Source organism: Martelella sp. FOR1707 (assembly GCF_053484265.1).
The window spans coordinates 56,776-112,229 of sequence record NZ_JBAKFP010000004.1 but is presented as its reverse complement, the minus strand read 5'-3'; the positions used below and the strand labels follow the sequence as shown (position 1 = coordinate 112,229).

The following is a 55,454-nucleotide window of genomic DNA, read 5'->3' as shown; positions in this document are numbered from 1 at the left end:
TTTCAGACAATATGCCACGGCTGCGGAATTGCAACTCGAGCCATCCGGCCATCCGGCAACACAAGGTTGTCTTTTCATCACCGCCGCAAAAGCATTTGTTTACTCTTGTCTGGTCTACTCGCGTCCGGAGTATCAACGCAGATCCGGTTCAGTATGACGTTTCCCTTGCGACGCGCGGTTTCATTGGCAGCCATTGCGGCAACGCTCACCGGTTGTTCCATCGGCGGTTTGATGACGTCGTTTTCGGTGGATACCAGCGACAAGGGTCCCCAGATCGTCACCCGCAGCGAGGAAGCCGCGCAAAAGCCGCAGCCCCAGCAGACCGCCGCCGCCGAACCCGCACCCGCCGCCGCGCCATCGCCGCCGCCTTCCATCGAGCAACTGATCGCCAGCACTGAAACCGAAGCGGGCGTGCCGATCGACAGCTATCTCGGCGTTTCGACGAACGAGGAGGCAGCTGTTGTGGCGACCAATGCCGCGGCGCCCTTGACGCCCGCCATCCCGAAGGCCGAGAGCCCGGCATCCGATGTCGCGACGCCGGATCCCGGTATCGACCCGATCCAGACTGCATCGCTTCTGCCGCTGAGCGAGCCCGGCGGCGTCGCTTCGCCGCAAAAGGGCCGCTTGCCCGGACTTATGCCGCTGGCCGAGCGGCAGTGTCGCAGTTCGCTCAGGGAAATGGGCGTCAGCTTTTCCGAGGTCGAGGCGATCGCGAACGGCAGCCAGTGCGGCATCGCCTATCCGGTCGAGCTGGAATCGCTGTCGGGCAATGTCGCGGTTTCGCCCAGCGTCACGGTCAACTGCCAGACAGCGCTTGCCTTCGCCGAATGGGTCCAGAACGATGTCGCGCCGGCCGCGCGCGTGCGCTATCTCACCGGGCTGAAATCGGTGAACACGATGGGCGGCTATTCCTGCCGGCGCGTGAACAACGGCACCAACTCTCGCACATGGTCCGAACATTCGAAGGGCAATGCCATCGATGTCGGCGGCTTCACGCTCAATACCGGGAAGACCATCGACGTCTCGCCCAAGGGCTTCTTCGCCTTCCGGGAGAAAGGGCTGCTGAAATCGGTTCGCGCCAGCGGTTGCGACTATTTCAACACCGTCCTGGGGCCGGGTTACCCCAAACATAACGACCACCTGCATTTCGACCTGAAGCAGCGCAATTCCGGCCGGAGCTACTGCAAGTAGGGCTCCCGCCGCACCGGCGTGGCCGCGATTTCCGCTTCGCGCTATCCTCACCTTATATTTATCGGCTTCACCCCGCATCGGTCTCGTTTGGGGAACTGCCTGCGGGCCGCACGCGCGCGTCCTCTGCGGGCAAATGCGGCGATCCTGCCACCATGAGATGCTTAAAAGCCGGTATTTTGTTAATGACAAGTCCGGAACATCGGCATTAAGATCGGATCAGTCGAAGGGAGCTTGAAACGGACTCGGTAGATACAGATATGAACACCAACAAAAGACTTGGTGAACACGCCTGAGAGACTTACGGAGTTAGTGAGAATGATCGCGATGTCGATCCGGATGCAGAACGATCCCTCGAAAAACGGGGACAATCCGAGCCGCGGAACGGCGGTCATCGCGCGTACCAAGCCGAAAACAAAGAAACCCAGCCTGTACCGGGTTCTCCTGTTGAATGATGACTACACACCAATGGAATTTGTCATCCATATTCTGGAGCGTTTCTTCCAGAAGGATCGCGAAGCGGCGACCCGCATCATGCTCAATGTTCACAACAACGGCGTGGGCGAATGCGGGGTCTTTACCTTTGAAGTGGCCGAAACCAAGGTCACGCAGGTGATGGATTTCGCGCGCCAGCACCAACATCCATTGCAATGTGTCATGGAAAAGAAGTGAGGAACTGATCGTGCCAACTTTCTCCCCCAGTCTTGAAAAGGCGCTGCATCAAGCTCTGACCTATGCCAACGACCGTCACCACGAATATGCGACGCTGGAACACCTCCTGCTGGCGTTGATCGACGATGGTGATGCCGCCGCCGTCATGGGCGCCTGTAATGTCGATCTCGACGCATTGCGCAAGATTGTAACCGAATATGTCGATACCGAACTTGCCAACCTGATCACCGGCTATGACGAGGACTCCAAGCCCACCTCGGGCTTCCAGCGCGTCATCCAGCGCGCGGTGATCCATGTCCAGTCCTCCGGTCGCGAGGAAGTGACTGGCGCCAACGTGCTCGTCGCCATCTTCGCCGAGCGCGAGAGCCATGCCGCCTATTTCCTGCAGCAGCAGGAGATGACGCGCTATGACGCCGTGAACTATATCTCCCACGGCATTGGCAAGCGTCCTGGCTCGTCTGAAACCCGCACGCCCCGCGGCGTCAACGAGCCGGAGGAAAGCGATGCCAGCGGCCAGCGCGAGAGCGAGGACAGCGCTCGCAAGCAGCCGGATGCGCTGAAGGCCTATTGCGTCAACCTCAACGAGAAGGCGATGAGCGGCAAGATCGACCCGCTGATCGGCCGCGATGCCGAGGTCAACCGCACCATCCAGGTGCTGTGCCGCCGGTCCAAGAACAACCCGCTTTATGTGGGCGATCCGGGCGTCGGCAAGACGGCCATTGCCGAAGGCCTCGCCAAGCGGATCGTCGAAGGCAAGGTGCCCGAAGCGCTGATCGACGCCACCATCTTCTCGCTCGACATGGGCACGCTGCTTGCCGGAACCCGCTATCGCGGTGATTTCGAGGAGCGGCTGAAGCAGGTCGTCAAGGAACTCGAGGAGTATGAAGGCGCGGTGCTCTTCATCGACGAGATCCATACCGTGATCGGCGCCGGCGCCACCTCGGGCGGGGCGATGGATGCCTCCAACCTGTTGAAGCCGGCGCTTTCCTCCGGAGCTATCCGCTGCATCGGGTCGACGACCTACAAGGAGTACCGCCAGTTCTTCGAAAAGGACCGCGCATTGGTGCGCCGGTTCCAGAAGATCGATGTCAACGAGCCCTCCGTGGACGATGCCATCGCCATCATGAAGGGCCTGAAGCCCTATTTCGAGGAATACCACAACCTGCGCTACACCAACGACGCCATCAAGGCGGCGGTGGAGCTTTCCGCGCGCTACATCACGGATCGCAAGCTGCCCGACAAGGCCATCGACGTGATCGATGAAAGCGGTGCGGCGCAGATGCTGCTGCCGGTCTCGCGCCGTCGCAAGATGATCACCGAAAGGGAGATCGAGGCGACGATTGCGACCATGGCCCGGATCCCGCCGAAAACCGTCTCCAAGGACGACGAGCAGGTGCTTGCCAATCTGGAGCAGGAACTGCGCTCCGTGGTCTATGGCCAGGACAAGGCGATCGATGCGCTTGCGACCTCGATCAAGCTGGCCCGCGCCGGCCTGCGCGAGCCCAACAAGCCGATCGGCTCCTACATCTTCTCAGGCCCCACGGGCGTCGGCAAGACCGAGGTGTCGAAGCAGCTTGCCTCCTCGCTCGGCGTCGAGCTGCTGCGCTTCGACATGTCGGAATACATGGAGCGCCACACGGTCTCGCGTCTGCTCGGCGCGCCTCCCGGCTACGTCGGCTTCGACCAGGGCGGTCTCCTGACCGATGGCGTCGACCAGCATCCGCATTGCGTCGTGCTGCTCGATGAGATCGAGAAGGCGCATCCTGACATCTACAACATCCTGTTGCAGGTCATGGACCACGGCTCGCTGACCGACCACAACGGCAAGAAGATCGACTTCCGCAATGTCATCCTGATCATGACGACCAATGCGGGCGCTGCCGAAATGTCGAAGTCGGCGATCGGCTTCGGCTCGTCGCGTCGCACCGGCGAGGACGAAGAGGCGCTCAACCGCATCTTCACGCCGGAGTTCCGCAACCGTCTCGATGCGATCATCCCGTTCGCGCCGCTGCCGACCGAGGTCATCCATCAGGTCGTCCAGAAGTTCGTCATGCAGCTCGAAAGCCAGCTTTCGGAACGCAATGTCACCTTCGAACTGGAGGACAAGGCGGTCGAATGGCTCGCAGAACGCGGCTACGACGAGAAGATGGGCGCGCGGCCGCTGTCGCGGATCATCCAGGAACACATCAAGAAGCCGCTCGCCAACGAGATTCTGTTCGGCAAGCTCAAGAAGGGCGGCGTTGTCCGCGTCGATGTGGCCGAGAAGGATGGCAAGCCGGAACTGACGCTGGAGGCGATCCCCGAGGCAACGCCGATCAAGCCCAGCGAGCTGAAGTCGGACGGGCCCAAGGGCAAGTCCGGCAAGGCAGCTTCGGCCGCCGATACCTGATCTTTGAGTGCTAAGGTCGGGTGCTCGATCCGACCGGTCCGCTTGAGAGACGCATGAAACGCCGGGGTTCTGCCCCGGCGTTTTTGTATTTGCAGGGCAGGGCGTCGCCTCGCGTTTGCGCTGATGCAAAGGGTTGGCGTTCGGCCCGACGAGCCAAGAGCAAGGCCGGGCGAGGCAGTCTCAGCAGTGCACTGCGCGTGGCGGTGGCCCGCGTTACATGCGGCCGCGCCTGTCAAGCGCGGGCATCGAAGCGTAGTATTCCCGTTTTTGACGGTACATTTCCTTGTCCGCGCGCCGGACGGCCGATTCGACGGTTTCGCCCTTCTCGCAGATCGCCACTCCGACCGAGATGCTGATCGGCGCGTCGGCGTAGAACTGGTTGTTGATATTCAGTAGCTTGCCGATCTGTTCCACCATCACCTTAACGTCGTCCTCGCCGGCGCCCGGCATGAGCACGGCAAACTCGTCGCCGCCGATACGGGCGGCGCAATTGGGCGTGCTGACGGCTTCGCTCAGCACCTCGCCAAGCCGGCGCAGCAGGCCGTCGCCTGCGTCATGGCCCAGTGCGTCATTGGCTTCCTTCAGGCCGTTGAGGTCGATGATCAGCACGCCGATCGGCCGGAAGTCCTTGCGCTCGAGCCGGTTGATCTCCTCGGTATAGTAGGAGCGGTTGTAGAGCTTGGTCAGCACATCGTGACGGCCGAGATATTCGAGATAGGCCTCCGCCTTCTTGCGCGCCGTGATGTCGGTCAGCGAGACCAGCACCAGCGACCAGTCGTGCTCGTGGCCCGGCAGCACCGAGAAATGCAGCAGCACGTAGCGCTCGGAGCCGTCGAGGGCATAGTTCATCACCTCGTGGCTGTGAAACAGCCGGCCTTCCCAGAGGTCGATGAGCTGTTCGCGGAAATGCTCCTCGACATCGTCGCGGAAGATGGCGTGCTGGTTCTGCAACAGCGTCTGCCGGTCGGCGGCGCGGAACATGTCGAGCGTGGCCTGGTTGACGTCGATCACCTTGATCTCGTTCAGGCATTGACGCACGAAATCGGGGTGCACGTCCATGAACACCCTGAGATCGACGATGTGGCGCGAACGCAGGTCCTCCAGAAGGTTGCGGATGCGCGAGAAGTCCTCGACCCACAGCGAGACCGGAGAATGCTCGAACAGGCCCTGCGCATAAAGCGCCTGCGCGCGTTCGCGCCGATGGGCCGCCTCGCGCAGGGAGACATCCTCGGTGGTGAGCAGGATCCGGTCCAGCGTTTCCTCATGGCCGGGCAGAACCTGGCCGCGAAGCTGGATGTCGAGCCGCTTGCCGGAGAGCGTGTAGTTGACGGTGTTGCTGGAAAACGAATGCTGGCCCTCGAACAGCTGGACCAGTTCGTTGATATGGCTTTCCAGCATGTCGTCGCGAAACACCTGATCGATGCTGGAGACCAGCTGCTCCATGTCGCTGGCTTCAAACAGGTCAAGCGTCTTGCGGTTGACCTGCAGCACCCGGATCGCCCGCGAACAGGCGGCAACGCGGGACCGGTCGGCCCTGAGAAACGCCTCGATATCCGTCACGCCGGCGGAGCGCCATCGGTCGAAAAGGCATTTGACGCCGCTGAAATCCTCGACCCACATGGCGATGGGCGCGAGTTCAAACATCTGTTCAAAAGAGCTGTTTTCCAACTTAATGCTCATCATTCGTGCGTCCCGTCAGCGGAAAGTCAGACGACCGATACGGAACCGGAAGTGCAATGTCATGTCAGCGCAACCATCGGTTCACTCTTTTGCCCGTATCGCTGATCGCGACTCAGTATTCTCTTTTGCCGACTTGGAACTATAAGGCCATCTGCCGCAATTTGCCGCCCGCAATTTTTGGGTTCCGCCTCGTTCCCGGCGCGATGATGATCGGTCCGGTTCCGCACGCGGCTTGCCTCCCTGACACGCAGGGCGGGCGACAAATGCCATTCTCATGTCAGATGTATTTGACTTGCATAAAAACCACAACCCTTCGCACCCTGTTGCCTTGAGGCGTTTTACCGCGCTGGCGCGCGAGGCGGCGTTATTTCAGGCATTGTGGACATATTCGCATGCTGTCGCCGGTTTTTCGGCTTGATTTTTATTGCTCATGGGCAAAAATTGCGTAACAAGGGCACGGGCTGGCGCAGCGCCGCCGGCCGGACAATCAAAGCGGAGCAAAAGCGATGTCGGCGAAGATTTACCGCCCCGCCAGATCGGCGATGCAGCAGGGCAATGCCAAGACCCATGAATGGGTGCTCGAATTCGACCAGCAGGCGCCGCGCACAATCGATCCCTTGTTCGGTTATACCTCGTCCTCCGACACGCTGCAGCAGGTCAAGCTTCGCTTCGAGACGCAGCAGGATGCCGAGGATTATGCCCGCCGCAAGGGCATCGCCTACCGGGTCATCCCGCCGAAGGAAAAGACGGTGAAGGTGGTCTCCTATTCAGAGAACTTCAGCCCCAACCGCACCCAGCCCTGGACCCACTGATCGCGATCCGCCGCCGGCAACGCGGCGCAAGGGCCGCCTCAGACTTGCCCTTTATGTCCTCATCAGCCATTGATGCGGCCGATACCCGGCCCCTTAGCTCAGCTGGATAGAGCACCGGCCTTCTAAGCCGACGGTCGCAGGTTCGAATCCTGCAGGGGTCGCCATTCTTCAAAATCACTTCAGTAAGATACTGATTTTTATGTACCTTTTTTAAGGTCCGGGGATTTCGGGTTAAGGTGCGGGGATAGGGTGTTCCCGTTTAGTTTTTCCGAGGCCTTTTTTGACCGGTTTAGACATCGGTTTACAATTTCCGTGCCTGTTGTGTTCTTTCCATTTGCCTGTAGCGGTTGAAGATTTTGTAACCGGTTTTGCGGGAGATCCCGAAATCACGGCATACATCGCTCATGCCTTCTCCTTCCAGAAGGCGGGCAACAAATCGTAGACGTTCTTCCATAACCGATCTCTCTCCACGGCATAGACACATTCCGCAAAGCGAAAAGTGTGACCCATGTCTCCGGTACAAAACGTCACCTAAGTCTCGGGTCGCTCATCAGACGCTTCAGTTTCGTTCGATATGGGTCATGAGGGTCTCGACGAACCGGTCGGCGCTCTCCTTGTGAGGTGCGCCTGGTTGGATGACGAAGTAGGGGTTTGGGGCGGGGACCTCGATATCCAGCAATCGCACCAGCGCGCCGCTGCGAAGATCGTCGGCGCACAGGATCGAGGTGCCGACCGCGATCCCGCATCCTCGTCTTGCTGCCTGAAGCGAAACCGCGGCATTGGGGAAAAAGATCTGCTGGGCGAACTGCAGCGGTTGCGATGACGACGCCATGCTGAGCAGACGCATCCAGTCGGCGCCCTTGTCGGCATGCAGGGCGATGCAGCGGGCAAGGTCCGCCGGCGTCTTGATATCCCATTCATATCTCAGTTCCGGGCGACCGACCGGGAAATAGATTTCGTCGCCCAGGATTGCCTCGCGCGTGCCGGGGACCGGACGTTCGCCGTAGGAAATGATGACGTCCATGCTGTCGTCGGCCATGTCGATCGTGAAGACGCGCACCGTCATCAGCGGATATTGCTCGCAGAACAGCTTGATGATCGACGGAAGACGCGAGCCGGCGAAGGCGGGCGCGCATGCTATCCTCAGCTCGCCGTCCATGCCGGAATCCGAAGACAATGACTGGCATGCCCGTTCCATGTCCCGGAAGACATTGCTCAGCCGGCTGTAGAGCGATGCGCCCGCGGATGTCAGCGCCAGGGTGCGCTTGCTGCGGACGATCAGGGTCTCGCCCAACTCCTCTTCCAGTCGCCGGATCTGGTACCGCACAGCGCCATCGGTCACATTGAGCTGGGCGGCTGCAGCGGAAACGCCGCCGCTGCGGGCAACTTCATGGAAAGCCTTCAGCGCTGTCAGATTGAGCATTGTCCCCACCCTTTTGGAAATTGATTTAACACATCTCAGCAATATTATTCGCTTGCGTCAATTTATCTCGCGAATAATCTTTCTATAAGAAAAAAACGACCGATGGTCCGGGAAGCCGGGCCTTCGGTACGAAGGGGATCATAAAGCGGAGCTTCAGCGTCGTGAGCGATCGACGGTCTCAAAGGTGTGCATGAGTGCGACGTCTCGAACGCAGGGAAGGCGTTCGACGGAGCCATGCCGACGACGGACATCGGTCAGGAGACGCGCCTCTTTCTGACGACTTCCTTCAATCTGATTTCGGGCGCGGCGAATGCGCGGAGCCCGGCATTTTCGGCTGGTGCGTGCGCACCATAAGGCCCCGCCCACATCGCAGCGCCGATGTCCGGGGCCGGACGGAGCCACCGGGCCGAGAAATAGTATTGACGTCCGATAGCGAAAGGAATGAGGCTATGAAACGCTTTGCCGGAGTACTCTTCATCAGTTTCCTCGGCGCCGCGGCCGCACCCGCCACGGCAACCGAGATAACCGCCAGTATCTGGTTCCCGGACACCTATCCGCTGGCCAGGGATGGCTACATGGCCCTGTCCGAGACGCTTGAGGAAAAATCCGACGGCGAACTGACCATGAAGGTCTTCACCGGCGACTCGGTTCTGCCGCCGGGCGCGCATCTGTCCGGTCTGCGTGACGGGATTGTCGACATGACCTATCATGCCGGAACCTACACCCCGTCGGATCTTCCGCCTGACAATGTGCTGGCAGCGCTCGGGATTTCCTACAATGACAGCATGGTGCTGACGGCGGCGGTCGCCGATTTCTATCTCAACGACGCCGAGATGCAAGCGATGTTCGACAGGCACGGCATCGTCTTTCTCGGCAGCTACGCCTCGCCATCCTATGTGCTGATGTGCAACACGCCCGTCGTCACGCTCGACGATATCGCGGGCAAGAAGATCAGGATGCCGAGCCCGGTGCATGCCGCCTGGGCGGCCTCGGTGGACGCCGTGGCGGTGAACGTACCGTCCTCCGAGATGTTTACCGGGCTTGAAAAGGGGCAACTCGACTGTGCCGCCAACTCGCCGAATGACCTGAAGACCCGCTCCCTTTGGGACGTGGCGAAGGAAGTGACGCTTCTGGATCTCGGCCAGTATTTCGCCGGCTGGCAGTACGCCATGAACAAGCCGGCCTGGTCCGGGCTTTCGCTGGAAGAGCGGCAATTGCTGGTCGACAGCATATCCGACAATCTCGTTGATATGACCCATGCTTTCGAGGTCTCGGTCGACGAGGCTCTCACTGAGGCCAAGGATCATGGCGTCACGTTCCACGAACCGGGCGAGGGGCTGACAAGCGAGCTCCACACGTTCATCGAAACGGATGTCGAGCCGATGGCGATCGACGTCGGCGAACGCCTTGGCGTCCAGGACCCCCAGTCCCTGATCGACCGGTTCGAGACGACGCATGAGAAGTGGCGGCAACTGCTTGCCGATGTGGACCGGGACGATACCGATGCTCTCAAGACAATCTTCCGCGAGCAGATATTCGCAAACATCGATGTCTCGACCTACGGCACGAATTGAGGCGTAATATTAGGGACAGAAGACCAAGACCGAGGATCAGCGCATGATATTGCGATCGATTAAACGCCTTGCCATGCTGCTGGCCGTTCTTGCGCTCGCAAGCCTGTTCTTCATGATGCTTCAGACCGTGATCGATGTGCTGGCCAGCAATCTTGCCGGCCGGCCCATAGCCGGAAACCTCGAGATCATCTCGGTCTACCATATGGTGCTCGTGGTCTTCCTCCCGCTCGCCTTCGTCGAACGGAACAACGAGCATATCACCGTCGATCTGCTCTATAATGCTCTGCCCGCGTGGCCGCGGCGCTGGGTCCTGGTCGCAGGCTATGGCGTCACGGCCTTCTTCTTCGGCCTTCTCGCCTGGCAGACCGGAGCGGATGCGCTGCGGTCTTTCCAACTCAACGAAATGATCATGGGCGCGGTCTATGTGACGATCTGGCCGGCGAAGCTGGCCCTGCCGATCGGCTTCGCCGCTGCATGCCTCATGGTTCTCGCGAATGCCTATCAGGCGGCGACTGATCCCGACTACGACCCGTCGCCCGCCGCTCCCGAAGAAACCGGTACGTAAACAGGGACAATAATGGACAATCTGACGATCGGTTTTCTAGGCTTGGGCGCCGGGTTTATCCTGTTGCTGTTGCGGGTGCAGATTGGCGTCGCGCTCGGACTGGTCTCCTTCATCGGCATCGCCGTCTTGCTCAACATGCGCGCGGCGCTGGGCATGCTCACGGCTGTTCCGTTCAACTTCGTCGGCGACTGGAATCTGACAGCCATTCCGATGTTTCTCCTCATGGGATTTGTCGCCTCGGAGACGGGGATTTCGGCCAGTCTTTTCCGCGCCATGCGGATACTGCTCGCCTGGTTGCCGGGCGGTCTTGCGGTGGCAAGCGTCGGGGCGTGCGCGATGCTCTCGGCAGCGTCCGGTTCCAGCGTCGCCACATCGTCCGCCTTCGCGCGCATCGCGACGCCGGAAATGCTGCGCTACCGTTATGACGCGGGGCTGGCGACCGGCGTGATCGCCGCCGCCGGCACGCTCGGCTCTCTGATCCCCCCGAGCATTCTGATGGTGCTGTACGGATATCTTGCCGAGGTTTCGATCGCGAAGCTGTTCATGGCCGGATTTCTGCCGGGGCTTCTTTCGGCCGCGATGTTCATTGCCATGATTGTCATCCGCTGCTGGCTCAATCCGCGCCTGGCACCCGCCGTCTCCGAGACCTTCAGCCGTCGCGACCTTATCGATGCCATAAAGGACATTTGGGCGCTGCCGACCATCATCGTCGGCGTTCTCGCCGGCATCTTCATCGGTCTGTTCAGTCCGACGGAGGCCGGCGCGGTCGGCGCAATGCTAGCGATAGGCCTGGGCGCGATGCGGGGTTCGCTGACATGGCAGTCGCTCTATCGCAGCGGGCTTGCGACGCTGTCCAGCACGGCGGGCATTTTCATGGTGGTGATCGGCACGACCCTGCTCGGCAAATTCATGACGCTCAGCGGTGTCCCGAACTATATCGCGTCCTCCTTGCTGGCGTTCGGCTCCTCCGATCTGCTCGTGATCGCGATGGTTGCCGTGCTTTACCTGATCCTTGGCTGCTTTCTCGACTCCATCGGCATCATGCTTCTGACCATGCCGATCATTCTGCCGGTTGTACGCGACTCCGGAATCGAGCCGATCTATTTCGGCATCATACTGGTGAAGCTTCTGGAAATCGGGCTGGTCACGCCGCCGGTGGGTCTCAACGTCTACATCGTCAAGGCGGCGTTGGGCGACAGGGTGGGGCTCGTCTCTATTTTCCGGGGCGTGAGCTGGTTTGTCGCCGTCGACCTGATCACGCTGATCCTGCTGATCGGCTTCCCGATCATCACGCTCTATCTTCCGTCGCTGATGTCATAGAGCCCTTCAGGCTTAAATGGAAGCGTTCTGCGGCAAGGAATTTGCGCCAGGACCAAGGGCTTTGGCGCAGGGCATAGCCGTCGCTATGTCCAAGCCGAAGACCGCCGGTAATGGCGCAAATTCATGCCGCCCTTCGGGTTTGCCGAAACCGGCCCTCCACTTTGTCGAAGCCCTTCGCCATAGCTAAGGCTATGCCGCGCGGGCTTCTTCGCGTGGAATGACCGGTTTGGGCAAACAGAACTGCTTCCATTTAAGCCTGAAGGGCTCTAGTGACCACGACGGACGTCGTCAGGAATCGAAGCCCACGCCGAAGGCATCGAGCATTTTGTTGAATGCCGAGCGCCGTCCGGTTTCGTCTTCGCGCGCCAAACCGCGCTGGGCCATGCGGATGCCGAGCCAACGGAACGGTTCGGGCGGGAAGGGGAAGGGAGGCCGGCGAAGCATTGCCAGCTTGGTCCGCTCCGTCTCCCGTCCCTGCAGAAGATCGAGCATCGTGAGAGCCGCAAATCGCGTTGCCGAAACGCCCTGGCCTGTGAACCCCATCGCATAGGCGACGCGGCCGGCATGGGCCGTTCCCGCAAAGAAGGTGGTGCGCGCGGAGGTATCGATCACGCCGCCCCAGGCATGCGTCACGGATACATGCGAAAGCGAGGGCAGGGCGCGGGCGAAATTGTTCGCAAGCCGGTCGAAGCTTTCGCTTTCCGTCAGAAAGGCTTCGTCCCGGCGCGACCCGTAGTGATAAACCGCATCATAGCCGCCCCAGAGGATGCGGTCGTCCGCGGTCTTGCGGACATAGTGGAACTGGTTGCCGCAGTCGGCGATGCAGTGCCGCCCGGTCCAGCCGATCGATGCGAGTTCGTCCGCGTCAAGCGGCCGTGTCATGATCGCGTAGTCGAAGATCGGGATGGCTGCGAAGCGCAGGCGTTTCAGCAGCGGCGGCGCGGCATTGGTGGCAAGGACGACCTGTGCTGCGCGAATGACGCCGCCCGGCGTTGCCAGCTCGACGCCGCCTGCATCGTCGCGCGCCGCGGTGACCGGCGTGTTTTCGTGGATTGCAACGCCCCTCGCGAGCGCGACGCGGCGCAGCTCTGCCACCATCTTGCCGGGGTTGAGGACGGCGTAGTTCGGCTCGTACAGACCGGCGGAATAGACCGGCGAGTTGAAACGCTTGCGCAGCGCGTCTCCGGTCAGCAGTTCGCTCTCGACGCCGAAGCGGCTGTAGAGCTCGGCCTGTGCCTGCAGTCCCTCGATCTGCCAGGGCTTTTCCGCGACCGTCACTTTCCCCTTGCGTTCGAATTCGACCGACATTCCGAATTCGGCAAGGTCGGCCTCGAACTCATCCAGATTGGCGCGCCCGAATGCAACGAGCGTGTCGGCCTCGGCCGGCCAGCGCTTCACGGCATTGCCCACGCCATGCGAGATCGAGGGCGCGCAAAAGCCGCCATTGCGTCCGGACGCGGCGTTGCCGCAGGCGCCGGCCTCGACCAGCACGATTCGGGCATCCGGCAGGCGGCGGCGTGCCTCAAGTGCTGCCCAAAGGCCGGTGAAGCCGCCGCCGACAATGGCAAGATCACAGGTCGTGTCGGCATCAAGAGCCGGGCATTGTGGCTGTTCGCCAACCGTGTCGCGCCAATAGGGCCTTCGCGCGGCGGTTTTCAAGGTGTCGCGAATGCCGGAAGCGGCCGTGCCTGCGTCTTTCATTCCGAGGCTCCAAGATACCAGCCCCAATGTTCACGGTGGTCGAAGCGCGTGACCTGCTTGGTTTCAAAATATGCATCGAAGCCCGCGCGGCCGAGTTCGCGGCCGATGCCGGACATCTTGTAGCCGCCCCAGGGCGCCTGGACGAAGGTCGGCTGTGAACAGTTCACCCAGACAATGCCCGCCCGCAGTTTCGCGGCGACGCGCTCGCAGCGCTCCAGGTCGTCCGACATCACGGCCGCGGCAAGACCGTATCGGCTGTCGTTTGCGAGACCGAGCGCTTCTTCCTCCGTGTCGAAGGCGTTGACGCACACGACTGGACCGAAGATTTCCTCCCGCCAGATATCGGAATCCGTGGGCACATCCGCGAAGATCGTGGGTGTCAGATAATAGCCGCGTTCAAGGCCATCCGGACGGTCGCCGCCAGTGACCAGACGTGCGCCGGTGCGCTTGCCTGCCGCGATGGCGGCGCGCACCTTGTCATATTGGCCCTTCGAGACCAGCGGGCCGAGCTTGACGCCGGGCGTTTCCCCCGCACCGATCGTGATCGCCTCTGCGGCGTCGCGCAAGCAGTCCAGCAGCCGCGTGTATATCGGCCGCTGCACCAATATGCGCGAGGTTGCCGAGCACACCTCGCCCTTGTTCCAGAAGATGCCGAACAGGATCCATTCGACGGCCTTTTCGATGTCGCAGTCCTCGAAAATGACAAAGGGCGACTTGCCGCCGAGTTCCAGGGAGACGGTTCGAATGCCGGCACTGGCCGCCTGCATGACCTTTCGTCCGGTCGCGACCGAGCCGGTGAACGCAACCTTGTCGACGAGGGCATGGTCGGCAAGCGGCTGGCCGGCCTCCGGCCCCGTGCCGGTGACGAGGTTGAAAACGCCGGCGGGAAGCCCGGCCGCATCGATGATCCGGGCGAGTTCATAACAGGAAAGCGAGCAGAGTTCAGACGGTTTCAGCACGATGGTGCATCCGGCGGCGAGCGCCGGCGCAACCTTCCAGACCGCCATCAGAAGCGGAAAATTCCAGGGCGTTATGGCGGCGACCACGCCGAGCGGTTCGCGCACGATTTTCGAATGGAAACGGGCATCGCCGACATCGACCTCTTCCGGCGGACGCGCCGCGTCTTTCTCGGCAAGGTCGGCATAGTAGTCGAAACAGAAGGCTGCATCGGCGACGTCCCATTCCGCTTCGGGCAGCGGCTTGCCATTGTCGCGGACTTCCAGAAGCGCGATCTCCTTCAGCCGCGCGCGGATGCCCTCGGCGATGCGCCGCAGCGCGGCGGCGCGTTGCCTGCCGTCAAGGCTGGACCATTCTCCGGCGTCGAATGCCCGCCGCGCCGCGCGTACGGCCCTGTCGATATCGGCCGCCTGTCCGGCTGCAACTCCCGCGAATTGTTCCTCGGTGGCGGGATCAATCGCCGGAAAGGAACCCGCGTCGGCGGGGGCGGTGAACATGCCATCAATGTAAAGTCTGGTCCTGTGCATCGAAACTTCCTTATCACTTGCCTGCGGCGGGAATGCCGGCGCGCGTCGCTCGGCGCCGCCGCCCTCCTTCAAGCCCTCAAGCAGATCGAGAGGAGCCCTCCGTTGTCGGGGGGCTGCCATAGGCCACGGGAGGAGTGCGGCTATCTTCAGGCGGTCGGGTGGTTGTCCTGCAAACTGCCCGGCCTCTGCTCAATACCCGTCACGAGGGTACAGCCAGGAATTCAACTGACGCAAATCAATAAACTTGCCGATCAACGTTAAAGGATTTGACGCAACCTTGGGAGCTTCACCGCCATTCCCGACTTGGTCCGCCGCTTTCGTGAGGATTGACGGATATTGCAAGGCATCCGCTTCCCGAACATCGCTCCCCATCATCTCCGGTCCGGCCGCGACCGCGCGGTTGCGCGGCCCGCACCTGAAACCGCTTTCATCTCAGAGAAGGCGTCCTCGTCCTTTTATGTTAATTTTTCTAACGTTATTGGGAAATAATATTCGCTTGCGTCAAATGTTTTCACGAATAATCTTTTCACAGGCGGACATGAGGGAAGCCGGGTTTCCGGTCCGCAGGAGGGGCCTTCATCCCAACGCGTGGGTGACCGACGGCGAGCGCAGGCGCTCGACCAAGGCATCTCGGGCGGCATTCGCGTTCGGCGGACAGAGCTGCCGATCAGACAATATATTGAAAAACGTATCGCCCTTGAGGCGCACAGGACGGATACTATGGTGAAAATGGCAATCGAGGTCGGTGGCACCTTCACGGATCTCATCTGGATCGAAGACAGCGTGGTGCACAGCCATAAGGTTCCTTCCACGCCGCACGATGCATCGATTGGCGTTCTGGATGGCCTCAACTCCGCGCTCGAAGGCGACCTGTCGGGGCTAGAGCAGTTGTTCCACGGATCAACCGTGGCGACCAACGCCGTCATCGAGCGGAAGGGGTGCCGAACCGCATTGCTGACCACGGCCGGCTTTAAGGACCTGCTGCGTCTGCAGAGACAGTTGCGGCCCAACGTCTACGCCATTGCCTGCCGCAAGCCCGAGCCCCTCGTTCCGCTCAATCTGACCATCGAAGCTGAGGAGCGCGTCGACGCCGACGGTCAGGTTGTCACGCCGCTTGATGAAGAGGCGCTTGTCGCTACGGTTGAGGGCCTGCTTGACACGGAAAAGCCGGAAGCGCTTGCCGTCTGCCTGATGCATGCCTATCGCAATCCCGAGAACGAGCAGCGTATCCGTGAAATCATCGGCAGGCTGAAGCCGGATCTGCCCGTTGTGCTGTCCTCGGACGTCCTGCCGACGTTCCGCGAATATGAACGGGCCTCGACGACGGCGATGGCCGCCTATCTCGTCCCGCTGGTCGGTCGCTATCTCGAAAGGCTCGAGCAGCATCTTCATGCCGGATCGCCCGGAAGCAATCTCTTTGTCATGCAGTCTTCCGGCGGCGTCCTCCCAAGCACCGGCTCGCATGCGCGCGGCGTGGAAATGCTCAATTCCGGCCCCGCGGCCGGCGTCATCGGCGCGGTCAGCATGGCCGGCGCGATCGGCGACAAGGATGTCATCACGCTCGATGTCGGCGGGACCAGCGCCGACATCTGCCTGATCGCGGGCGGTGCGCCGGGCATCACTTCCGAGACGGAAGTGGATGGCCTGCCCGTCGGCCTTCCCAGCATCGATATCGCCAATATCGGGGCGGGCGGCGGCAGTCTTGGCCATATCGATGCCGGCGGCATGCTGCAGGTCGGCCCGCGTTCGGCGGGCGCTCGCCCGGGGCCGGCATGCTATGGCCACGGCGGCGAGGTGCCGGCGCTGACCGACGCCCTGGTGGAACTGGGCTGGATCCGTCCGGAACGGTTTCTCGGCGGGCGCATGCCGCTCTATCCGGAGCGCGCCACCGCAGCATTGCAGACGCTTGCGGTGGGCGAGGGCGAAACGGCCGCTTCGATGGCGCAGGCGATGGTCGATATTGGCGTCGCCCATGTCAGCCAGGGCATCCGGCTCGTCTCGGTGCAGCGCGGTCACGATCCGAAAGGCTATGCGATCTACGCCTATGGCGGCATGGGGCCGATGATCGGGGCGCTTGCCGCCACCGAACTCAAGGTGAACCGCGTGGTGGTGCCGCCCTATCCCGGCCTGTTCTCCGCGCTCGGCCTTCTGGTTGCCGACCTCAAGCGCATTTATCGCGAAACCAATCTGATAAGGGTGACCGACGATGTCGCCGGTGATGTGCGCGCCACGTTCGAACGCATCCGGAAGCAGGCGGAGGAGGAGTTTGCGGCCTTCGGCTGCAAGCCCGAGGAGATTGCTTTCGAATACGAGCTGGAAATGCGCTTCGTCGGCCAGGGCTATGAATTGCTCTCGGATGTCGATCTCGACCGGGTCGAGCGCGAGGGCAAGGCCTATATTCTCGAACTCTTCAAATCCACGCATGAAAAGCGATATGGCGCCGTGGCATCCATGGGGGACGTGGAAATCGTGACCTTCAGGCTGACGGCGGCGGTTGCAGCGGCCACAGAAGTCATGTCGTCGCTCACCCGTCCGGTCGTCTCGACCGAGGCGCCTCAGCCGACCACCACAGGCGAAATCACATTCGGCGGTTCGCCGGTTGCCTGCCAGTATTTCTGGCGCGGCGATCTCCTCCCCGGAACGGTGATCAAAGGCGCGGCGGTGATCGAGGAGCCGACCGCCACGACCCTGGTTCCACCGGACTGGACCGCGACGGTCGATCCTACCGGCGCCCTTATCCTGACAAGCGAGGCCTAAACAATGTCCGACAAACTCACGCCAGCGACATTCAACATCATCAGCAACGGCCTTCACGGTATCGCGCAGGAAATGGGCGAAAAACTCGTTCGCTCCGCCTATTCCACGATCATCCGCGAGGCCCGTGACTGCTCGACGTCATTTCTCGACCGGAATGGCAGGATCATCGCCCAGGCGCAGTTCTGCCCGATCCACATGAATTCCTTCGGCAAGGTCTTCGAGGCGTTTGCAAACAAGTTCGATCTGTCGACCATCCAGCCGGATGAGGGGCTGATCACCAACGACCCTTATAGCGGCGCGCAGCATCTCAACGACATCATCCTGTTCACGCCGGTGTTCTATCGCGAAAAGCTGGTGGCGTTCAGCGCCTCGCTCGGCCACCATATCGACACCGGAGGCGGGGCGGCCGGCCCGAATGCAGGGGCGAACGACGTCTATTCCGAAGGGCTTCGGATTCCGCTCTCCCGCTTCAACGTCCACCGGGACCTCGGCGACGGCCTGCTTGAGCAGTTTATCCGCATCAATGTTCGCCCGCCGAATGAGGTCATGGGCGATATCTACGCCCAGTTTGCCGCAAACCGCACCGGCGAGGCGCGTTTCATCGAAATGCTCGAGCGGTTCGGCGAAGACACGGTGCTGGCCGGCGCGGCCGAATTGCAGGATTACTCGGAACGCCTGGCCCGTGAAGCGATCCGGGCGATACCCGACGGCGTCTACCAGGCCGAGGATTTCGTCGATGACAACGGGTTCACGCCCGACCCCCTGCGCGTGGCGGTCAAGATCAAGGTGGATGGCGATTCCCTCGAACTGGATTTCTCCGGAAGCGCTGCCCAGACCAAGGGCATCATCAACTCGCCGCTGGCCGCGACAATCTCCGCGGCCTATGGCGCCATCGGCATTCTTCTGGGCGGCGGCCGCATCCCCGTCAATGACGGCCTATACCGGCCGATCCGCGCCGTCCATGTGCCCTATGGCAGCTTCCTCAATCCGAGCGAGCCGCGGGCCGTGCGGGCGCGCAACAATGCCTGCCACCGCGTCTACAACGTCATCATGCTGGCGATGTCCGAAGTGGTTCCGAACCAGGTGCTGGCCTCCGGCCACGATACCACCAACGCGATCGGCATGGGCCACATCGCGCCGGACCGCTATCGGGTCTATATGGAGGTCGTCGGCGGCGGATGGGGCGCCTCGGCAGGGGCCGACGGGGCCGATGTCGTCGACGGCTATGTCGGCAATTGCTCGAATGTCCCGGTGGAATCGCTGGAAACCGACTATCCGTTCATGCGGGTCGAGGAATATTCGCTGCGGCGCGGTTCTGCCGGCGCGGGCGAGCGGCGCGGCGGACTGGGCGCCCGCCGGGTCTATCGAATTCTCGCCGACGGCGTCACCTTCAATTCCTACTCCGACCGTTTCAAGGTCGCGCCCTGGGGGCTGTTCGGCGGCAAGGAGGGCCAGCACTCACGCTTCGCGGTCGAGCGCAACGGCGAACGCATCGAGCTCCCCTCCAAGGGCAACACCGAACTCCTCAAGGGCGACCGCCTGATCATCGAAACAGCCGGCGGCGGCGGCTATGGGGATCCAAAGAAGCGCGACCGCGCGGCGATAGAGCGCGAGATCGCCGAAGGTCTGCTGACCGCAAGCGAGGGCGCGGAGATTTACGGCTACAGGTAACGGCTCGGGGTAAAGAACGCCCGCGCCAAACCCGAAGGCGTCAGACTCGTCAACGCCTGCTGTGGTGCGGTGCGGGCGGGTGCCATACGAGTGGGTGTTGCACCAACGTGCAGCCCTGCCGCGATCTTCTGACTAATGGGCAGAATGGTCGCGGATGTAGCGATCTGTTTTGGCTTCTCATCGTAGAGGCACCGCATGCTTGATTGGCCGGTTATTGCTCGGTCCAGGAAAACACGCCGGCAGTGCCGGCGTCGAAGCGCGTGCCATAGGTCATCAGAATATAGCCGAGCACGGCATAAAAGCCGACGGTGGCGAAGAGGACGAAGACTGCGGGCCGTCGGCACGGTCAAGCGTGAGATCGAAGAGCATGTCGCAAACATCTGCCGGGCACTCCCTGCCTGCATCGACAGCCCGTTTGTCCAAATCTTTCAGGAGGCCACGGAAGCCTCAAACCTGTCGCCGGCGCTTTCCGGCTTCGGTGCGCACAGCGACATCGGCCTGCCAGCCTCGCTCGGCAAATCGCCGACGGTGAATTTCGGCCCCGGCGATCCAGCCCATCAGCCCAACGAACAGGTTTCCCCTCGCGACCCTATCGATTGCACCAACGCCATCGCCAAGTGGTAGGCGCGATATCGGAAATATTCCCGATATTTCAGTGGCTTGACACGCAAGGGCATGGCGGAGGAGGTGGGATTCGAACCCACGGTACGCTTTCACGCACGCCGGTTTTCAAGACCGGTGCCTTAAACCGCTCGGCCACTCCTCCAAGTGATTGATAAGTTTATGTTTTAGGGCTTCCCCTGAAAACTGGAAAGTGGCTTTTGCTACCGCTTTGCTACCCAATCATTCACCGGAGCGCTTTGTAGCAGCTTTGATTGCCGCGTCAACTTGTTCTGCCGCGTTCGCTTGCATGCCGGGCATCACGTGCGAATACAGGTCGAGCGTAATTCCGATTGTAGAGTGTCCGAGACGTTCGCTCGCGATCTTCGGATGAACGCCGGCGGCCAGAAGCTGGGTAGCATGGCTGTGGCGCAGATCATGGAAACGGATACGGGGCAGGGTGGTTTTCTTTGCCGAGAGCCGCACCCATTCATGTGTCAGCGACGTGGGCTTGAGCGGGCTCCCGTCGATCTGAGCAACCACGAAAGAACTGTTCTCCGGGCGAAGGCCAAGCTTCAGTTGCTCTTCAGCCTGGGCGGCTCGATGGCGCTTCAGTTCGGCCAGCACCGTCGATGACACAGCAACGGTTCTCGCCCTGCCTGATTTCGGTTCTTTGTACCGGACTACCTGACCGACCTGTTCAGCGCTTTCCACAATCGCGATGACGCCGGTTTCCAGATCGACATTGCGCCAGCGCAACGCAAGCACTTCGCCGCGCCTGAGGCCACAGAGCGCCGCGAGCAGGGCAGGGATGAACATTCTGGTATCTTTGAGCGCTTCAAGTAGCTCGGCCGTCTGAGAGGCGCTGTATGCCTCCACAGTCGGCCGTTCGATTTTCGGCGGTCGAGTGAGGGCTACGGGGTTGCGTCTCAACAAATCCCACTTCACCGCCTGCTCCATCGCTGTGAGCATTACGCGACGGCAATGATGAACCGTGCGCGGTGCCAGACCGCCTTTCCCGTCCCTTCGTCCGCTCTCAAGTAGATGGCTCCAAGTCGCATCGATGCGGGCCGGTGTCAGCTTGTTCAGTGTGATCGATCCCAGCGACGGCGCGATATTCTTCAGCAGCAGGTCTTCATAGCGCTGGTGTGTCTTCGGCGAGACGTTGGCCTTTTCATGCTGAAGCCAGCGGATGAAATATTCCCTGACCGTCGTCTTAGCGGGCTCGATGTAGCTGCCGCCGTTCAGTTCCGCGACGAGCCGGGCGCACTCCGTCTCTGCCTGCCTTTTTGTACCGTGGAAGGTGTGCCATTTCCGACGCCGCTTTCCGGTTTCCGGATCCGGAACGTCGAGGACGATTGCCCATTTTCCGGGTGAGCGTTCGCGGATATGGCCCTTCATTTGTCATCCTCGTAGTCGTCTTGCATGTGTTCTCCGAAGTGTTTCTGTCGTATTTTTTGATCTTCTGCCCGGATTTTCTTGCGCAAACGATTATGGTGCCGGCGCTGTTTTTCCCGGTATTTTGCAACTTGCTGGTCCAGAAATTGGATTCGTTCATCCCGGTCTTCCGTCGCATCCAACTCCGCTCGCTCAGCTTCTGTCATCATTCTGAGGACAGCGGTTCGGGCATGATGCGCCGCCATTACATCCCATTCACGATGCTGGTGATCTATGAAGGCGTCGAGTTCCTTTAGCCGTTCACTTGCTTGCCGCTCCGCAACTGAAAACGCTTGCGGATCAGCATACATTTTTACGGCGTCGTTGAGGCCACTGATAATTCGGTTGATGTATCTGGAGTTTTGTTCCTGCCAGTAAGCGCGGTCGGAAAGATCGTGAAGAAGGTCCTTTGCTTCCTGGTGACTTAGGCCCCGCTTCTGCCCCTCAACCGCGTCTTGCAGAAGGCCGCGGAAAATCCCGCCTATATGCTCGTGGTCATCGAGCGCACTCACGCTGGCATCCTCGGCCATCTGGTTCAAGCTGTCGAGCCCGTTAAGCGCGACGATAGCCGTAGCACACAGACGCCTCACAGCCTCTGATCGGGACGGCACGCGGTTTGCAAAACGCCAGTCGTCGATAGCCTCTATCTCTGCGGACGTGATCTTCAGCTGCATGCGCTCAGTATCGGTATCACCAAGTTTCGGGCGGGCCATAAGCTGCTTCCTTCTCTTTTAGTGTGTACATAACTCACAAAAAGGTTGCAAGAAGGTTAAATGCTGATATCGTGCCAATCGTACACACGAAACAGGCTAGATAGGAACCCGTTATGACGATCGAAGAAGCACTATCCAAACCCACCATCTCCGTGCCTGACGCTGGGGCCTTGTTTTTCGGTTTGGCGCGCAATGCCGCCTACGAGGCAGCCAAGCGCGGCGACATTGAAACGATCAGGGTAGGGGGGCGCATTGTGGTGCCGGTGGCACCGCTGGCGGCACGGCTCGGCCTGACAACCAAGTTCGGAACGGGAGCTGCGGCATGAGTCCCCTGAACTCAAAAGGCCCGATCAGTGCGGTAACACTGCCGGGCCAAAGCTCATCAAACCAGTTTGAGGACGGCATGAAGAACCACCGTTCAAATAGCACCGAACAAAAGAAAATTCCAGTATCCGTCCTGCCTGAAGGGACAGATTCAGAGCCGTTGTTTCCTCGCGGCGACCTTGGGGAGCTCAGCATGGCCGACTTGGACAGCTTGCAAAGAGCTCTCCACACTGTCGGCGATGTAGTGGCCGCCATTTCCTGCCAGCCGAGGTTCTTCAACTCAGAGGAACGAGAATACACGCCCGCTGGCGTCCAGGTGGTCCGTCTCCTTGAAGCACTTGGGGTCTGGGAGACCCGCATTTTCAATACAGCCGCAACAGCTTCCCCTAACACGTGCAGCGAAGTGGAAGCGAAAGCATGGTGCATGATCAGCTACAATGCTGGCTATCCGGATGACCTGACCGATTTTTCGATGATGACGCGGCAAGCTGAACTTGATCACCTTTCAGCCAAACGCCGGGAGGCTTCGCGATGAGCAAGGTCACACTCGACACCATTCAATGCGAGATCTCGCAGGTGGAGGCTCTTCTGGAGGTCATTTGCGACACGGTAAGCGGCATGGATTTCGGGCATGGCGAAACCCGTAACCATGAGCTTGATCGCGTCAATGCCCTTGCCGAAATCGCCTTCCGTCTCACCAGAATGACGAACGAGAAGATCGACAAGAGCTTCAGCCAAGTCGGGAGGCTGTCATGAGCAACGCTCCGATCATCAGATGCAACCTCGTCGAAGAGGCGGCCATGTGGTTCGCTGAGCAGGAGCCGCCCCCAGCGCGGGCGGTTCCCGTACTCCGTGATCGCTTTTCAATGACCGCGCGTGAAGCCTGCGAGGCTCTCGCCCTGTCTCGACAATATCGGACCAACAGAAAGGCCTGTGGATGACCGACCTGCATAACCTGACACGCCAAGGCCTGGAAGACGAAGCATTGGGGCTGCGCGACGAAAACGCCGAACTCCGCGTCGAGATCGCGGAGAGGCGCGGTGAAATCGAACGTCTCGAGAATATGAGGAAAGAGTTGTCATCGACTCCGCAGGGCGCGGTGATCGCCAAGTTGCAAAGAAGGGTGGATGCGGCGAGATCGTCGCGCAATGAGGCGATGAGGGAGGTCAAGCTCGTGGAAGCTCTGCTGAACACGGTTCTGAAAGAGCAGAAGAGCCGATCAGCATGAGCAATATCCGCAAGCGTAAGGGCAAGTCGAAATTCATGGTGATCGAGCGCTATTTTTGGCGCTCGGTTGCTTGGGACAGTCTCACGCCCATTGAGCAGATGGGATATCTCCGGATCAAGTGGCGCTATGATGGGCTGAACAATGGACGAATCGGTTGCTCATGCCGCGAACTGGCCGAAGAATTGAAGTGCAGCAAAGACACAGCCAACCGCGTCTTCAAAATGCTGGAGGAGAGGGGGTTCATCGAAGTTGCCAAGCCAAGTGGGTTCAGCAGGAAAAATCGCGTTTCGACGGAGTGGCGTCTGGCCGAATACCCGTGTGACGTGACGGGCGAACTGGCTACCAAAAAATTCGCCAGATGGACCCCTGAAGAAAAAACAACAGTCCGACCTCAGGGACGCACAGTCCGACCACAGGGACAGCCAATCGGTTTCAGGAGGGCAAATCATGGCTGACAGTCCGATGACAGGGACCGTGAGAGTGTTTCACGGTGTTTCACAGTCCGACCACAGGGACACATATAATATTACCAGGGGAGGGCGGTCGGGAGAATGTTTAAGCAACACCAGCCGAGGGGTGATGTTCCATGAAACAAAAGCGTGAAACCGAGCTGCCTTTGTTCGCGTGGCAGGCACCGAGGAAGTTTGTCGTTTTCCCGTTGGTCAACCGTGTCGGAAAGGTGAGGGATGTTGCGGCAAAGATGCTGGCTCGAACGACAGAGCGCAGTATTCGCCATTACCGGAAGCAGGTTGACGACGGTCTGACGGCCCAGCTTGAGCGGATCGGTCTTAACGAGGCTGAGATTGATCGCCAGTTGGACCTCTTTTGGCAGGCGGTCGATCAGGAAACGCATCGTCAGTCTTATGAATATTCGGATACCCCAGGAGGTTCAGCATGAACAACGTGATCACGTTCCCGGCGAAGGACCGGGTCGAAGTCCACTATGGCATCGTGACGGGAGAGACCGTCACGGATGCGCGCGGGACCCGCCCTGTCTTCGATCATGTCGGCGAGCCGCGCTTTTTCATTGATCTGGTCGACGCCGATGGCGGGCGGCTGGCCTTGTGGGACGGGGAAAGCTACGACGCAGCTATCATCGCGGCCGGCGATCTATCGCGAGAGTGGGGATGTGTCGTCGTTGACCTGGTCGTTCCAGATACGGACAAGCTTCTTTGATCCGGAAAAGGTGAGGGCAGGCGCAAGCCTGCCCCCGGCTGGGAGGCCTTCGGGGAAAGCCCGAAAAAAGCTGGTTCCGACGCCATTTCTGCTTTGCAAAGCGTTATAATAAGGGGCGAAGGGTGCTTTACCCTTGTTTTCGCGCTTTCCGGACAGGGAGCGTTTTTTGGGAAATAAACCGGAATGGCAAAAAGCCCGCACGGGGCGGGCCTGATCGATCGTATTTGACGATATTGGTTACAGCCAGCCAAAGCCTTTTGCCATGAGAGCGGCGAGGCCAAGTGCGACGGTAATGAGAGCGCCGAACGTGATGCGGAAATCTGTTCTCATATCGGCACGAAGGCCCGCTGTTTCGGACTTCAGGTCAGCGCGCATTTCGCGAATGTCCGCCTTCACGTCCGACAATGTGTCTTTGATGTTCGAAACGTCGGATTCCAGCTTTGCTACTCGTGCTTCCATTCCGTCACCTCCGGGCGGCTCACGTCCGCCTTTAAACGGTTCACCTGTCATTTCCACGACAGAGGTATTGGCATGAGAATAGGTGTTTTCACTCATGTTTTCCAGCCTTATCGCGGTGGGTCAAAAGCATGGGTATGTTGTGGTGCCGGGTGAAACCGCAATTATCGCAGATCACATTGATGACCGGGACCGATGGAGCCGGGCCGAAAAACGCGCGGTTGGTCATCATTGTATAGGCAACCCTGGGGAGCCAGCCGTCACCGATGCTCTCACTTTCGACGGTCCATCTCCCGTGATCACAAAACGGGCATCGCGCGTTGGCCGTTTTCTCGCCAATCTCGGCTATAACCCAAAGCAGCTGTTCAGTTGAATACGGGTGGTCCTTCTTCTCTTCTTCAGGCATCCTGCTTCCCCATATCAAACAGCGGCTTTCCGCTTCGTCCAACCTTGTCGATGCTTTCCCATACTTCCCAACTCCGGAAAGGTGCCGCGACTTGTGAAGGCTCGCTTCCGACGATGCTGTTTGTCAGGTCGAAGTAGAGTTCGTAATGCGGCTTGTTTGACGCGGTGCTGAAGCAAACCAACCACCGATCTCGGTCACAAATAAGAACGCCTGCCTCAGTCATCATAGGTCGGTTGCCCGCATAGCTGTCGCTGTCTGAAAGCGGCATTACGGCCCAGTCAGTGCCGAACGACAAACACGGAAATCTTTTCAGCCATGTGTCGTAAATGGGGCCGGGCGTCTCATCATCTCGAAAGGTCAGAAGCCCAACAAGTGTGTGACGAGCTTCGTCTTGCTCCAAGACGATGGCCCATGATTGACCGCGGTTGAACTGAAAAAAGATAAGTTCACCCGGTGTGCATTCCCCAAGAGTCTTTGCCGTTGCGGCCGAGTGAATTTGCACCACCTATGCCTCCCCTATGTTGGCTCAAGTGTCGTGTTACAATAGCGGATTGTCCAGCGTTTCTTGCCTTAAAATCCTCGTTTGATATACTGCCTGAGTTACGATCGGCCCCTCAGCGCGGGCCGGCAAAGATCACGAGCGCGCCGGCGAGGCAGATCGTGGCGCCGATCAGTTCCCAACGATCAGGCCGCATCCCTTCGGCCAGCCAGAGCCACCCCAGAGAGCTCACGATATAGATGCCCCCATAGGCGGCATAGGCCCGGCCCGCAGCATCACTTTCCACCAGCGTAAGCAACCAGGCAAAGCAGATAAGCGAAGCCACTCCCGGTACCACCCACAGGGCAGACCGATCCATCCTCAGCCAAGCCCAAAACGCAAAGCAACCCGCGATCTCTGCAATAGCCGCACCAGCATAAATTACGATCGTCGGCATAGGCTTGCCTCCATGATGGCAATGACATGGATCTGGTAGCTGAGGCAGATGGAAACGAAAACCCCAGATTCTGACTTCCGTGCTTCCGGATTTGTCTTCCCGAATTTCGCACGCAGTGGGTTGTTTTGGTTGCGAACAAAACGCCCAAATTCAGCCTAAGGGAGCTTGCGTCGATTGCAGTTATCTCACTGAAATGGTATATTTTTCAAGGGAGTGCATGCCTTTTCATCGCGACGAAAGGCTGATTGTCGCTATGTGTTTCAGGAGAAAGCGATCGATGCCTCGCGTTAGTTTATGCAATAGCGAACCTGATGTTCGGCCAATCCCTGTGCTGATGTATCGCTCAGAAGTTATCAACTTGAAGGAAGCCGTGGTCCGGACCGGTAAATCAGATCGGACGTTGCGTGGTTGGTGCCATCTGTACGGGATTGCTCGTCAAGCCGCCCCTGGCGCTCCCCTAGAGATATCTGCACCGGCTTTGGAGATGGTTATGCATGGCGATCATGAAGCTTTGGAGCTTCTTCGGGCCGGAGATCGTGAGAGCCCGCGCGTTCGTCGTGTCTTTAACCACCTTGGGCTTCCCGAGACGGGTTGAAAGCTCGACCGCCGCGAACAAAGTTCCGGACATTTCCGCATACTTCAAGTTTCCCTTTTCCATATGTGGTGAGATTCTGCTGGCTTAACAAGCGGAGACCGCAATGGATTCCAAGGAAGTGGAAAAATCATCTCAGAACGAGCGCCGTGTTCCGGTAATGCTCCGCGGTGCTGTTGTCATGGAAGGCTTCCAGCAGAGCCTCTTCGACGCCGCAAATCGGGCTGGTATGACACCGAATGAATATGTCCTTGAGGCTGCCGCTGAAAAGCTTCGATCGACGGGGCGCCGTTTCTCTGGGCTATTCTCTCCCGGGGATATCGCCACACAATGATACAGCTGCTCCAAGACAACGAGATTGGTATGCGTCCGCTCGTGACATGGGCGTTTTCTTTGCCTGGAGAGGACACGGAGCGACTAGCGACGCTTGTTGCCAACCGGATTTGGCCTGGTGCTGATCGTTGTTTTGGCAATTGCCGCGGAATTGCTGTTGCTATTGGAGACGAACTTGCTGCGGGGCTCATCTACCACAACTACGACCCGGATGCCGGCGTTATCGAAATTTCCGGCGCATCGTGGCGCAAAGGGTGGCTGACGAAATCGGTTCTCAGAGCGATGTACGGCTATCCCTTCCGCGATTGCGGGTGTCAGGCCGTGGTGCAACGGGTCTCAGATGCCGACAAGGCGCAGCACCGCATGTTGAAGGCTTTCGGAGCAGAGCATTACCGAATTCCACGCCTGCGGGGTCGGGATGAAGCGGAAAACATTTTCTTGACAACCAAAGAGGCATGGGAAGCAAACAGCTTCCCGAAGTGAGGTTATATGGGAAAGCCAAAGCCGCCGACTACGCCGGATCCCGCAGAGACGGCCTCGGCTCAGACCGCGACCAATATCGGAACGGCGATCGCGAATTCGTATCTTGGTAACGTCAACCAAGTGACCCAAGACGGCACATTAACCTATGACGTGACGGGCTACCACGACTGGACAAATCCGCTCGATGGAACAACAACCCCTATCCCGACCTGGACCGCAACACAGACGCTTTCGCCAGAACAGCAGGCCATCAAGGACCAGCAGGACGCGGCGCAGCTTAACCTTGCCGGTCTCGCCAACGATCAATCTAATTTCCTGCGCGGCTATCTGAACGAGCCTGTCGATTTGTCCACCGGCAATGTCGAGGGATACATCAACTCGCATTTCATGGACGACTTTAACAAGAGGTGGGACCAGAACAAGGCCGACCTTGACACGCAGATGGCAAATCAGGGCATCGACATCGGATCGACGGCCTATTCTCGCGCTTTTGGCGATTATTCGCAGCAGCGCTCCGATGCCTACGACAACCTATATGGTAACCAGTACCAGAACGCTATCCAGAACATTCTTGCGGAGCGCAACCAGCCGATCAATGAGATCGGTGCGCTCCTCGGCACGGGGCAGGTCGAAACGCCGAATTTCATGAGCCTAGGCGGGTCGCAGATGCCGACCGTAGATTATGCGGGTCTGGTCAATCAAAACTATCAAAACCAGATGGCGGCATACAACTCCGCTCAGCAGAGCCGCAACAGCATTATGGGTGGGCTGTTTGGCCTCGGTTCATCGGCGATCATGGCCAAGGCCGGCCCGGCAGCAATCATGATGTCCGACGAACGCGTGAAGAAGGACGTTCACAAGGTTGGCGAACTGAAGGGCCAGAATGTCTACGAGTTCCGATACAAAGGCGAGCCAGAGAGCGCGCCGATGTCAATGGGGGTAATGGCCCAAGAGGTCGAACAGTCGCGCCCTGATGCTGTCCTCAGCGGAGAAGACGGTATCAAGCACGTGGACTATGGCCGCCTTTTCCAACTCGGAGCATAACGGGGTTTTGATATGGCAACTGGTTTCATCTTCGGCGGCAACACCGGCGAGACATACGAAAGCCTAAAGGAGAAGCAGCGGCTTGCGGACGTTATCGCGGCCAAGACCATCTCAAACACTCCAAAGGATGTTGGTGAAGGCCTGAGCGCGCTTGGAAATGCGCTCCTCTACCGGTCGCTTGCAGGAAAGGCCAGGGAAGGCCTTCAGGCAGGCCGTTCCGCATGGGAGAAAGATTATAGCGGTGCTTTTGGGGGAAGGTCCCTGACGCTCGTGGATGCTCTTATGGGCAATGCTTCCGCTCTGTCTCCGGGTGGGTATGAGACCAGCATTCAAACAGCGGCCCAGAACTCTCCGGCATTGCAGGCAATCAACGACGTTGCACCCGGCGCGCCACCGATCGAAAGCGGGCCGCAGCTTGCATCACTAGCCTATGCTAATCAGGGCGCAATCCGCGATGATACGATCAAAGCCGACCTTCAGCGCAATATCCAGTCATCAATCTACGATGTGTTCGGCCCCGGCTATTCGACTGAGGTCTATTCCGGCGGTCAGGCCGGAAGAGGCGAGGGCGGCGCCCGGACGGGTTCGATCCGTCACGACCACGGCAACGCTGCGGATATCCGCGTTCTCGATCCAAAGGGGAATACGGTGACAGGTGACGCTCTTTCGCCTCTCGGGCAGTATTGGCAGGCACAGGGATACGGTGGGACCGGTATGGAGATGCGCGGCGGCGGTGTCCACCTCGACAACTGGACGCAGGATAAGTTGCGACCGGGAATGGGCATGTATTGGGGCTATGGCGATCAGGGCGGCAGCTACACGCCCGAAATGCAAGCAGCGCTGGCCCGTGGCGCGGGTGGCGAAGCTCCGTATTTCACGATGTCTCGTTTCCCGCAGGACGGTCCGGTCCCGGTTCCCCGTGACCAGTCTATCAGCGCTGCCACTGTAGGCTCAGTTGAGGCTCCACCGCTCGTACCGGTGAGCGGAGATGATGTTGCATCGATCGCGCCGTCGCAATCACCTTCGCAGGCATTTGCCTCACAGCACGGCACGCCCGCGCCGCCGTTGGAAGCGTCGGCGAACGTCCAGAGCGCCCCCGTGACGGCGACGCGTCCGCAGCAGCAGCCGACACTTGCCGCCGCGATGATGCAGCGCGAGAACATGCCGCAGGTGCCGCTGCCTAAACTAGTGGCGCTGGCTTCCAGCCCATATGCACGGCCTGAAGAAAAAGCCCTTCTGAACGTTCTTGTTCAGCAGCAGATCCAGGCAAGTGACCCACTGCGGCAACTTCAGTTGGAAAAAGCGCAGGCTGAACTTGCACAGTTTAAGAATCCGCAGACGACGCGAGTTCTAAGCGATCAGGAAAAGCAGCAGTTTGGATTGCCCGTAGGTGATGCGTTCCAAATCAAGCCGGATGGCAGCATTTCCAAAATCGGCGGCGGCGGTGTGACCGTCAACAACAACATGGGCGGACCTGAGCCGGGGCGCTATATCTATGCCGATGACGCTGGGCTTCCGAAAGGCTGGCGCTTCGATACCGAAACGCAGCAGGCCGAGGTTATCCCAGGTGGACCCGCTGCCCATGAGGCTGTTCAAGCGGAGCAAAAGCAGGACAAAAACGTCCAGAACGCCTTGACCGCATCAGATGTCGTCACGTCGGCAGCGGGACGGGCTCGGGATGCGGCAGGAAGGAGGGATTTCGGGGCGGCGGGAACGTCAGTCGTTGGTCAACTTCCGTGGACTGACAGCGCCGAAGTCTTGCGACAGGTCGCGGTCCTGAAGTCGAATGCCACGATCGAAAGTCTCAATGCAATGCGCGCTGCATCTCCGACCGGTGGCGCGCTCGGCAATGTGACCGAGAAGGAAGGGGCAATGCTTGCTGCTCGTGCCGGCGCGCTTGATCCGAATAGCCCGACATTCCTTCGTGATCTGGACGACTACGAGCGCGCCTTGCTGCGGGTCATCCATGGCAAGGATGAAGGCGACCGAATTTTTGACATGACACGCCCTAATCAGGCTGATGCCGATGGGTGGGTAACGCTTCCAAACGGTGCGCGCGTCAGGGAGAAACGATAATGCCAGTCTTTGAACTCCAAGGCCCTGACGGCAAAGTCTACGAGGTGGATGCGCCTGACATGCAGACGGCTGCCGCCGCCTTTGGTGATATTGGTGGTGACCAGAAACAGGCCGATTGGACCTACCTTCCCGGCGCTGTTGTTGATGGCATTGCGCAGGGCATGACCTTCGGTGCCAGCGACGAGATCGCTGCCGGCCTTGCTACGGCTACAGGTCTCGGCGGCAAGTTCGGCGATTACAGCGGTAACCTTGCTGCTGAGCGCCAGCGCATGGCCGAGAACCGCGAATACGCGCCCGGAACCTCGCTTGCTTCTGAGATTGGCGGTGCGATCGTTGGTCCGGGCGGCTTGCTTGCCAAGGGGGTGATGAAGGCTGGCACTCCGCTGTTGACCCGCATGGGTATCGGTACAGGCCTCGGTGCGGCTGAGGGCACGGCTTATGGTTTCGGCACTGGGGAAGGGATAGATGACCGCTTGCGCGGCGCACTCGTTCAAGGTGGCATTGGGGCAGTTGGCGGCGGGGCCTTCCCTGCGCTTGTCGCTGGCGCTGGCAAGGCTGTTAATGCTGCGCGCAATGTCGTCGGTGGCCTTGGCGGCATTGGCAACACCGGTCGAGCAAATCGCGCTATCGCGGAAACCGTTCGCAAGTCCGGACGTAGTGCCGCCGAAATTCAGGATGATATCGCGCGTGCCGCTGCCGAGGGTCAGCCAGAATACCGCCTTATGGACGCAACGGGCACGGCTGGCCAGCGCCGGGCATCCGGTGTTGTCCGTGCTGGTGGCGATGGCTCTGAGGAGTTGGCGCAGTTTCTCCAGCAGCGTCAGGCCGATCAGCCGAACCGTATGGCGGGATTTGTTGAAGACGCTTTTGGTTATAGAGCGAAGCCGTCCGATGCGACTGATCTTGTGCCTGCCGGATATAAGTTTCAGGATACGCCGGCGGATGTTCTGAGGCGACCTCAGAGATCAGCCGCCGATACGGTCGGAAATCTCAAGAAAGCCCGCACAGAAGCGGCTAACATTGCTTATGACGCCGCGCGCGATGGTGCGAAACCTGTTGATGTCAGGAACGCTGTCTCAATCATAGATAAACGGTTGGGGCCGCTGGAGGGTAGTGGCATCAAGGGAAATTCTATCGATGCCAGCCTTTCTCAATTCAGAAATCGCCTTACGGCAAAGGACCCGTCGAAATCTCGTGTCGGTAGTACCGGCCTAGCCGCTGGTGACGATGGCGGCTACACCCGTGTTGACCTGTCTGACTTTGATCGCGTCCTTGAGGTCAAGAGGGACGTTCAGGATTTGCGCCGCGTTGCGGAGAGATCCGGAGAGGGGAATAAAGCGCGATACCTCAAGGACCTTGAAAAAGAACTCGATTCCGCCCTTGAGATGGCATCTGAAGGATATCGAAAGGCGAATGATGATTTTGCGAAAGCCTCTCGGGTGATGGATGCTGTTGAACAGGGGCAGCAGTTTTCGAGACCGGGCTCGCGCTATCCAGATACGACAGCCGCGTTTCGAACCATGACGCCGGAAGAGCAGAGCGCCGCCCGGATCGGATACGGCGATCGAGCACTCGCTAAGATCGAAGCCAATGCGTCCCCGACATCGAATGTCGCGAAACCATTCCAAAGCACGAAGGCAAGGGAAGAAGCTGCCGCGATGGCGCTTGATCCCCAAACCTTTGCAAACCGTGTTGGTCGTGAAACGTCCATGTGGGAGACCCAAAACAGGGCTCTTGGCGGATCGCGCACGGCAGACAACCTCCAGGATATCGGAGACGTTGGTCCAATGGCTGATCTTGGCCGTGCCGGAATGGACTTGCTTCGTCTGCGACCGTTCAGCGCTATGGGAAACCTGGGCTCGGCTGCAACGCCTTTGCTTACCGGTCAGAATGAGGCCACCCGCACCTTGATTGCTAGGGCTCTAATGTCCCGAGAGCCTGAGAAGGCGCTCGCGGAAGTGATGCGCATGCGGCAAGCGAAAGCATCGAGAGTGACCCTCCTTGAAGCGCTGATGCGTGCGGCTTCCAGGACAACTGTCGGTGATGTTGCCAATGGCGATGTGAGGTAATGCGATGACCGCTGGAAAAGACGGAGTCACCGGGCGCTTTTTGCCGGGGAACAGGTTTTGGGAGGCCCGCAGTTCCCACGGTGCCAAGCCGAAGTTCGAGAACGGGGAAGACCTCTGGAAGGCATGCACCGAATATTTTGAATGGGTCGAGGCCAATCCTCTTTGGGAAGACAAGCTCGTGACGTTTCAAGGCATGGCAACACATGAGCCTGTCGCCAAGATGCGAGCCATGACGATCAGTGGGCTTTGCTTTTTCATCGACATCGACAAAAGCACCTGGGATGACTGGAAGAAAAGTCGCCCCGATTTATCCGGTATCATCTCGCGAGCCGAGGGGGTTATCCGGGACCAGAAGTTTGCCGGCGCTGCTGCTGACCTGCTGAACGCCAACATCATTGCCCGAGATTTGGGGTATGCCGAGAAGAATGAACACACGGGTAAGGACGGTGGTCCTGTCCAGTTTCAGACGATCTTCGAGGCCAAGCCGGATGACTGACGGTTTATCAGAGGCGTATCAGGGACCCTCTAGCTGAAGTCGAGAACGATATAGGTGCGATAGGAAGCACCTTAAACGTACTTGGCTATGCGTGGCGGGAATGCGAGTGACTGGAAATCCATATCTGACTTGACAAAGCGCGTAAGCAAGGCGCTACGATCTGTCCGTGAGGAGGGGCACGTTAAAGTGCCACTGACGCAAAGGGGAATGTCAGATGGGAAAGAAGGTCAGGGCTGCTATGGCCCTATGCGCGTTCATGCTTGCTGGACAGGCATTGGCGCAAGAATGCGATCCGAATTACACGCCGTGTGTACCAGTCGCCAGTGACGTTGACTGTGCCGGAGGGAGCGGCAATGGGCCGGCATATATTCGTGGCCCGGTTCGCGTCATCGGGCGCGATGTGTATGGACTTGATCGGGACGGCGACGGGATAGGGTGCGAGTAATTTTGCGCCGCTCTGAGTTTGACGTTTGAGCGGCGCAAACAAAAAGTATCGATAGGGTTCACACATCGTGCCATATCGCTATATATCAACAGTATGACTTCAGTTGTGGCAATTACGGCAAGGTTACTTCTTCGGCTTCCGCTCCCCAGAGCGTTTAAGGCCCATCTTGACCGCTGCCTCGCGTTGGAAATAATCGACTCCGTTCTTGAGCCAGATATTTTGCGTCCTAAAATCGCTCACCTTTTTGGGTTTGTTCCGCTTTCCAGCCTCTTCCCAAGCGGCAGCGATAGCGGTCTGGAACGGGCATATGACTCCGAACTTTCCGACCCCATCGCTTCCAGCGGTTTGACACCAGAAATCGTCAACCACGGAAATGTTGTCCAGTTCAGACCTAATTCGGTCTAGAAATTGCTGCGCTGTTTCGTCCGTAACGACGAGCATGCCAATTATCTTACCGCCGTATTTTGCCCGCTTCATCCATCGGTTGGCTACTTTTGCTATTCTCGCTAAATCGTTCCTGGAAAGATTCTCCCAGTCGTATTTCAGCTTTACCGTAAATTCCAAAACCGTAAAGTTTCGACTTGCCATATAAGGGTGTCCTTATGTTTGGCATTGGTCGGCTTGACAGACATGGACATTCGAGAGTATGACCCCGGTGTGTTTAAAGTAATCCACAGGCCGACCAAAGCTTTTGTGGGTTCGACACGGAGCCGAGGCCGCCCGCCTCGGCTTTGTCGTATCGGCTGTGGCGCGATTCGCCACAGCGCCAACCATATGTCTTGACTTCACATTTTCTGTCAAGTGTACTGTTTCTGCTTCTGTCCTTGTTTGTTCCTTATGTGTTCGCGCGCTGCCAATGCCTTCCCAGTTCCGGCTAACCGGATGCGCCAGCGATTGTTCGGGGCAGCGGCAAGTTAGTCGACGGCGCTGGCCAAGACAAAAATCCCAAACGCAAGCAAGCAAACGGAAAGCGGTAACGCGGAGGCAATCTCATGAAGTCCAAGCCAAGACCGAGGCGCGTATAGCCACGGGGCATCAGAGGCGAATTTGAGCGCGTCCAACAGCTTCACGCTGGGGAATACCCCGTCCCTCAGGAAGCGGTAGCCTTGATAGACCAGGATAGCGATTCCCGAGAACAGCGAAATAGATCCGATCATCCCAACGATAAATTGGCCTACTTTTTCCTCTGTGGTTTTCCGCTTCATTATTCGCGCCTCTAGGAGTTTTTGCGATCTTTGGTGCCGGGCTTATGAGCAATCTCGCCGGTAAAGGCGCGCGTAGGGAAGGCTGCGTAAGCATGCACGTTATCCAGGCTCTGAGCCAGCTAGGCGGGCGATAGGCATCTGCGGGTCGGCGGCGTACCACCAGGGTATCCACACCGGGCGACCGTTTTCGCAGCTACCATATCTGACGCCGCTAAAATCATCGACGACACATATTGGGATCGAACTAACGGCCTCATTGTTCGCCCCTACTAAGCAGAATTGTGCTTCCATCCCTCCCGTATTGATTTGATCATAGAGGTGGCTGTATCCATCTGGGCCTAACCGGGAGATCGAAGGGCTCTGATCCCGATAGTATTCGAGCTGTTGCAGATCGGATGCGCTGTCGCGAACCCACGCTTGAAAATTCAAACAAGCGACTGCTCGATCCGTGTGAGAAAGCTTGACCCTCGGGATAATCCCGGCCAGTCCGATATCCCAGCGAGCCGCTTCTTCTACGGTGTCAACGTATTCAACTTCGTCTGGGCCACGTTGCAATAGCGCCGAGATCAACGAAGCTGGTACCATCGCTTGCATTCCGAAAGGAGACCGATACAGCCCGAACTCAACTTGCATGGCCATGATCGATCGAAGGCTTTCCTGTATGGCCATCACTTCGGCACCGGTCATACTTTCATCTGCTTCAACCGCGACGAAGGGAGCATGAAATCCGAGAGAACCACGAACATCGAGGATTCGGTTTGTGTATTCGATCTCAGGCCCCTTCGCGTGCCCGGCCATGAATATAAGGGCGCAGGCCGAATAACATTCTGCGAATGCTTCGATCCGAGTTGTGATTCCGTAGTCATGTATGAAGCGGGCCATCAATGCTCCTTCCAACATCAGCCCACCGGAACTATCCAGGCAGACAGCGTTCTGGGGGCTATTGATCAGTTCCCCGTTGTCGAGCTGTCCATCCAACCCCAACTGGTGGGCGATCTCGAGAAATGCGCCAAAATCCCCTTCAACAATCGGACCCGTTAGGTCAATTGCGCATTCATCCTTGTCGCTCGGCAAGATGGATGCTGCAGAGCTGGGCGTGCTGTCAGCAAAAATTGCCGTATTTATCGCAATCAAAAACAAAGCCAGCAGTCGCATTTCCACCCCCGTCGACAAACCTTGAACATGTTGCGCGGATGGGGCTTCAATGGCAAGCGGCAGCAGGAAAAACAGCACGCGATCGAAACCGAAAAGACGCTGCGCGAGGTCAAGAGTTCTCTTCTGGATCGGGAATTCCGGAACTGGCTGCGGGAGAAATCCGGCCTGTTCGGAAGCAGGGCGCGCCGGTGCATGGAGATGGACCGGCAAACAGAAGCTTGAGGGTATTCCGGATTGCACTTTCAGGATTGCGGCGGCATTGTCCGGAAGGTTATGCCACAGGAGGTGCCAATGATCCGGAATGCCATCTTTGCTTTTGGGGTCATCATGGCCGTTCCGTTTTCCGCTTCGGCTGGTCCGGACTGTGGGCTGTATCAGTATCGGGCCGAGGTGACCGAAGTCTATGACGGGGATACGGTTACCGTCGATATCGATCTCGGTTTCGACATCTGGATGAAGGACCAGAAGCTACGTCTCTACGGAATTGACGCACCGGAAATGCGCGGTCCGGAAAAACCGGATGGCACGATATCGCGCGATGCCCTCCGAGATAAGATCCTTGGTGAGGAGGTCATGCTCTGCTCCTACAAGGACGAGAAGGGCAAGTTCGGCCGCTATCTCGCTACGATCTGGCTCAATGACCTGGACGTCAATCGTTGGCTGGTGGAGGAAGGTTACGCCGTTCCCTATCTGCCATAATCGCTCGCTTCAGGGATGCAGCAGCCTCGTCGCGAGCTGTCTCGATCATGAAGGCGATTAATTCGTCATCTTGGTCCCGCTGCCCCGGATCTGCGATCTTGATGGCATCATCGAGAAGGGAAATGACTTTGCGGTACCGCTCGCTTCTCTTTGTCTCCATGCCTTATTTCACTCCTGCTAAAGCGTCGTAATAAGGGTAAAGCGCCGTTCCCTACGTATTATAACGCTTTGTAAAGCAGAAAATGCATCGGAAATTTATTACGACGCTTTTCCTGTGCCCTTATTATCGGTCTTTGAGGAGTCCGAACGACGGGGTTTTCGCTTCGCGAAGTTGGCGGTATTAAATTACCACATCACATCGGAGACCTTCGTCATAAACCGGGATGAAATCCAAGAGCTGTTCATTCTCGCCGCGGACGTTGACCGCCGACCCCCGATACCGCGCGGCCTAAGCAACCCCGATCCATCGATTGCGGCTATGTGCACGACCTTGCCGACAAGAACGGCTGGGGAGATGTCCGTCTCGAGTAAGACGAGTGCGACAAGTGGGAAGCCCTGAAGGCCCGCGTGTCGGCCGCCGAGATGACTTCCTACGAAAAGGCGCTTTTGCTCATCGCAACGTGCCCACGGGAGGCGGATCGGCGAGCACTGTGGGCTTGGGCCAAGTCCAAGGTTGGCGGAAAGCCGTTTGCCCGCTGGTGCCGTGCTGAGGGGATTTCCCGAACGGCGGGATGCAATCGCAAGAATGCAGCCGTCGCCTTTCTGGCATCAGAAGATGTTCGATCCGGTGCCTCAGGTGAAGCGCATCTTGATTGCTTTCCGGAGGTCGAGGTTCACGAGCCGGCGGGGAAGGTGTGTGGGCCAGGAACGACGGTGAACTGCCGAAGGTCGATCGGCCTGATCTTCGAGATTTCGAATGGGCACAGCGGAGGAGTGCTAAGCGTCATGCTCTTCGAAAAAAGGAACGCTGTGCCAACAATGAGGCAACGGCCGCCTGATTTGCGAACCTTCACTCAAGCCAAGTTACTTCCAGCACGCCACCCAGGCATTCGACCGCGCGGTTTATCGCCTTGAAGTTCGGGTACTCACTCCGATAACCCCGTGTCTGGAAATAGAGCTTCGTGTGGCACTCTTCATCCAGGTCGCGCATCGTCCAACGCAAATCGTAGCATCGAAGCCGGACTTCATCGAGCGCCTTCACGCCAGTTATCTTGTAAGGCTTTTTGTTTCGCCGAAGTCCGTAGTAGCGAGCTGCCACGCGAATGGTTGACCATTCTACGCCAGGAATGGCCTCGCAAATCTCTTCACGGCTCCCTGCCGGGTACAGTCTCCGCAAGATCGATATGTCTCGGGCTGTCCATCTGTGAAAACTCTGCTTTACGAGGCCGAGCTTCTTGCAGCGCCACTTAATAGCACCGAGAGTTCTCCATCGGAGAACGCGGCAAATCGCGTTGTAGTCAGGATAGAGCAGGCGGCAGGTGTCGTCTTCACGTTCTTCCCAGAAGCGTTGAAAATTCCAGCCCAAGCCCTGTTGGACTAAGCGTTTGCGGGCTATGGCCAAGCTTCGGGGCGTCATTTCTGATACACGGATGGTCATGCTGAATTAGTCGTGGGGCAGACGTGAACACGGTGAGAACACATTGCTACCATTTTGCAACCCAACCCGGTAGCACAAAAGCAAATCATCGAATATGAAAGAAGACCGAAGTGCGGAAAATGCCCGTCAATACGAGACTCTCCGGGATGGCGGGTGACTGCGAAAAACGCGCCTAACCGAATTTCAAGACCGGTGCCTTAAACCGCTCGGCCACTCCTCCGGCTGGAGCGCATTCACGAAATATTCGTAGATGTCGCTTAGAGGATGGCCTTTAGCACCGTGTTCTCTTGCGGGTCAATCCCGGGATATGTGCCGGTTCGATGCGGACACGCGGGGGCGGTCAAAACCCGACCGGGGCAATTTCGGGTTGCGCAATTTCGCCAATTTTGTTAACGCGCCACAAAGAGGCCATCAAGCATCCGCATAGGAGAGTTTGACACAGTTTCAAGGTCCAGGGGTTCCGGCAAGCAATCCTGACGGTACATCGACATAGACGGAAGAAATGTTGGCATGAAAGAAATCCGGTTTTCCACCTCGCTGGCAATGCTGGCTATGACTGCATTGATGGCTTCGTGCACGACCACGGGCGATACATCCAAAGACATGAAGGATGACGCGGCGGAAGTCGCCGATGCTGCCAAAAGCGGCATTTCCGAAGCGGATGCGCTTTCCTACCAGAAGATCGGCAAGCCCTATCAGGTGAAGGGCAAATGGTACACGCCGAAGTCAGACACCAAATATTCCAAGACCGGGCTCGCCTCATGGTATGGGCCTAAATTCAATGGCGGCCAGACCGCGAGCGGCGAAATCTACGACATGAACCACCTGTCGGCCGCCCACAAGACGCTGCCCCTGCCAAGCTATGTCCGCGTGACCAATCTCGACAATGACAGTTCCGTCATCGTGCGCGTCAATGATCGCGGGCCGTTCGTCTCCGGCCGGATCATCGACCTTTCCAAGAAGGCCGCCGAGATGCTGGACGTGACCAGCGCGGGCGTTGCCAATGTGAAGGTCGATTATGTCGGTCCCGCCTCGCGCAATGCCGACGACATGAACTATCTGATGGCGTCCTACGAGAAGAAAGAAGTGCCGGAAGGCGTCGATCCGGGACGTTTCGGCGAGGTGCAGCTTGCCAAGGCTGAAGCGCCGGTTCCTGCCGAGGCGGCCAAGACCGAGACTCTGGTTGCCAAGACGGAGACTACCGAAAAGCCCGTCGAGCTTGCCGCAACTTCGGTGAAGCCAGAAGCAGCGAGCGCGCAGCTTGCCCTGGTCGAGGAGGCAAAGCCGGTGGCGGCCAGCGACGCCAGTGCCGCGACCGAGACCATTCTGGCGGACAATACCGGCTACTCCGTTCCGATCCCGTTCAAAAGATAGCCCGTACAGGCCTTTTGCCCCGGCCTAATTTCGTCTAAACGACGACGAAGCGATGGCCGGAGGTATGTGAGAGCTTGAAACGCGGGGTTTTTATCAGCTTTGAAGGCGGCGAGGGCGCCGGCAAGTCGACGCAGATACGCCTTCTTGCCGAACGCCTCACCGGCCTTGGCCGCGCGGTGGTCGTCACCCGTGAGCCCGGCGGTTCCGCCGGGGCCGAAGCGGTGCGCCACGTGCTGCTTTCGGGGGCTGCCGAACCGTTCGGCGTCGGCATGGAAGTGCTGCTGTTTGCCGCGGCCCGCAACGATCACGTCGAGGAAATCGTCAAGCCGGCGCTGGCAGAGGGCAGCATCGTGCTGTGCGATCGGTTCATGGATTCCTCCCGCGTGTATCAGGGCACAGCTGGCGGGCTTGCGCCCGATTTCATCTCGACCGTGGAGCGGGTCGCGGTCGACGGCACAATTCCGGATCTCACGCTCATCTTCGATCTCGATGCCCTTGAGGGATTGCAGCGCGTGAAGGCGCGTTCGCCCGAACAGGCGCTTGCCGGAACGCCCGACCGGTTCGAGAAGGATGATATCGCGATCCACGAGGCCCGGCGCGCTGCATTCCTGAAGATCGCTGAGATGGAGCCTGAGAGGTGCCGGGTGATCCGCGCCGATGGCGCGCCGGAGACGGTTGCCGAGGCCGTCTGGCAGGCGGTCTCATCTCTTCTGGAGGCGCGCGGCGATGGCTGACGATATGGTTCTGGAAGGCGCAATCCATCCTGCGGCCAATCCCAATCTGTTCGGCCATGAGGAGGCGGAGGCTTATCTGGCGACAGCCTACCGCTCCGGCAAGGGGCATCACGCGATTCTGCTTGAAGGCGGCGAGGGGATTGGCAAGGCGACGCTCGCCTTCCGGTTTGCAAACCATGTCCTGCATTTCCCCGAGCCCCATACAGCGCCCGATCATATCATCGCGCCGGATCACGCAGCGCCGCTGACGCGCCAGATCATTGCCGGCGCCTCCCACGATCTGCTCCACCTGGAACGCCCGGTCGATGTGAAGACGGGCAAGCGGCGCACCGCCATCACCGTCGACGAGGTGCGCCGGGCGGGGCATTTCCTGTCGCAGACCTCGGGCACCGGCAACTGGCGGATCGTCATCGTCGATGCCGCCGACGACCTCAACCGCTCGGCCGCCAATGCCATTCTGAAAATCCTCGAGGAGCCGCCGAAACACGCGATGTTCCTGCTGATCTCGCATACGCCGGGCCGGCTGCTGCCGACGATCCGCTCACGCTGCCTGCCGCTGCGCCTGCGTCCGCTGGAACCGGCCGGCCTGTTGAAAGCACTTGCGGCGCTCGGCGTCGATGCCGGCGGCGAGGGTGCATCGCGGCTTGCGGCGCTCGCCAATGGCAGCGTTTCGGAAGCGCTGAAGCTGGTGAATTACGGCGGCGGCGAGATCATCGAGGCCTATCATGAGACGCTCGCTGGCTCGGAGCCCGAGGCGAGGGCGCTGATGCACCGGCTCGCCGATACCCTTGCCAAGCGCGACAACGAGACGGTGTTCGACTTCCTGCTCGCCCATGTCGAGGAGGATATCCGGGCGCGGGCGCGTGAGGCTGCAGGGGCAGGCGAGATCGCGCGGGCCGAGCGGCTGGCAGCGCTCTCCTCCGAGCTCGGCAATGACGTGGCGGTGGCCGATGCCTACAATCTCGACCGCAAGCAGCTCGTGCTCGACCTGCTCACCCGGATCCGCGCCGCCGTCAATTGAACGGAGCGTGCCGGTCGGTTTGACTTGATGCATTGCGGCACTGGCGTTAAGACCGGCGAAACGATCGAGGCCGGCGCCGCTTTTTTGGCGGTCGGCAGCAGCAGTCAAGCGGACGGGTTTCGGACATGAGCGACAAGGCCAATAATTTCTACATCACGACGCCGATCTTCTATCCGAACGGCACGCCCCATATCGGCCACGCCTACACGATGATCGCAACTGATGTGCTGGCGCGCTTCGCCCGCCTCGACGGCAGGAATGTGCGATTTCTCTCGGGCACGGACGAGCACGGCCAGAAGATGCAGCAGACCGCCGAAAAGGAAGGCGTCGCGCCGATCGAGCTTGCGACCCGCAACTCCGCGGTGTTCCGCGATCTTCTGGCGCGGCTGAACTGCTCCAATGACGACTATATCCGCACCACCGAGGAGCGGCATCGCATCTCGGTCCAGGCGCTGTGGAAGCGCATGGAGGAGAATGGCGACATCTATCTCGGCAAATATGGAGGCTGGTATTCAGTCCGGCAGGAGGCCTATTTCGACGAGGGCGAGACCACGCTCGGCGTGGACGGCGTGCGCCGCGAGCCGCTCGGCTCGCCGGTGGAATGGGTCGAGGAGGAGAGCTATTTCTTTAAGCTTTCCGCCTACGGCGACAGGCTTCTGGAATACTACGACGCACACCCCGATTTCATCGGCCCCAATGAGCGCCGCAACGAGGTCGTCTCCTTCGTCAAGTCGGGCCTGAAGGACCTGTCGATCTCGCGCACCACCTTCGACTGGGGCATCCCCGTGCCGGGCAATCCCGATCATGTGATGTATGTCTGGGTCGATGCGCTGACTAATTATATCACCGCGCTCGGCTTTCCGGATGAAACCGATGCGCTCTGGGATTTCTGGCCCGGCATTCACATCATTGGCAAGGACATCATTCGCTTCCACGCCGTCTACTGGCCGGCCTTCCTGATGTCCGCCGGTCTGCCGCTGCCGAAACGCGTCTATGCCCATGGCTTCCTGCTCAACAAGGGCGAGAAGATGTCGAAATCGGTCGGCAATGTCGTCGATCCGTTCAATCTGGTCGAGCATTTCGGGCTCGATCCGATCCGCTATTTCTTCCTGCGCGAGGTCTCCTTCGGCCAGGACGGCAGCTATAGCGACGAGGGCATCGGAACGCGGATCAATTCCGATCTCGCGAACGGGATCGGTAATCTCGCCAGCCGCTCGCTGTCGATGATCGTCAAGAACTGTGACGGCCAGGTGCCGGAATGCGGCCCGCTGAGCGACGAGGACAAGGCCATGCTCGCCACCGCCGATGGCGTGATCGCGACGGTGCGCGCCGACATGGACAAGCTCGCGATCCATCGCGCGCTTGCCGCGATCATCGGCGTGGTCTCCGATGCCGACCGCTATTTCGCCGGCCAGGAGCCCTGGGCGCTGAAGAAAACCGACCCACAACGCATGGCGACCGTCCTTTACGTTACGGCCGAGGTCGTGCGTCAGGTCGCAATCCTGCTGCAGCCGGCCATGCCGGAATCGGCGGCGAAATTGCTCGATCTGGTGGCCGTTCCGGAAACAGAACGCTCGTTCGCGCATTTGGGAGAGGCGGGCCGTCTGAAACCGGGCGCGCCGCTGGAAAAGCCGGCCCCGGTTTTCCCACGCTATGTCGCGCCCGAGGAATAGAGAGATTTCATGCTGATCGATACCCATTGCCATCTGGAGTTCCCGGATTTCGACGCCGAGCGCGACGAACTGGTCGCGCGCGCGAAGGGAGCGGGCGTCGCGCAGATGGTGACGATCTCAACCCGCGTGAAGAGATTTCAGCAGATTATTGATATTGCTGAAAAATATGAGAACGTGTTCTGCTCCGTCGGCACCCACCCCGCCAATGCCGATGAGGAGCTGGATATCGCCACGGAAGACCTGATCGCGTATACGGCGCACCCCAAGGTCGTCGCGATCGGGGAAGCCGGGCTCGACTATCACTACGAGCCGGAAAAGGCCGAGGCGCAGAAGACCGGGCTTCGCCGCCACATCGACGCCGCGCGCCGCACCGGCCTGCCGCTGGTGATCCATAGCCGTGACGCGGACGACGACATGGCGGCGATCCTGACGGAGGAGAGCGAAGCTGGAGCGTTTCCGTTCATCCTGCATTGCTTTTCGTCGGGCAGGGGGCTCGCCGAAACCGGCGTGGCGCTTGGCGGCTATGTGTCGTTTTCCGGCATTCTGACCTTCAAGAATTCGCAGGACATCCGGGATATCGCTGCCGATATCCCCATGGACCGGCTGCTGGTGGAAACCGATGCGCCCTATCTTGCGCCCACACCCTTCCGCGGCAAGCGCAATGAGCCTTCCTATGTGGTCAACACCGCCCGGGTTCTGGCCGATGTGAAGGGCGTCAGCGAGGACGAGATCGCGGCGATCACCACCGCAAACGCGTTTCGCTGCTTTTCCAAGATGACGCGGGTGTGACCCTTGGGATACCGGCGACGTTTTACCATACTTGGCTGCTCGTCCTCGCCCGGCGTACCCCGGATCACCGGGGACTGGGGCGCCTGCGATCCGGCTAATCCGAAGAACCGGCGCACCCGCGCCTCGCTGATGGTGGAGCAGATCGGGCCGGATGGCGGCGTGACGACCGTGGTGATCGATACCGGCCCGGATTTCCGCGAGCAGATGATTCGCTCAGGCGTCACCCGCATCGACGCGGTGCTTTTCACCCATGCCCATGCCGACCATCTACATGGAATCGATGATATCCGCGGATTTTTTCATGCCCAGCGTCGTCGCATTCCGGTCTACGCCGAGCCGGTGACCATGGGCCGGATACTCGACGGCTTTTCCTACTGCCTGCGGGTCCCCGAGGGCAGCAATTATCCGGCGATCGCCGAGCCGAACCTGATCGAGGATCTCGATGCGCCCGTCAGAATCGAAGGGCCGGGCGGGGCCATCGAATTCCAGGCCTTCCCCCAGCATCATGGCGATATCATTTCGCTCGGCTTCAGGATCGGCGACGTCGCTTACTGCACCGATGTCAGCGATTTTCCGCCCGAGGCTATCGCAAAGCTTCAGGGCCTCGACCTGATCATCATTGATGCGCTGCAATATCACGGCCACCCGAGCCATTTGTCGCTGTCACAGGCGCTCGGCTGGATCGACAGCTTCGCCGCCAGTCGCGCGGTGCTGACTCACATGCACACCCCGCTCGATTACGACACGGTGATGGCCGAAACGCCCGATCATGTCGAGCCGGGCTATGACGGTCTGACGATCGAATTCGATTCGATTTAGCACCTGCCTGCCGCCGCAGGCAGCGTCATCCAGCGTCGCAAACAGGCGCGGGACGCGCTGTGGGCCGCGCTATCCTCGACGCTGACATTTCGCCGGTTCAACGGCGGAGCGCCGGCAGTTTGACGTTATGCAAAACCATTATACCAAAGTCTTAAATGCCCGGCGCTTCGCTTGAGCTTCAAGGCAAAATCGACCGTTCCTTCGGCGAGAGCTGAAATTTGAGGTTGATTTGACGCGCGTGAATTGCAGTATTGGGTACGGCCTGCCTAAAAATCGCGCATGAGAAAGCGATGGGCAAAACAGATGGGGAAAATATGGCGAATAACCGTGGCGCATCGGTTAAGTACGAAAATGTTCAAAAAAGCTATGATGGCGAAAGCCTGGTCGTCAAAAAGCTGAATCTTGATATCCCGCCAGGCGAATTTCTGACGATGCTGGGACCCTCCGGGTCCGGCAAGACCACCTGCCTCATGATGCTCGCCGGCTTCGAGCCCGCGACCGGTGGCGAAATCTACCTCAACGAGCGACCGATCAACAACGTGCCGCCGCACAAGCGCGGCATCGGCATGGTGTTCCAGAACTATGCGCTGTTTCCGCATATGACTGTCGCGGAGAACCTCGCCTTTCCGCTGCAGCTGCGAAAGATGAGCAAGTCCGAGCAGGAAGAGAAGGTCAAGCGCGCGCTCGACATGGTCCAGCTCGGCAAGTTCGGCAATCGCAGGCCGGGCCAGCTTTCCGGCGGCCAGCAGCAGCGCGTCGCCGTTGCCCGCGCGCTGGTGTTCGATCCCGAACTGGTGCTGATGGACGAGCCGCTCGGCGCGCTCGACAAGCAGCTGCGTGAGCAGATGCAGTATGAAATCAAGCACATCCACGACAATCTCGGCGTCACCTTCGTCTACGTCACCCATGACCAGACCGAGGCGCTGACCATGTCGGACCGGGTTGCCGTGTTCAACGACGGCATCGTCCAGCAGCTTTCGGCGCCCGACGTGCTCTACGAGAGCCCGGGCAATTCCTTCGTCGCCCAGTTCATCGGCGAGAACAACACGCTGAACGGGATCGTGACCTCCATCGAGGGCAATGAATGCAGGGTGCGCGTCGAGGACGGCACCACGCTGGTTGCCGAAAAGGTGAATGTCGCGAGCGAAGGCGACCGCACCACGCTGTCGCTCCGGCCCGAAAGGGTGGAGCTGATAGCGGCCGATAGCGTGGAAAACAAGGTGACCGGCCGGGTCGAGGAACTGATCTATCTCGGCGACCATATCCGCGTGCGCATGAACGTGTGCGGCAATGACGAATTCATCGTCAAGGTCAGGAATCGCGGCGAACGTTGGGATCTCGAGGTTGGCCAGACGCGCACGGTCGGTTTTGCCGCCCGCGACTGCAAGGCCCTCGATTACGCCGCCTGACTTGCGGTGAACCGTGGCGGCCGCCAGGGCGGCCGTTCAGATAAACGTAACCAGTGAAATCTGTGAAAAGGGGAACTGACATGAAACTCCGTACTATCATCCTGGCCTCCGCCGCCACCGTGGCGATGGGCAATGCGGCCTTGGCCGAGGACCTGACGATCGTGTCCTGGGGCGGCGCCTATTCGGCCTCGCAGGACAACGCCTATCACCAGCCGTTCATGGCCGAGCATCCGGACGTCACGATCATCAACGACGAATCCTCCAACGAGGCCGTCGCCAAGCTGCGCGCCATGTCCGAAACCGGCAACGTCACCTGGGACATCGTCGACGTCGAAGGCCCGGACAGCCAGCGTCTCTGCGACGAGGGCCTGGCCATGGAGATCGACCTCAACGAGTGGACCAAGGCAGCGCCCGACGGCACGCCCGCCGTGGAAGATTTCGGCGACGCCGTGATCAATGACTGCTTCATCCCGCAGATCGTGTTCTCGACCACCTTCGGCTACCGCACCGATGTCGCCGCCTGGAACGGCAATGAGCCGACCGAGCTCTGCGATATCTTCGACACCGAAACCTTCCCGGGCAAGCGCGCGCTTGAAAAGCGTCCGAAGAAGAACCTGGAATGGGCGCTGATCTGCGACGGCGTCGCCAAGGAAGACCTCTACGACGTGCTGTCGACGCCCGAAGGCGTGGACCGTGCGCTCGCAAAGCTTGACACGATCAAGGACGACATCATCTGGTGGTCGGCCGGCGCCGAAACGCCGCAGCTTCTCGCCGATGGCGAGATCGTCATGGGCTCGACCTATAACGGCCGTCTGTTCAGCGTGATCGCCGAGCAGGACCAGCCGGTGAAGATGCTGTGGGACTGGCAGGTGTTCGACTATGACGGCTGGGTCATTCCCGCCGGTCTGCCGGACGACAAGCTGGCTCTGGTGAAGGAATACATCATGTTCGCCACCGACACCCAGCGCCTTGCAGACCAGGCGAAGTACATCTCCTACGGTCCGGCCCGCGCTTCCTCGCAGCCGCTCGTTGGCGACCATGCCGAGCTCGGCATTCCGATGGGCCCGCATATGCCGACCAACCCGGACAATATGGGCAACTACCTGGTCAACAACATCCTGTGGTGGGCCGACAACCAGGACGACGTGGAGCAGAAGTTCCAGGCCTGGCTTGCCCAGTAATATCTGGTGAGCGTCCGGCCGGGCCGGGCGCATTCCCGCTCGCGAAAACCCTGTCCCGGCATGCCGGGACAGGGAGCCGATTGCGCAAACCGGCGATCCGGCCCTTTTGCGCAATCCGCTCCAGACCGAATAAAAACAGGGGAACCGACCGGCGTGGCTGAGCAACAAATTCTGACCAGCGAGGGAAAGCCGCTCAAACAGGCGCTGCGGAAGGCCTTGAGGCGCGAAAAGATGCGCTCTCTTCTGCTGATAGCGCCTCTGCTTGCCTTTGTACTCGTCGCCTTTATCGCACCGATCGGTGACATGCTGTTCCGCTCGGTGGAGAACAATATCGTCTCCGACACCCTGCCGAAGACCACCGCGGCGCTGCAGGACTGGGACCCGTCAACCGGCGAACTACCGGACGAGGCGGCCTATGTGGCGCTTTACGACGACTTGACGGTCGCGGTGGAGAAGAAGATCCACACCCGTCTCGGCTCGCGCCTCAATTACGAGCAGGCCGGCATGTCCAGCCTGTTCCGCAAGGCCGGCCGCACGGTGCGCAACATCGAGCCCGGTTCCGGGGACATCAAGGCGCAGCTGATCGAATCCGACGCGGACTGGGGCAATCTCGATACCTGGGCGATCCTCAAGATGTACTCGCCGGCCTACACGCCGGGCTATTTCCTGAATGCCGTCGATGCCGAAATGGGGCCCGACGGCATCGGCATGAAGCCGGAGAACGAGCGCATCTATCTATTCCTGTTCGGCCGCACGCTGATGCTGTCGATCATCATCACCTGTTCCTGCCTCGTGCTCGGCTATCCGATCTCCTATCTGCTGTCGCATCTGCCGCTCAGCCGCGCCAACCTGTTGATGGTGCTGGTGCTGCTGCCGTTCTGGACATCGCTTCTGGTGCGCACATCGGCGTGGAAGGTGCTGTTGCAACAGCAGGGCGTCATCAATGATCTGCTGGTGTGGAGCGGGATCGTCGACAATGCGGGCCGGCTGGTGATGATCAACAACGCCACCGGCACGATCATCGCCATGACCCACATCCTGCTGCCGTTCATGATCCTGCCGCTCTATTCGGTGATGAAGACGATTTCGCCGACCTATGTGCGTGCCGCCCGCAGCCTTGGCGCCACGAGCTGGACTGCGTTCTGGCGCATCTATTTCCCGCAGTCGGTTCCCGGCATCGGCGCCGGCGCGGTGCTCGTGTTCATCCTGTCGATCGGCTACTACATCACGCCCGAACTGGTCGGCGGCACCTCGGGGATCTTCATCTCCAACCGCATCGCCTACCACATTTCCAGTTCGCTCAACTGGGGGCTCGCGGCGGCGCTTGGCACGCTGCTTCTGGTGGTCGTGATGTTCATGTTCGTGCTCTACGACAAGATCGTCGGCATCGACAATGTGAAGCTCGGATAGGAGAGGGACCATGGCCATTCAGCCCTATGATTCGCCGCTCGAGAAAATCTGGCATTATGCCTTCCTCGTCATCTGCGGCCTGATCTTCTTCTTCCTGATCTTTCCGATCCTTGTGATCATTCCGTTGAGCTTCAACGCCGAGGATTTCTTCACCTTCACGCCGAAAATGCTGGCGCTCGATCCCGAGGGCTACTCGTTCAAGCACTATCAGGATTTCTTCCACAATCCCGATTGGCAGCAGGCGCTGAGGAACTCGGTGATGATCGCGCCGGCGGCAACGCTGCTGGCCACCGGTTTCGGCACGCTCGCCGCGATCGGCCTTGCGCGAAGCCATGTGCCGTTTCGGGGCGCGATCATGGCGATCCTGATCTCGCCGATGATCGTACCGCTGATCATCTCGGCGGCGGGCATGTATTTCTTCTATTCGCGCATCGGCTTGCAGGGAACCTATTGGGGCGTGGTGCTCGCCCACGCGGTGCTCGGCACACCGTTCGTGATCATCACCGTGACCGCCACCCTTGTCGGCTTCGACCGATCGCTGGAGCGGGCGGCGGCGAGCCTCGGGGCCAATCCGGTCACGACCTTCTTCAAGGTGCAGATGCCGCTGATTCTGCCGGGCGTGATCTCCGGCGCGCTGTTCGCCTTCATCACCTCGTTCGATGAGGTGGTGGTGGTGCTGTTCCTCGGTTCCGCCTCGCAGAAAACCCTGCCGTGGCAGATGTTTACCGGCCTGCGCGAGCAGATTTCACCGACCATCCTGGCCGTCGCCTCGATTCTCGTGGCGCTCTCCGTGGTGTTGCTGACCTTCCTCGAATTCATGCGGCGGCGGTCCGAACGCCAGCGCGGACTTTCTCCGGGCTGATCAAATCCGGTCCTCGTCATCCTCCGTAGTAATGCACAAAGCACATTTACCGCGGAGATGATGATGTCGATAACCCTTCTGATCCTGGTCCTGGCGGGCCTCTGTATCGGCATGACCGGGGCCTGGGCTGTTCAGCGGATAACGCGCAACAGCGGCTGGATCGATGCGATCTGGTCTGTCCTGACCGGCCTCGCCGGCCTTTCGGTGATCGTATTCTCCGTGGACGGCAACCCGGCGCGCAAATGGCTCGCCGGCGTGGTGGTCGGGTTATGGGCCGCGCGGCTCGCAACCCACATCACCACGCGCAGCGCCGGCAAGAAAGATGATCCGCGCTATGCCGCGCTAATCGAGGAGTGGGGCTCATCCGCAAGCTTCCGGCTCTGGTGGTTCCTGATGATCCAGGCTTTCGCGAGCTTCATTCTGGCGCTCTCGATTTACGCCGCGATCCTCAACCCCGCGCCATTCCCCGGCATTCTCGATTTCATCGGCCTCGCGATCGCGATCATCGCGATTGCGGGCGAGGGCACGGCAGACTGGCAGCTTTCCAAATTCAAGAAGGAAAAGCCGGAGGGCAAGAAGGTCTGCGATATCGGACTTTGGGGCTATTCGCGCCACCCGAACTACTTCTTTGAATGGCTGTGGTGGTGCGCATGGCCGTGCCTGGCGCTGTCCGGTCTTCAGGCCTTCTTCCCCTTCGCCGTCTCGTTGCTCGCGCCGATCATGATGTACTGGCTGCTCAACTACGTCTCGGGCATTCCCTATCTGGAAGAGCATATGGAAGCGTCCCGAGGGGATGCCTTCCGCGCCTACAAGAAGCGCGTCAGGGCCTTCTTCCCGATCCCGAAAAAGGCTGACGCATGACCAAGGCGCGCGATCCGCTGGCGGAGGCCTGCGGGTCGGTCGCCCTGGTTCTGGCCCTCAACAAGCCGGTCTATCCGCTCTATGTCTGGTTTCTCGCCGAAAGCGCCTTTCAGATCTCTCTCCTCACGGCGCTTTCTATACCTTTCTACCTTGCGGTCTGGTGGCTCGCGCGCCGCGGCAATTTGTTTGCGGCAAGGCTCGGTATGGTCGCAGTCGGAACCGCCGATACCATCTTCATCGCCTTTGTCCTGGGCGGGGAAAGCGGAACGCTGATCTTTCTATTTGCCTGTCTCATGCTGGCAGGCATGGCGTTTCATGCCTGCGAGGTCTGGCTTTCACGCGGATTGATCGGCCTGATTTTCGTGCTGTTTGTCGCGCTTTACGGGCGGGTCGGAGCGCCCATCCGGCCCGTCTCGCCGGACGATATGCGGACGCTCGACTATCTCAACACGACCGGCGCGGCGGCGCTCGCCGCCTTCATCGCGCTGCGCTTCTTCAAAAGCCGCGGAGCGACCGTCACACCGCCGGCTTGATCAGGTGGAACTGCGCCACGTCGAGCCGGCCGGAATCAAAGCCTGTCGCGCAGTAATTGAGGTAATAGCGCCACATCCGCTGAAACCGGTCGTCGAAGCCGAGGGGACGGATCGAATCCCATTCGGCCAGAAACCGGCGCTCCCATTCGAGCAGCGTGCGCGCGTAATCCTTGCCGAAAGAGAACAGGTCCTTGACCGCGAGCCCGGCGCTGCCGGCGCCTTTTTTGAAGGTCTCGATCGAGGGCAGCATGCCGCCCGGGAAAATATAGGCCTGGATGAAATCGGGGTTGCGGCGATAATCATCCAGACGGTGATGCTCGATCGCGATCGACTGGATCACCGCCGTGCCGCCGGGCGTCAGGCGCTCGTTGACGGTCTTGAAGAACACCGGCCAGTTTTCCTCGCCGACGGCCTCGAACATCTCGATCGAGACGATCTTGTCGAACGTGCCCTTGCAATCGCGATAGTCTTCAAGCCGGATATCGGTCCTGTCGGAAAGACCGCTGGCGGCAAGCCGCTCGCGGGCAAATTTCGCCTGCTCCTTTGAAAGCGTAAGGCCAGTGACATGACAGCCGGTGCGGGCAGCGGCATGCTCGGCAAACCCGCCCCAGCCGCAGCCGATCTCCAAGACCCGGTCTTCCGGTCCGATCTGCAGCCGTGCGATGATCCGGTCGTATTTCGCGGTCTGGGCCTCCGACAGCGAGCGATCGCGGTCTTCGTAGAGCGCGCTCGAATAGGTCATCGTTTCATCCAGCCAGAGCTTGTAGAAGGCGTTGCCGAGATCGTAGTGGAAGGCAATGTTGCGGCGGCTGCCGGACTTGCTGTTGCGCCGCAGCTTATGCCGGATGATGCTGAGACGACGGAACAGGAAGGATGAGGAAAGCGCGCTCGAGAGCTCGTCTTCATTCGCCATTGCGAGGTCGAGCACGGCGGCAAGGTCCGGCGTATCCCAGTGGCCATCGATATAGGCGCGGGCAAAACCGAGATCGCCATCCTTGAGGAGCTCCAGCAAGGGCCGGGAATTCTTCAGCCGGATGGCGGCCTCGGGCCCGGCGCTCGACCCTTCCGCCCGATAGACCCGGCCGTTGGGGAAGGTGAGCGTCAGAGAGCCCGCAGTGATACGATCGGCCATGCCGGCGATCAGCCGCTGCCAAAGCTTGAGACCGCGATGACTGTGATGTTCAGGCTTCTCGCTCATGATAATTCGTGTCCCCTGTCGCACCGCCCGTAACCGCGCTTTGAACGCGGTGGGCCGCAGGCCGGTGTCTGAACACCGGCATGCCTTTCAATATCAACCTCAATGCCTCGTAGTGAATACCGGCAATAATCTTGATGGTCATCAGCGGATAGGAAAAAAATGCCCGCGCCAGAGCGCGGTCCCCAAGCGCCATGCGATGGCCGTCAAAAGAGGCATAGAGCAAGGGCCCATCCGCATCCGTTTCGTTGATGGCGATCTTCACCTTGTCGTCCGGCGGCTGGATGGTGAAATGATAGCTGCATTCCATTGGAATAAAGGGGGAGACATAGAGCTGCTTGTCCGCCGTCTGGCGAACGGGCCGGGCCTCGTCATCCACCGGAATGATGTAGGTGAAGCGTTCCTTGAACGTGTTGCAGACCTCGTAGAGGATGGCCGTCAGACGGTCATCCTCCCGGTAACAGAAATAGACGGTGAGCGGATTGAAGACGTAGCCGAGAATGCGTGGATAGCAGAGCATCTCGACGCGCGCGGCGCTGCGGCCGGTCTTTTCCAGTTCTCCCAGCGCCCAGTCCTTGAGGTCGCCTCCGCAAAGCGCGCCGTGATCGCGATCGTGGACGCTGAAAAGCGAGAAGCCGTTATGGGCGAAGAGTTTCAGCTTTTTCCCGAGGGCGGGCAGTTCATCCAGATCGATCAGCAGCGAAAAGACCCGGTAATCAAGCGCATGTTTCTTCGGCCGGTGACGCCGGTGGACGACCTTGCCCCTGAAGATTGCGGAACGAAAATTCATTCGGCGGCCACGCGCTGCGGTTCCAGGAATATCCTGCCGGATTCGTCCTCGACGTTCCAGGGGCGTCTGACGCCGGCGATCGCTTCGGCGGCGGCGAGACCGGATTGCAGCCCGTCCTCGTGAAATCCGCTGCCGAAATGCGCGCCGCAATACCAGACATTGCCCTTGCCCTGAATGCGCCAGAGATCGCGCTGCGCATCGATCGCCGCCTTGTCGAACAGCGGATGCATGTAGGTAAAGCGCTGATGCACAAGTTCAGGCTGGATCTCCTCGCACGGATTGAGCGTGACGAACAGCGGGACGCGCTCGTCGATGTTCTGCAGCCGGTTCATCCAGTAGGTGACGCAAAGGTTCGGCGAACCGCCATCCCGTCGCTCGATATAGTTCCAGCTTGACCAGACCTTGCGATGGGCCGGCATCAGTCGTTCGTCGCTGTGGAGCCAAGCTTCGTTGGTGGTGTAGCGGAAGGCGGAAAGCAGGCTGCGCTCTTCCTCTGCGGGATTGTCGAGCAGTTTCAGCGCCTGGTCGCCATGGGTTGCGACGACCACGGCATCGAATCGCTCCTCCGCGCCGCCGGCAAGCAGCCTGACGCCGCCTTCTTCCCGGATGATGCGTTCCACCGGCGTGTTGAGCCGCACCGGCCCGCTGATCTGATCCAGCATGCGGGTGACATAGGAGCGGCTGCCGCCCGTGACGGTGCGCCATTGCGGACGGTCCACCAGCGTCAAAAGACCATGGCTTTCAAAGAACCGAGTGAAGGCGGCGAGCGGATAGGCTCGCATCTGCTCCGGCGTCGTCGACCAGATCGCAGCGCCCATGGGCAGGATATGGTCGCGCACGAACCGCCTGGAATAGCCGCGCGCATCGAGATAGTCGCCAAGGGTCAGGTCCTGGTCGGCTTCCGATCTGGCCGCCGAAGGCGCATGGCGGTAGAAGCGGAAGATATCATAGACCATGCGCCAGAAGCTGAAGCGCAGAATGTTCGATTTCTGCGCCAGAAGCGTCGCGATATTGCTGCCGCCATATTCGAACGCGCCGTTATCAAGCGACGCCGAAAACGACATCTCGGAGGCCTCGGTCTCGACGCCGAGAGAGGAGAACATCGCCGTCAGATTCGGATAGTTGCGCTCGTTATAGACAATAAAGCCGGTATCGACCGGGATCGTGCGATCGCCCTCAACGACATCGGCGGTATTCGAATGTCCGCCCGGCCGTGCGTCAGCCTCGAACAGCGTGACATGGCATGACCGGCTCAACAGCCAGGCAGCGGAAAGCCCGGAAATGCCGGATCCGATGACCGCGACCTTCCGGTCGGCGCGAAGCTTTCTGTAAGCGTTTTCCTGGGGGTGGTGCATCTTGTTGTTTCCGCCTTGTTGTTCACCATGAATTACGCGACCACCCGCGTGATGGATTGAAAAGGCGCAAAATTTATCGGAACCTGCAATCCGGACGGAAATCGCGGCCGTAATAGCCGGTATGCTTGAAAGCGCTCGCCCCATGCCGGTCACCGGTCCGATCCCTGCGGCGCCCCGAAAAGGGGCGGCAGGCCGCGCCATGCGAAAACGGATGCGCACCGGGAAGGTGAGGAGTTTGCCCGAACTATCGGTTGAGGAAATGTCGCACTGCCTGGTCAGCGTCGGACGGTCGCGGGACATGGAGGCCTATGAACGCCTGTTCCGCCATTTCGGCCCGCGCATCCGCAGCTACATGATGAAGCGCGCATCGGACCCGGCGCTGGCCGAGGAACTGATGCAGGAGACCATGATGATGGTCTGGCGCAAGGCGGAACTGTTCGATCCCGCCCGCGGCAATGCCTCTGCATGGATCTTCACCGTCGCGCGAAACGTCAGGGTCGACAGTCTCAGGAAGGCGCGGCGACCGGAATTCGACCCGGAGGACCCGGCCCTGGTGCCGGACGGACCGGAGGCGCCGGATGTGCAGTTCGAGCAGGACGAGAACGCCGCGCGGATGCGCGCAGCGCTCTCCGGCCTGCCGGAGGAACAGGCCGAGCTTCTGCGCATGTCGTTTTTCGAGGAAGTCTCCCACAGCATCATCGCCGAACGCCTGGACCTTCCGCTGGGCACGGTCAAATCACGAA

At 59.7% G+C, this 55,454-nt stretch carries 54 protein-coding genes, 2 tRNA genes and 1 pseudogene (1 of these 57 running past the window's edge); 38 read left to right on the top strand and 19 right to left on the bottom strand.

Annotated elements, in window-relative coordinates; all coding sequences use genetic code 11:
• Positions 1 to 231 precede the first annotated feature (231 nt).
• The 3 genes from V6765_RS11910 to clpA all read left to right on the top strand — a co-directional run bounded on the left by V6765_RS11910 (position 232) and on the right by clpA (position 4,249).
• The gene (locus V6765_RS11910) at positions 232 to 1,191 is read left to right on the top strand and encodes an extensin-like domain-containing protein (protein ID WP_448429004.1); all 960 of its coding nucleotides are present in this window, start codon (positions 232 to 234) and stop codon (positions 1,189 to 1,191) included.
• Positions 1,192 to 1,506: 315 nt separating this feature from the next.
• Positions 1,507 to 1,860 carry an ATP-dependent Clp protease adapter ClpS gene (gene clpS / locus V6765_RS11905; protein ID WP_018063049.1) on the top strand — a complete coding sequence of 118 codons (354 nt, stop codon included), beginning with the start codon at positions 1,507 to 1,509 and terminating at the stop codon, positions 1,858 to 1,860.
• Between the two features lie 10 nt (positions 1,861 to 1,870).
• Positions 1,871 to 4,249, top strand: a complete 2,379-nt coding sequence (gene clpA / locus V6765_RS11900) for an ATP-dependent Clp protease ATP-binding subunit ClpA (RefSeq protein ID WP_448429002.1) — start codon at positions 1,871 to 1,873, stop codon at positions 4,247 to 4,249.
• 213 nt (positions 4,250 to 4,462) lie between these two features.
• Here clpA and V6765_RS11895 read toward each other — a convergent pair whose 3' ends face one another.
• Positions 4,463 to 5,929 (bottom strand): diguanylate cyclase domain-containing protein, encoded by a 1,467-nt coding sequence (locus V6765_RS11895; protein ID WP_448429000.1) that lies wholly within the window; start codon positions 5,927 to 5,929, stop codon positions 4,463 to 4,465.
• 506 nt (positions 5,930 to 6,435) lie between these two features.
• Here V6765_RS11895 and V6765_RS11890 point away from each other — a divergent pair.
• Positions 6,436 to 6,741 (top strand): ETC complex I subunit, encoded by a 306-nt coding sequence (locus V6765_RS11890; protein WP_018067707.1) that lies wholly within the window; start codon positions 6,436 to 6,438, stop codon positions 6,739 to 6,741.
• 87 nt (positions 6,742 to 6,828) lie between these two features.
• Positions 6,829 to 6,905 (top strand) — tRNA-Arg (locus V6765_RS11885).
• A 170-nt stretch (positions 6,906 to 7,075) separates the two neighbouring features.
• Here the strand turns inward: V6765_RS11885 and V6765_RS11880 are convergent.
• A pseudogene (locus V6765_RS11880) lies at positions 7,076 to 7,217 on the bottom strand (helix-turn-helix domain-containing protein); the annotation flags it as partial.
• A gap of 83 nt (positions 7,218 to 7,300) precedes the next feature.
• Positions 7,301 to 8,164 carry a LysR substrate-binding domain-containing protein gene (locus tag V6765_RS11875; RefSeq protein ID WP_448428997.1) on the bottom strand — a complete coding sequence of 288 codons (864 nt, stop codon included), beginning with the start codon at positions 8,162 to 8,164 and terminating at the stop codon, positions 7,301 to 7,303.
• Between the two features lie 449 nt (positions 8,165 to 8,613).
• Here V6765_RS11875 and V6765_RS11870 point away from each other — a divergent pair, with 449 nt between their 5' ends.
• The 3 genes from V6765_RS11870 to V6765_RS11860 are packed head-to-tail and all read left to right on the top strand — an operon-like array spanning position 8,614 to position 11,623.
• Positions 8,614 to 9,738, top strand: coding sequence for a C4-dicarboxylate TRAP transporter substrate-binding protein (locus V6765_RS11870; RefSeq protein WP_448428996.1), 1,125 nt, complete (start codon positions 8,614 to 8,616; stop codon positions 9,736 to 9,738).
• 43 nt (positions 9,739 to 9,781) lie between these two features.
• Complete coding sequence (locus V6765_RS11865; RefSeq protein WP_448428994.1) at positions 9,782 to 10,303, top strand: TRAP transporter small permease; 522 nt, start codon at positions 9,782 to 9,784, stop codon at positions 10,301 to 10,303.
• A 12-nt stretch (positions 10,304 to 10,315) separates the two neighbouring features.
• Positions 10,316 to 11,623 carry a TRAP transporter large permease gene (locus V6765_RS11860; protein WP_448428992.1) on the top strand — a complete coding sequence of 436 codons (1,308 nt, stop codon included), beginning with the start codon at positions 10,316 to 10,318 and terminating at the stop codon, positions 11,621 to 11,623.
• A 288-nt stretch (positions 11,624 to 11,911) separates the two neighbouring features.
• On the opposite strand, the gene V6765_RS11855 is transcribed toward V6765_RS11860, so the two are convergent.
• Together V6765_RS11855 and V6765_RS11850 are read right to left on the bottom strand one after the other, a co-directional pair.
• Entirely contained in the window at positions 11,912 to 13,324 is a 1,413-nt protein-coding gene (locus V6765_RS11855) for an NAD(P)/FAD-dependent oxidoreductase (RefSeq protein WP_448428990.1), read from the bottom strand.
• Positions 13,321 to 14,808, bottom strand: coding sequence for an aldehyde dehydrogenase family protein (locus tag V6765_RS11850; RefSeq protein ID WP_448428988.1), 1,488 nt, complete (start codon positions 14,806 to 14,808; stop codon positions 13,321 to 13,323). The genes V6765_RS11855 and V6765_RS11850 overlap by 4 nt, the downstream gene beginning before the upstream one ends.
• 720 nt (positions 14,809 to 15,528) lie before the next feature.
• Here V6765_RS11850 and V6765_RS11845 point away from each other — a divergent pair.
• Together V6765_RS11845 and V6765_RS11840 are read left to right on the top strand one after the other, a co-directional pair.
• Positions 15,529 to 17,565, top strand: a complete 2,037-nt coding sequence (locus V6765_RS11845; protein WP_448428986.1) for a hydantoinase/oxoprolinase family protein — start codon at positions 15,529 to 15,531, stop codon at positions 17,563 to 17,565.
• A 3-nt stretch (positions 17,566 to 17,568) separates the two neighbouring features.
• Complete coding sequence (locus V6765_RS11840; RefSeq protein ID WP_448428984.1) at positions 17,569 to 19,236, top strand: hydantoinase B/oxoprolinase family protein; 1,668 nt, start codon at positions 17,569 to 17,571, stop codon at positions 19,234 to 19,236.
• A gap of 676 nt (positions 19,237 to 19,912) precedes the next feature.
• Here V6765_RS11840 and V6765_RS11835 read toward each other — a convergent pair.
• The 3 genes from V6765_RS11835 to V6765_RS11825 all read right to left on the bottom strand — a co-directional run bounded on the left by V6765_RS11835 (position 19,913) and on the right by V6765_RS11825 (position 21,986).
• A tRNA-Ser gene (locus V6765_RS11835) sits at positions 19,913 to 20,002 on the bottom strand.
• A 77-nt stretch (positions 20,003 to 20,079) separates the two neighbouring features.
• Positions 20,080 to 21,237: a tyrosine-type recombinase/integrase gene (locus tag V6765_RS11830; RefSeq protein ID WP_448428982.1), complete on the bottom strand. Its 1,158-nt coding sequence runs from the start codon at positions 21,235 to 21,237 to the stop codon at positions 20,080 to 20,082.
• Positions 21,234 to 21,986, bottom strand: coding sequence for a hypothetical protein (locus tag V6765_RS11825; RefSeq protein WP_448428980.1), 753 nt, complete (start codon positions 21,984 to 21,986; stop codon positions 21,234 to 21,236). The genes V6765_RS11830 and V6765_RS11825 overlap by 4 nt, the downstream gene beginning before the upstream one ends.
• A gap of 113 nt (positions 21,987 to 22,099) precedes the next feature.
• Here V6765_RS11825 and V6765_RS11820 point away from each other — a divergent pair, with 113 nt between their 5' ends.
• The 7 genes from V6765_RS11820 (at position 22,100) to V6765_RS11790 (ending at position 24,714) form a co-directional block, all read left to right on the top strand.
• The gene (locus V6765_RS11820) at positions 22,100 to 22,312 is read left to right on the top strand and encodes a DNA-binding protein (protein WP_448428978.1); all 213 of its coding nucleotides are present in this window, start codon (positions 22,100 to 22,102) and stop codon (positions 22,310 to 22,312) included.
• Positions 22,309 to 22,845 (top strand): hypothetical protein, encoded by a 537-nt coding sequence (locus V6765_RS11815; RefSeq protein ID WP_448428976.1) that lies wholly within the window; start codon positions 22,309 to 22,311, stop codon positions 22,843 to 22,845. The genes V6765_RS11820 and V6765_RS11815 overlap by 4 nt, the downstream gene beginning before the upstream one ends.
• On the top strand, positions 22,842 to 23,066 hold the full coding sequence (locus tag V6765_RS11810) for a hypothetical protein (protein ID WP_448428974.1): 225 nt from the start codon (positions 22,842 to 22,844) through the stop codon (positions 23,064 to 23,066). The genes V6765_RS11815 and V6765_RS11810 overlap by 4 nt, the downstream gene beginning before the upstream one ends.
• A gap of 181 nt (positions 23,067 to 23,247) precedes the next feature.
• A complete protein-coding gene (locus V6765_RS11805; RefSeq protein WP_448428972.1) occupies positions 23,248 to 23,538 on the top strand; it encodes a hypothetical protein in 291 nt (96 codons plus the stop codon).
• Positions 23,535 to 23,993, top strand: a complete 459-nt coding sequence (locus tag V6765_RS11800) for a hypothetical protein (RefSeq protein ID WP_448428970.1) — start codon at positions 23,535 to 23,537, stop codon at positions 23,991 to 23,993. Before V6765_RS11805 ends, V6765_RS11800 begins: the two co-directional genes overlap by 4 nt.
• A 131-nt stretch (positions 23,994 to 24,124) precedes the next feature.
• Positions 24,125 to 24,436, top strand: coding sequence for a DUF6074 family protein (locus V6765_RS11795; protein WP_448428968.1), 312 nt, complete (start codon positions 24,125 to 24,127; stop codon positions 24,434 to 24,436).
• Complete coding sequence (locus V6765_RS11790; protein ID WP_448428966.1) at positions 24,433 to 24,714, top strand: hypothetical protein; 282 nt, start codon at positions 24,433 to 24,435, stop codon at positions 24,712 to 24,714. Before V6765_RS11795 ends, V6765_RS11790 begins: the two co-directional genes overlap by 4 nt.
• Before the next feature lie 237 nt (positions 24,715 to 24,951).
• Here V6765_RS11790 and V6765_RS11785 read toward each other — a convergent pair whose 3' ends face one another.
• The 4 genes from V6765_RS11785 to V6765_RS11770 all read right to left on the bottom strand — a co-directional run bounded on the left by V6765_RS11785 (position 24,952) and on the right by V6765_RS11770 (position 26,511).
• Positions 24,952 to 25,269 carry a hypothetical protein gene (locus V6765_RS11785; RefSeq protein WP_448428964.1) on the bottom strand — a complete coding sequence of 106 codons (318 nt, stop codon included), beginning with the start codon at positions 25,267 to 25,269 and terminating at the stop codon, positions 24,952 to 24,954.
• Positions 25,262 to 25,576: a hypothetical protein gene (locus V6765_RS11780; protein ID WP_448428962.1), complete on the bottom strand. Its 315-nt coding sequence runs from the start codon at positions 25,574 to 25,576 to the stop codon at positions 25,262 to 25,264. The genes V6765_RS11785 and V6765_RS11780 overlap by 8 nt, the downstream gene beginning before the upstream one ends.
• Positions 25,569 to 26,081 (bottom strand): hypothetical protein, encoded by a 513-nt coding sequence (locus tag V6765_RS11775; RefSeq protein ID WP_448428960.1) that lies wholly within the window; start codon positions 26,079 to 26,081, stop codon positions 25,569 to 25,571. The genes V6765_RS11780 and V6765_RS11775 overlap by 8 nt, the downstream gene beginning before the upstream one ends.
• Positions 26,082 to 26,190: 109 nt before the next feature.
• A complete protein-coding gene (locus V6765_RS11770) occupies positions 26,191 to 26,511 on the bottom strand; it encodes a YnfA family protein (protein ID WP_448428959.1) in 321 nt (106 codons plus the stop codon).
• Positions 26,512 to 27,005: 494 nt separating this feature from the next.
• On the opposite strand from V6765_RS11770, the gene V6765_RS11765 reads away from it, so the two are divergent.
• From V6765_RS11765 to V6765_RS11735, 7 genes are read left to right on the top strand one after another with little or no spacing between them, the layout of a single operon-like run.
• On the top strand, positions 27,006 to 27,194 hold the full coding sequence (locus V6765_RS11765) for a hypothetical protein (RefSeq protein ID WP_448428957.1): 189 nt from the start codon (positions 27,006 to 27,008) through the stop codon (positions 27,192 to 27,194).
• 15 nt (positions 27,195 to 27,209) lie between these two features.
• The gene (locus V6765_RS11760) at positions 27,210 to 27,437 is read left to right on the top strand and encodes a hypothetical protein (RefSeq protein WP_448428955.1); all 228 of its coding nucleotides are present in this window, start codon (positions 27,210 to 27,212) and stop codon (positions 27,435 to 27,437) included.
• The gene (locus tag V6765_RS11755; protein WP_448428953.1) at positions 27,434 to 27,919 is read left to right on the top strand and encodes an N-acetyltransferase; all 486 of its coding nucleotides are present in this window, start codon (positions 27,434 to 27,436) and stop codon (positions 27,917 to 27,919) included. Before V6765_RS11760 ends, V6765_RS11755 begins: the two co-directional genes overlap by 4 nt.
• A gap of 6 nt (positions 27,920 to 27,925) precedes the next feature.
• Positions 27,926 to 28,963: a tail fiber domain-containing protein gene (locus tag V6765_RS11750; RefSeq protein ID WP_448428951.1), complete on the top strand. Its 1,038-nt coding sequence runs from the start codon at positions 27,926 to 27,928 to the stop codon at positions 28,961 to 28,963.
• Positions 28,964 to 28,975: 12 nt separating this feature from the next.
• On the top strand, positions 28,976 to 31,039 hold the full coding sequence (locus tag V6765_RS11745; protein ID WP_448428949.1) for a hypothetical protein: 2,064 nt from the start codon (positions 28,976 to 28,978) through the stop codon (positions 31,037 to 31,039).
• On the top strand, positions 31,039 to 33,108 hold the full coding sequence (locus tag V6765_RS11740) for a hypothetical protein (protein WP_448428947.1): 2,070 nt from the start codon (positions 31,039 to 31,041) through the stop codon (positions 33,106 to 33,108). Before V6765_RS11745 ends, V6765_RS11740 begins: the two co-directional genes overlap by 1 nt.
• 4 nt (positions 33,109 to 33,112) lie before the next feature.
• Positions 33,113 to 33,604: a DNA-packaging protein gene (locus V6765_RS11735; protein WP_448428945.1), complete on the top strand. Its 492-nt coding sequence runs from the start codon at positions 33,113 to 33,115 to the stop codon at positions 33,602 to 33,604.
• A gap of 568 nt (positions 33,605 to 34,172) precedes the next feature.
• On the opposite strand, the gene V6765_RS11730 is transcribed toward V6765_RS11735, so the two are convergent.
• From V6765_RS11730 to V6765_RS11720, 3 genes are all read right to left on the bottom strand, one after another.
• Entirely contained in the window at positions 34,173 to 34,637 is a 465-nt protein-coding gene (locus V6765_RS11730; protein ID WP_448428943.1) for a hypothetical protein, read from the bottom strand.
• Between the two features lie 326 nt (positions 34,638 to 34,963).
• Complete coding sequence (locus V6765_RS11725) at positions 34,964 to 35,254, bottom strand: hypothetical protein (RefSeq protein WP_448428941.1); 291 nt, start codon at positions 35,252 to 35,254, stop codon at positions 34,964 to 34,966.
• A 99-nt stretch (positions 35,255 to 35,353) separates the two neighbouring features.
• On the bottom strand, positions 35,354 to 36,619 hold the full coding sequence (locus tag V6765_RS11720; protein ID WP_448428939.1) for a hypothetical protein: 1,266 nt from the start codon (positions 36,617 to 36,619) through the stop codon (positions 35,354 to 35,356).
• A gap of 81 nt (positions 36,620 to 36,700) precedes the next feature.
• Here V6765_RS11720 and V6765_RS11715 point away from each other — a divergent pair, with 81 nt between their 5' ends.
• Positions 36,701 to 37,108 carry a thermonuclease family protein gene (locus V6765_RS11715; RefSeq protein ID WP_448428937.1) on the top strand — a complete coding sequence of 136 codons (408 nt, stop codon included), beginning with the start codon at positions 36,701 to 36,703 and terminating at the stop codon, positions 37,106 to 37,108.
• Between the two features lie 1,009 nt (positions 37,109 to 38,117).
• Here V6765_RS11715 and V6765_RS11710 read toward each other — a convergent pair.
• Positions 38,118 to 38,705: a hypothetical protein gene (locus V6765_RS11710; RefSeq protein WP_448428936.1), complete on the bottom strand. Its 588-nt coding sequence runs from the start codon at positions 38,703 to 38,705 to the stop codon at positions 38,118 to 38,120.
• Between the two features lie 510 nt (positions 38,706 to 39,215).
• On the opposite strand from V6765_RS11710, the gene V6765_RS11705 reads away from it, so the two are divergent.
• From V6765_RS11705 to V6765_RS11650, 12 genes are all read left to right on the top strand, one after another.
• Positions 39,216 to 40,079: a septal ring lytic transglycosylase RlpA family protein gene (locus V6765_RS11705; protein WP_448428934.1), complete on the top strand. Its 864-nt coding sequence runs from the start codon at positions 39,216 to 39,218 to the stop codon at positions 40,077 to 40,079.
• 74 nt (positions 40,080 to 40,153) lie between these two features.
• On the top strand, positions 40,154 to 40,813 hold the full coding sequence (gene tmk / locus V6765_RS11700) for a dTMP kinase (RefSeq protein WP_448428932.1): 660 nt from the start codon (positions 40,154 to 40,156) through the stop codon (positions 40,811 to 40,813).
• Entirely contained in the window at positions 40,806 to 41,834 is a 1,029-nt protein-coding gene (locus V6765_RS11695; protein ID WP_448428930.1) for a DNA polymerase III subunit delta', read from the top strand. Before tmk ends, V6765_RS11695 begins: the two co-directional genes overlap by 8 nt.
• Positions 41,835 to 41,959: 125 nt before the next feature.
• Entirely contained in the window at positions 41,960 to 43,507 is a 1,548-nt protein-coding gene (gene metG, locus V6765_RS11690; protein WP_448428928.1) for a methionine--tRNA ligase, read from the top strand.
• A 9-nt stretch (positions 43,508 to 43,516) separates the two neighbouring features.
• Positions 43,517 to 44,296: a TatD family hydrolase gene (locus V6765_RS11685; protein ID WP_448428926.1), complete on the top strand. Its 780-nt coding sequence runs from the start codon at positions 43,517 to 43,519 to the stop codon at positions 44,294 to 44,296.
• A gap of 3 nt (positions 44,297 to 44,299) precedes the next feature.
• Positions 44,300 to 45,115, top strand: a complete 816-nt coding sequence (locus V6765_RS11680; protein WP_448428924.1) for an MBL fold metallo-hydrolase — start codon at positions 44,300 to 44,302, stop codon at positions 45,113 to 45,115.
• A 314-nt stretch (positions 45,116 to 45,429) separates the two neighbouring features.
• Positions 45,430 to 46,524, top strand: coding sequence for an ABC transporter ATP-binding protein (locus V6765_RS11675; protein WP_448428922.1), 1,095 nt, complete (start codon positions 45,430 to 45,432; stop codon positions 46,522 to 46,524).
• An 80-nt stretch (positions 46,525 to 46,604) separates the two neighbouring features.
• A complete protein-coding gene (locus tag V6765_RS11670) occupies positions 46,605 to 47,705 on the top strand; it encodes an extracellular solute-binding protein (protein WP_448428920.1) in 1,101 nt (366 codons plus the stop codon).
• Positions 47,706 to 47,858: 153 nt separating this feature from the next.
• Entirely contained in the window at positions 47,859 to 49,115 is a 1,257-nt protein-coding gene (locus tag V6765_RS11665; protein WP_448428918.1) for an ABC transporter permease, read from the top strand.
• Between the two features lie 10 nt (positions 49,116 to 49,125).
• Entirely contained in the window at positions 49,126 to 49,977 is an 852-nt protein-coding gene (locus tag V6765_RS11660; RefSeq protein WP_230721938.1) for an ABC transporter permease, read from the top strand.
• A 63-nt stretch (positions 49,978 to 50,040) separates the two neighbouring features.
• Complete coding sequence (locus V6765_RS11655) at positions 50,041 to 50,838, top strand: DUF1295 domain-containing protein (protein ID WP_448428916.1); 798 nt, start codon at positions 50,041 to 50,043, stop codon at positions 50,836 to 50,838.
• Complete coding sequence (locus V6765_RS11650; RefSeq protein ID WP_448428914.1) at positions 50,835 to 51,371, top strand: hypothetical protein; 537 nt, start codon at positions 50,835 to 50,837, stop codon at positions 51,369 to 51,371. Before V6765_RS11655 ends, V6765_RS11650 begins: the two co-directional genes overlap by 4 nt.
• On the opposite strand, the gene V6765_RS11645 is transcribed toward V6765_RS11650, so the two are convergent.
• Genes V6765_RS11645 through V6765_RS11635 form a run of 3 tightly spaced genes read right to left on the bottom strand, consistent with a single transcriptional unit; the run spans position 51,355 to position 54,711 of the window.
• Positions 51,355 to 52,569: a class I SAM-dependent methyltransferase gene (locus V6765_RS11645; protein ID WP_448428912.1), complete on the bottom strand. Its 1,215-nt coding sequence runs from the start codon at positions 52,567 to 52,569 to the stop codon at positions 51,355 to 51,357. The two genes, V6765_RS11650 and V6765_RS11645, sit on opposite strands and share 17 nt — an antisense overlap.
• On the bottom strand, positions 52,553 to 53,356 hold the full coding sequence (locus V6765_RS11640; RefSeq protein ID WP_448428910.1) for a DUF1365 domain-containing protein: 804 nt from the start codon (positions 53,354 to 53,356) through the stop codon (positions 52,553 to 52,555). The genes V6765_RS11645 and V6765_RS11640 overlap by 17 nt, the downstream gene beginning before the upstream one ends.
• Positions 53,353 to 54,711 (bottom strand): NAD(P)/FAD-dependent oxidoreductase, encoded by a 1,359-nt coding sequence (locus V6765_RS11635; protein ID WP_448428908.1) that lies wholly within the window; start codon positions 54,709 to 54,711, stop codon positions 53,353 to 53,355. Before V6765_RS11635 ends, V6765_RS11640 begins: the two co-directional genes overlap by 4 nt.
• A 298-nt stretch (positions 54,712 to 55,009) precedes the next feature.
• Here V6765_RS11635 and V6765_RS11630 point away from each other — a divergent pair, with 298 nt between their 5' ends.
• A protein-coding gene (locus tag V6765_RS11630; protein WP_448429851.1) for a sigma-70 family RNA polymerase sigma factor crosses the window boundary here: on the top strand, positions 55,010 to 55,454 show its 5' portion. The gene runs 50 nt beyond the window's last position; the window shows 445 of its 495 coding nt (coding positions 1-445); its start codon is at positions 55,010 to 55,012; its stop codon lies off the right edge, out of view.

What these genes read in the sequence shown, in the direction of transcription:
- V6765_RS11795 (WP_448428968.1), top strand. Translation starts at nt 24,125, where the DNA reads ATGAAACAAAAGCGTGAAACCGAGCTGCCTTTGTTCGCGTGGCAGGCA.
- V6765_RS11650 (WP_448428914.1), top strand. Translation starts at nt 50,835, where the DNA reads ATGACCAAGGCGCGCGATCCGCTGGCGGAGGCCTGCGGGTCGGTCGCC.
- clpS (WP_018063049.1), top strand. Translation starts at nt 1,507, where the DNA reads ATGATCGCGATGTCGATCCGGATGCAGAACGATCCCTCGAAAAACGGG.
- V6765_RS11755 (WP_448428953.1), top strand. Translation starts at nt 27,434, where the DNA reads ATGATACAGCTGCTCCAAGACAACGAGATTGGTATGCGTCCGCTCGTG.
- V6765_RS11805 (WP_448428972.1), top strand. Translation starts at nt 23,248, where the DNA reads ATGACCGACCTGCATAACCTGACACGCCAAGGCCTGGAAGACGAAGCA.
- V6765_RS11675 (WP_448428922.1), top strand. Translation starts at nt 45,430, where the DNA reads ATGGCGAATAACCGTGGCGCATCGGTTAAGTACGAAAATGTTCAAAAA.
- V6765_RS11810 (WP_448428974.1), top strand. Translation starts at nt 22,842, where the DNA reads ATGAGCAAGGTCACACTCGACACCATTCAATGCGAGATCTCGCAGGTG.
- V6765_RS11640 (WP_448428910.1), bottom strand. Translation starts at nt 53,356, where the DNA reads ATGAATTTTCGTTCCGCAATCTTCAGGGGCAAGGTCGTCCACCGGCGT.
- V6765_RS11725 (WP_448428941.1), bottom strand. Translation starts at nt 35,254, where the DNA reads ATGAAGCGGAAAACCACAGAGGAAAAAGTAGGCCAATTTATCGTTGGG.
- V6765_RS11840 (WP_448428984.1), top strand. Translation starts at nt 17,569, where the DNA reads ATGTCCGACAAACTCACGCCAGCGACATTCAACATCATCAGCAACGGC.
- V6765_RS11865 (WP_448428994.1), top strand. Translation starts at nt 9,782, where the DNA reads ATGATATTGCGATCGATTAAACGCCTTGCCATGCTGCTGGCCGTTCTT.
- V6765_RS11695 (WP_448428930.1), top strand. Translation starts at nt 40,806, where the DNA reads ATGGCTGACGATATGGTTCTGGAAGGCGCAATCCATCCTGCGGCCAAT.
- V6765_RS11770 (WP_448428959.1), bottom strand. Translation starts at nt 26,511, where the DNA reads ATGCCGACGATCGTAATTTATGCTGGTGCGGCTATTGCAGAGATCGCG.
- V6765_RS11645 (WP_448428912.1), bottom strand. Translation starts at nt 52,569, where the DNA reads ATGAGCGAGAAGCCTGAACATCACAGTCATCGCGGTCTCAAGCTTTGG.
- V6765_RS11660 (WP_230721938.1), top strand. Translation starts at nt 49,126, where the DNA reads ATGGCCATTCAGCCCTATGATTCGCCGCTCGAGAAAATCTGGCATTAT.
- V6765_RS11895 (WP_448429000.1), bottom strand. Translation starts at nt 5,929, where the DNA reads ATGAGCATTAAGTTGGAAAACAGCTCTTTTGAACAGATGTTTGAACTC.
- V6765_RS11785 (WP_448428964.1), bottom strand. Translation starts at nt 25,269, where the DNA reads ATGAGTGAAAACACCTATTCTCATGCCAATACCTCTGTCGTGGAAATG.
- V6765_RS11670 (WP_448428920.1), top strand. Translation starts at nt 46,605, where the DNA reads ATGAAACTCCGTACTATCATCCTGGCCTCCGCCGCCACCGTGGCGATG.
- V6765_RS11825 (WP_448428980.1), bottom strand. Translation starts at nt 21,986, where the DNA reads ATGGCCCGCCCGAAACTTGGTGATACCGATACTGAGCGCATGCAGCTG.
- V6765_RS11780 (WP_448428962.1), bottom strand. Translation starts at nt 25,576, where the DNA reads ATGCCTGAAGAAGAGAAGAAGGACCACCCGTATTCAACTGAACAGCTG.
- V6765_RS11760 (WP_448428955.1), top strand. Translation starts at nt 27,210, where the DNA reads ATGGATTCCAAGGAAGTGGAAAAATCATCTCAGAACGAGCGCCGTGTT.
- V6765_RS11860 (WP_448428992.1), top strand. Translation starts at nt 10,316, where the DNA reads ATGGACAATCTGACGATCGGTTTTCTAGGCTTGGGCGCCGGGTTTATC.
- V6765_RS11845 (WP_448428986.1), top strand. Translation starts at nt 15,529, where the DNA reads ATGGTGAAAATGGCAATCGAGGTCGGTGGCACCTTCACGGATCTCATC.
- V6765_RS11705 (WP_448428934.1), top strand. Translation starts at nt 39,216, where the DNA reads ATGAAAGAAATCCGGTTTTCCACCTCGCTGGCAATGCTGGCTATGACT.
- V6765_RS11635 (WP_448428908.1), bottom strand. Translation starts at nt 54,711, where the DNA reads ATGCACCACCCCCAGGAAAACGCTTACAGAAAGCTTCGCGCCGACCGG.
- V6765_RS11715 (WP_448428937.1), top strand. Translation starts at nt 36,701, where the DNA reads ATGATCCGGAATGCCATCTTTGCTTTTGGGGTCATCATGGCCGTTCCG.
- V6765_RS11750 (WP_448428951.1), top strand. Translation starts at nt 27,926, where the DNA reads ATGGGAAAGCCAAAGCCGCCGACTACGCCGGATCCCGCAGAGACGGCC.
- V6765_RS11765 (WP_448428957.1), top strand. Translation starts at nt 27,006, where the DNA reads ATGGCGATCATGAAGCTTTGGAGCTTCTTCGGGCCGGAGATCGTGAGA.
- V6765_RS11855 (WP_448428990.1), bottom strand. Translation starts at nt 13,324, where the DNA reads ATGAAAGACGCAGGCACGGCCGCTTCCGGCATTCGCGACACCTTGAAA.
- V6765_RS11745 (WP_448428949.1), top strand. Translation starts at nt 28,976, where the DNA reads ATGGCAACTGGTTTCATCTTCGGCGGCAACACCGGCGAGACATACGAA.
- V6765_RS11685 (WP_448428926.1), top strand. Translation starts at nt 43,517, where the DNA reads ATGCTGATCGATACCCATTGCCATCTGGAGTTCCCGGATTTCGACGCC.
- V6765_RS11890 (WP_018067707.1), top strand. Translation starts at nt 6,436, where the DNA reads ATGTCGGCGAAGATTTACCGCCCCGCCAGATCGGCGATGCAGCAGGGC.
- V6765_RS11910 (WP_448429004.1), top strand. Translation starts at nt 232, where the DNA reads ATGACGTCGTTTTCGGTGGATACCAGCGACAAGGGTCCCCAGATCGTC.
- V6765_RS11800 (WP_448428970.1), top strand. Translation starts at nt 23,535, where the DNA reads ATGAGCAATATCCGCAAGCGTAAGGGCAAGTCGAAATTCATGGTGATC.
- V6765_RS11740 (WP_448428947.1), top strand. Translation starts at nt 31,039, where the DNA reads ATGCCAGTCTTTGAACTCCAAGGCCCTGACGGCAAAGTCTACGAGGTG.
- V6765_RS11815 (WP_448428976.1), top strand. Translation starts at nt 22,309, where the DNA reads ATGAGTCCCCTGAACTCAAAAGGCCCGATCAGTGCGGTAACACTGCCG.
- metG (WP_448428928.1), top strand. Translation starts at nt 41,960, where the DNA reads ATGAGCGACAAGGCCAATAATTTCTACATCACGACGCCGATCTTCTAT.
- V6765_RS11730 (WP_448428943.1), bottom strand. Translation starts at nt 34,637, where the DNA reads ATGGCAAGTCGAAACTTTACGGTTTTGGAATTTACGGTAAAGCTGAAA.
- V6765_RS11830 (WP_448428982.1), bottom strand. Translation starts at nt 21,237, where the DNA reads ATGAAGGGCCATATCCGCGAACGCTCACCCGGAAAATGGGCAATCGTC.
- V6765_RS11820 (WP_448428978.1), top strand. Translation starts at nt 22,100, where the DNA reads ATGACGATCGAAGAAGCACTATCCAAACCCACCATCTCCGTGCCTGAC.
- V6765_RS11790 (WP_448428966.1), top strand. Translation starts at nt 24,433, where the DNA reads ATGAACAACGTGATCACGTTCCCGGCGAAGGACCGGGTCGAAGTCCAC.
- V6765_RS11735 (WP_448428945.1), top strand. Translation starts at nt 33,113, where the DNA reads ATGACCGCTGGAAAAGACGGAGTCACCGGGCGCTTTTTGCCGGGGAAC.
- V6765_RS11655 (WP_448428916.1), top strand. Translation starts at nt 50,041, where the DNA reads ATGTCGATAACCCTTCTGATCCTGGTCCTGGCGGGCCTCTGTATCGGC.
- V6765_RS11875 (WP_448428997.1), bottom strand. Translation starts at nt 8,164, where the DNA reads ATGCTCAATCTGACAGCGCTGAAGGCTTTCCATGAAGTTGCCCGCAGC.
- V6765_RS11870 (WP_448428996.1), top strand. Translation starts at nt 8,614, where the DNA reads ATGAAACGCTTTGCCGGAGTACTCTTCATCAGTTTCCTCGGCGCCGCG.
- V6765_RS11710 (WP_448428936.1), bottom strand. Translation starts at nt 38,705, where the DNA reads ATGACCATCCGTGTATCAGAAATGACGCCCCGAAGCTTGGCCATAGCC.
- V6765_RS11850 (WP_448428988.1), bottom strand. Translation starts at nt 14,808, where the DNA reads ATGCACAGGACCAGACTTTACATTGATGGCATGTTCACCGCCCCCGCC.